Source organism: Lacticaseibacillus baoqingensis (assembly GCF_003946165.1).
Classification (GTDB): Bacteria; Bacillota; Bacilli; order Lactobacillales; family Lactobacillaceae; genus Lacticaseibacillus; species Lacticaseibacillus baoqingensis.
The window spans coordinates 1-56923 of sequence record NZ_RHOI01000015.1; the positions used below are offsets into that span (position 1 = coordinate 1).

General features: G+C 51.6%; 54 protein-coding genes (1 of these 54 cut by a window edge). 16 read left to right on the forward strand and 38 right to left on the reverse strand.

Annotated features, from left to right (window positions below; translation table 11 throughout):
- Window positions 1–247 precede the first annotated feature (247 nt).
- Window positions 248–1231 carry a membrane lipoprotein lipid attachment site-containing protein gene (locus EKM91_RS07505; protein ID WP_125752138.1) on the reverse strand — a complete coding sequence of 328 codons (984 nt, stop codon included), beginning with the start codon at window positions 1229–1231 and terminating at the stop codon, window positions 248–250.
- A 195-nt stretch (window positions 1232–1426) separates the two neighbouring features.
- On the opposite strand from EKM91_RS07505, the gene EKM91_RS07510 reads away from it, so the two are divergent.
- The 3 genes from EKM91_RS07510 (at window position 1427) to EKM91_RS07515 (ending at window position 2571) form a co-directional block, all read left to right on the forward strand.
- Window positions 1427–1807 carry a hypothetical protein gene (locus EKM91_RS07510; protein ID WP_125752141.1) on the forward strand — a complete coding sequence of 127 codons (381 nt, stop codon included), beginning with the start codon at window positions 1427–1429 and terminating at the stop codon, window positions 1805–1807.
- Between the two features lie 2 nt (window positions 1808–1809).
- On the forward strand, window positions 1810–1974 hold the full coding sequence (locus tag EKM91_RS13860; protein ID WP_164508503.1) for a hypothetical protein: 165 nt from the start codon (window positions 1810–1812) through the stop codon (window positions 1972–1974).
- A 180-nt stretch (window positions 1975–2154) separates the two neighbouring features.
- Entirely contained in the window at window positions 2155–2571 is a 417-nt protein-coding gene (locus EKM91_RS07515; RefSeq protein ID WP_125752144.1) for a hypothetical protein, read from the forward strand.
- 62 nt (window positions 2572–2633) lie between these two features.
- On the opposite strand, the gene EKM91_RS07520 is transcribed toward EKM91_RS07515, so the two are convergent.
- The 4 genes from EKM91_RS07520 to recJ all read right to left on the reverse strand — a co-directional run bounded on the left by EKM91_RS07520 (window position 2634) and on the right by recJ (window position 6379).
- Complete coding sequence (locus EKM91_RS07520) at window positions 2634–2948, reverse strand: DUF960 domain-containing protein (RefSeq protein ID WP_125752147.1); 315 nt, start codon at window positions 2946–2948, stop codon at window positions 2634–2636.
- 2 nt (window positions 2949–2950) lie between these two features.
- Complete coding sequence (gene ybaK / locus EKM91_RS07525) at window positions 2951–3463, reverse strand: Cys-tRNA(Pro) deacylase (protein WP_125752150.1); 513 nt, start codon at window positions 3461–3463, stop codon at window positions 2951–2953.
- 84 nt (window positions 3464–3547) lie between these two features.
- Window positions 3548–4075 (reverse strand): adenine phosphoribosyltransferase, encoded by a 528-nt coding sequence (locus tag EKM91_RS07530; RefSeq protein ID WP_125752153.1) that lies wholly within the window; start codon window positions 4073–4075, stop codon window positions 3548–3550.
- Window positions 4076–4099: 24 nt separating this feature from the next.
- On the reverse strand, window positions 4100–6379 hold the full coding sequence (gene recJ, locus EKM91_RS07535; RefSeq protein ID WP_125752156.1) for a single-stranded-DNA-specific exonuclease RecJ: 2280 nt from the start codon (window positions 6377–6379) through the stop codon (window positions 4100–4102).
- 369 nt (window positions 6380–6748) lie between these two features.
- On the opposite strand from recJ, the gene EKM91_RS07540 reads away from it, so the two are divergent.
- Together EKM91_RS07540 and EKM91_RS07545 are read left to right on the forward strand one after the other, a co-directional pair.
- Window positions 6749–7078 carry a hypothetical protein gene (locus EKM91_RS07540; protein WP_125752159.1) on the forward strand — a complete coding sequence of 110 codons (330 nt, stop codon included), beginning with the start codon at window positions 6749–6751 and terminating at the stop codon, window positions 7076–7078.
- A 123-nt stretch (window positions 7079–7201) separates the two neighbouring features.
- Complete coding sequence (locus tag EKM91_RS07545) at window positions 7202–7627, forward strand: ASCH domain-containing protein (protein ID WP_164508504.1); 426 nt, start codon at window positions 7202–7204, stop codon at window positions 7625–7627.
- A gap of 58 nt (window positions 7628–7685) precedes the next feature.
- Here EKM91_RS07545 and EKM91_RS07550 read toward each other — a convergent pair whose 3' ends face one another.
- Window positions 7686–8645: an NAD(P)-dependent oxidoreductase gene (locus EKM91_RS07550; RefSeq protein ID WP_125752165.1), complete on the reverse strand. Its 960-nt coding sequence runs from the start codon at window positions 8643–8645 to the stop codon at window positions 7686–7688.
- Between the two features lie 326 nt (window positions 8646–8971).
- On the opposite strand from EKM91_RS07550, the gene EKM91_RS07555 reads away from it, so the two are divergent.
- Both EKM91_RS07555 and EKM91_RS07560 read left to right on the forward strand, forming a co-directional pair.
- Window positions 8972–9784, forward strand: a complete 813-nt coding sequence (locus tag EKM91_RS07555; protein WP_125752168.1) for a hypothetical protein — start codon at window positions 8972–8974, stop codon at window positions 9782–9784.
- Window positions 9785–10122: 338 nt separating this feature from the next.
- Window positions 10123–10830, forward strand: a complete 708-nt coding sequence (locus tag EKM91_RS07560) for a DUF3862 domain-containing protein (protein ID WP_125752171.1) — start codon at window positions 10123–10125, stop codon at window positions 10828–10830.
- Window positions 10831–10935: 105 nt separating this feature from the next.
- Here EKM91_RS07560 and EKM91_RS07565 read toward each other — a convergent pair whose 3' ends face one another.
- The 15 genes from EKM91_RS07565 to EKM91_RS07635 all read right to left on the reverse strand — a co-directional run bounded on the left by EKM91_RS07565 (window position 10936) and on the right by EKM91_RS07635 (window position 27485).
- On the reverse strand, window positions 10936–11601 hold the full coding sequence (locus EKM91_RS07565) for a DUF6198 family protein (RefSeq protein ID WP_125752174.1): 666 nt from the start codon (window positions 11599–11601) through the stop codon (window positions 10936–10938).
- Window positions 11602–11676: 75 nt separating this feature from the next.
- Window positions 11677–12120 (reverse strand): RbsD/FucU family protein, encoded by a 444-nt coding sequence (locus EKM91_RS07570; protein WP_125752177.1) that lies wholly within the window; start codon window positions 12118–12120, stop codon window positions 11677–11679.
- Between the two features lie 30 nt (window positions 12121–12150).
- On the reverse strand, window positions 12151–13185 hold the full coding sequence (locus tag EKM91_RS07575) for an aldo/keto reductase (protein WP_125752180.1): 1035 nt from the start codon (window positions 13183–13185) through the stop codon (window positions 12151–12153).
- A 12-nt stretch (window positions 13186–13197) separates the two neighbouring features.
- A complete protein-coding gene (locus EKM91_RS07580; RefSeq protein WP_125752183.1) occupies window positions 13198–14706 on the reverse strand; it encodes a xylulokinase in 1509 nt (502 codons plus the stop codon).
- Window positions 14707–14763: 57 nt separating this feature from the next.
- Window positions 14764–15570 (reverse strand): SDR family oxidoreductase, encoded by an 807-nt coding sequence (locus EKM91_RS07585; RefSeq protein WP_125752187.1) that lies wholly within the window; start codon window positions 15568–15570, stop codon window positions 14764–14766.
- A 45-nt stretch (window positions 15571–15615) separates the two neighbouring features.
- On the reverse strand, window positions 15616–16488 hold the full coding sequence (locus EKM91_RS07590; RefSeq protein ID WP_125752190.1) for an aldose 1-epimerase family protein: 873 nt from the start codon (window positions 16486–16488) through the stop codon (window positions 15616–15618).
- Window positions 16475–17440: a hexose kinase gene (locus EKM91_RS07595; RefSeq protein ID WP_125752193.1), complete on the reverse strand. Its 966-nt coding sequence runs from the start codon at window positions 17438–17440 to the stop codon at window positions 16475–16477. The genes EKM91_RS07590 and EKM91_RS07595 overlap by 14 nt, the downstream gene beginning before the upstream one ends.
- A gap of 24 nt (window positions 17441–17464) precedes the next feature.
- A complete protein-coding gene (locus EKM91_RS07600; RefSeq protein ID WP_125752194.1) occupies window positions 17465–18469 on the reverse strand; it encodes a tagatose 1,6-diphosphate aldolase in 1005 nt (334 codons plus the stop codon).
- A 107-nt stretch (window positions 18470–18576) separates the two neighbouring features.
- Window positions 18577–19728 (reverse strand): lactaldehyde reductase, encoded by a 1152-nt coding sequence (fucO, locus tag EKM91_RS07605; RefSeq protein WP_125752197.1) that lies wholly within the window; start codon window positions 19726–19728, stop codon window positions 18577–18579.
- An 18-nt stretch (window positions 19729–19746) separates the two neighbouring features.
- Complete coding sequence (locus EKM91_RS07610) at window positions 19747–21531, reverse strand: L-fucose isomerase (protein ID WP_125752200.1); 1785 nt, start codon at window positions 21529–21531, stop codon at window positions 19747–19749.
- 66 nt (window positions 21532–21597) lie between these two features.
- Complete coding sequence (locus EKM91_RS07615) at window positions 21598–22680, reverse strand: ABC transporter substrate-binding protein (protein WP_125752203.1); 1083 nt, start codon at window positions 22678–22680, stop codon at window positions 21598–21600.
- A 23-nt stretch (window positions 22681–22703) separates the two neighbouring features.
- Window positions 22704–23714, reverse strand: coding sequence for an ABC transporter permease (locus EKM91_RS07620; RefSeq protein WP_225419474.1), 1011 nt, complete (start codon window positions 23712–23714; stop codon window positions 22704–22706).
- Between the two features lies 1 nt (window position 23715).
- Entirely contained in the window at window positions 23716–25215 is a 1500-nt protein-coding gene (locus EKM91_RS07625) for a sugar ABC transporter ATP-binding protein (protein WP_125752206.1), read from the reverse strand.
- Between the two features lie 52 nt (window positions 25216–25267).
- Window positions 25268–26770 carry a rhamnulokinase gene (locus EKM91_RS07630; RefSeq protein WP_125752211.1) on the reverse strand — a complete coding sequence of 501 codons (1503 nt, stop codon included), beginning with the start codon at window positions 26768–26770 and terminating at the stop codon, window positions 25268–25270.
- 22 nt (window positions 26771–26792) lie between these two features.
- Complete coding sequence (locus EKM91_RS07635) at window positions 26793–27485, reverse strand: class II aldolase/adducin family protein (RefSeq protein ID WP_125752214.1); 693 nt, start codon at window positions 27483–27485, stop codon at window positions 26793–26795.
- A gap of 190 nt (window positions 27486–27675) precedes the next feature.
- Between EKM91_RS07635 and EKM91_RS07640 the strand changes: the two genes are divergently transcribed.
- Both EKM91_RS07640 and EKM91_RS07645 read left to right on the forward strand, forming a co-directional pair.
- Window positions 27676–28440, forward strand: a complete 765-nt coding sequence (locus EKM91_RS07640) for a DeoR/GlpR family DNA-binding transcription regulator (protein ID WP_125752218.1) — start codon at window positions 27676–27678, stop codon at window positions 28438–28440.
- 542 nt (window positions 28441–28982) lie between these two features.
- A complete protein-coding gene (locus EKM91_RS07645; RefSeq protein WP_125752221.1) occupies window positions 28983–29723 on the forward strand; it encodes a transcriptional regulator in 741 nt (246 codons plus the stop codon).
- A 408-nt stretch (window positions 29724–30131) separates the two neighbouring features.
- Here EKM91_RS07645 and lepA read toward each other — a convergent pair whose 3' ends face one another.
- A complete protein-coding gene (gene lepA, locus EKM91_RS07650) occupies window positions 30132–31970 on the reverse strand; it encodes a translation elongation factor 4 (RefSeq protein WP_125752224.1) in 1839 nt (612 codons plus the stop codon).
- Between the two features lie 669 nt (window positions 31971–32639).
- On the opposite strand from lepA, the gene EKM91_RS07655 reads away from it, so the two are divergent.
- The 3 genes from EKM91_RS07655 (at window position 32640) to EKM91_RS07665 (ending at window position 35994) form a co-directional block, all read left to right on the forward strand.
- Window positions 32640–33824, forward strand: a complete 1185-nt coding sequence (locus EKM91_RS07655; protein ID WP_125752225.1) for an RNA-guided endonuclease InsQ/TnpB family protein — start codon at window positions 32640–32642, stop codon at window positions 33822–33824.
- 161 nt (window positions 33825–33985) lie between these two features.
- Entirely contained in the window at window positions 33986–35422 is a 1437-nt protein-coding gene (locus tag EKM91_RS07660; protein ID WP_125752228.1) for an anthranilate synthase component I family protein, read from the forward strand.
- Window positions 35419–35994 (forward strand): anthranilate synthase component II, encoded by a 576-nt coding sequence (locus EKM91_RS07665; RefSeq protein ID WP_125752231.1) that lies wholly within the window; start codon window positions 35419–35421, stop codon window positions 35992–35994. Before EKM91_RS07660 ends, EKM91_RS07665 begins: the two co-directional genes overlap by 4 nt.
- A gap of 49 nt (window positions 35995–36043) precedes the next feature.
- On the opposite strand, the gene EKM91_RS07670 is transcribed toward EKM91_RS07665, so the two are convergent.
- Window positions 36044–36481, reverse strand: coding sequence for a GNAT family N-acetyltransferase (locus EKM91_RS07670; protein ID WP_125752234.1), 438 nt, complete (start codon window positions 36479–36481; stop codon window positions 36044–36046).
- Between the two features lie 58 nt (window positions 36482–36539).
- Here EKM91_RS07670 and EKM91_RS07675 point away from each other — a divergent pair, with 58 nt between their 5' ends.
- On the forward strand, window positions 36540–36947 hold the full coding sequence (locus EKM91_RS07675; RefSeq protein ID WP_125752236.1) for a MarR family winged helix-turn-helix transcriptional regulator: 408 nt from the start codon (window positions 36540–36542) through the stop codon (window positions 36945–36947).
- A gap of 84 nt (window positions 36948–37031) precedes the next feature.
- Here the strand turns inward: EKM91_RS07675 and EKM91_RS07680 are convergent, their stop codons facing one another.
- The 7 genes from EKM91_RS07680 to folB form a co-directional block, all read right to left on the reverse strand.
- Window positions 37032–37538, reverse strand: coding sequence for an NUDIX hydrolase (locus tag EKM91_RS07680; RefSeq protein ID WP_125752239.1), 507 nt, complete (start codon window positions 37536–37538; stop codon window positions 37032–37034).
- Between the two features lie 138 nt (window positions 37539–37676).
- A complete protein-coding gene (gene folP, locus EKM91_RS07685; RefSeq protein WP_125752242.1) occupies window positions 37677–38801 on the reverse strand; it encodes a dihydropteroate synthase in 1125 nt (374 codons plus the stop codon).
- Between the two features lie 9 nt (window positions 38802–38810).
- Window positions 38811–39356, reverse strand: coding sequence for a non-canonical purine NTP pyrophosphatase (locus EKM91_RS07690; protein WP_125752245.1), 546 nt, complete (start codon window positions 39354–39356; stop codon window positions 38811–38813).
- Complete coding sequence (locus EKM91_RS07695) at window positions 39353–40612, reverse strand: bifunctional folylpolyglutamate synthase/dihydrofolate synthase (RefSeq protein WP_125752248.1); 1260 nt, start codon at window positions 40610–40612, stop codon at window positions 39353–39355. Before EKM91_RS07695 ends, EKM91_RS07690 begins: the two co-directional genes overlap by 4 nt.
- Window positions 40596–41171, reverse strand: a complete 576-nt coding sequence (gene folE / locus EKM91_RS07700; protein WP_125752252.1) for a GTP cyclohydrolase I FolE — start codon at window positions 41169–41171, stop codon at window positions 40596–40598. The genes EKM91_RS07695 and folE overlap by 17 nt, the downstream gene beginning before the upstream one ends.
- Before the next feature lie 14 nt (window positions 41172–41185).
- Window positions 41186–41662 (reverse strand): 2-amino-4-hydroxy-6-hydroxymethyldihydropteridine diphosphokinase, encoded by a 477-nt coding sequence (folK, locus tag EKM91_RS07705; RefSeq protein WP_125752255.1) that lies wholly within the window; start codon window positions 41660–41662, stop codon window positions 41186–41188.
- A complete protein-coding gene (gene folB, locus EKM91_RS07710; RefSeq protein WP_125752258.1) occupies window positions 41655–42011 on the reverse strand; it encodes a dihydroneopterin aldolase in 357 nt (118 codons plus the stop codon). The genes folK and folB overlap by 8 nt, the downstream gene beginning before the upstream one ends.
- A 1094-nt stretch (window positions 42012–43105) precedes the next feature.
- On the opposite strand from folB, the gene EKM91_RS07715 reads away from it, so the two are divergent.
- The 3 genes from EKM91_RS07715 to EKM91_RS07725 all read left to right on the forward strand — a co-directional run bounded on the left by EKM91_RS07715 (window position 43106) and on the right by EKM91_RS07725 (window position 46095).
- On the forward strand, window positions 43106–43936 hold the full coding sequence (locus EKM91_RS07715; RefSeq protein WP_125752261.1) for a hypothetical protein: 831 nt from the start codon (window positions 43106–43108) through the stop codon (window positions 43934–43936).
- Between the two features lie 234 nt (window positions 43937–44170).
- Entirely contained in the window at window positions 44171–45355 is a 1185-nt protein-coding gene (locus EKM91_RS07720) for an RNA-guided endonuclease InsQ/TnpB family protein (protein WP_125752264.1), read from the forward strand.
- A gap of 161 nt (window positions 45356–45516) precedes the next feature.
- A complete protein-coding gene (locus EKM91_RS07725; protein ID WP_125752267.1) occupies window positions 45517–46095 on the forward strand; it encodes a hypothetical protein in 579 nt (192 codons plus the stop codon).
- Window positions 46096–46128: 33 nt separating this feature from the next.
- On the opposite strand, the gene EKM91_RS07730 is transcribed toward EKM91_RS07725, so the two are convergent.
- The 8 genes from EKM91_RS07730 to EKM91_RS07765 form a co-directional block, all read right to left on the reverse strand.
- Window positions 46129–48021: a KxYKxGKxW signal peptide domain-containing protein gene (locus EKM91_RS07730; RefSeq protein WP_125752271.1), complete on the reverse strand. Its 1893-nt coding sequence runs from the start codon at window positions 48019–48021 to the stop codon at window positions 46129–46131.
- Between the two features lie 133 nt (window positions 48022–48154).
- Window positions 48155–49237, reverse strand: a complete 1083-nt coding sequence (locus EKM91_RS07735; RefSeq protein WP_125752274.1) for an LPXTG cell wall anchor domain-containing protein — start codon at window positions 49235–49237, stop codon at window positions 48155–48157.
- A 768-nt stretch (window positions 49238–50005) separates the two neighbouring features.
- On the reverse strand, window positions 50006–50644 hold the full coding sequence (locus tag EKM91_RS07740; RefSeq protein WP_125752277.1) for a hypothetical protein: 639 nt from the start codon (window positions 50642–50644) through the stop codon (window positions 50006–50008).
- Window positions 50645–50819: 175 nt separating this feature from the next.
- Window positions 50820–52550, reverse strand: a complete 1731-nt coding sequence (locus EKM91_RS07745; protein ID WP_125752280.1) for a KxYKxGKxW signal peptide domain-containing protein — start codon at window positions 52548–52550, stop codon at window positions 50820–50822.
- A 366-nt stretch (window positions 52551–52916) separates the two neighbouring features.
- Window positions 52917–54221 carry a hypothetical protein gene (locus EKM91_RS07750; protein ID WP_125752283.1) on the reverse strand — a complete coding sequence of 435 codons (1305 nt, stop codon included), beginning with the start codon at window positions 54219–54221 and terminating at the stop codon, window positions 52917–52919.
- An 89-nt stretch (window positions 54222–54310) separates the two neighbouring features.
- Entirely contained in the window at window positions 54311–55168 is an 858-nt protein-coding gene (locus EKM91_RS07755; protein ID WP_125752286.1) for an NmrA family NAD(P)-binding protein, read from the reverse strand.
- Window positions 55161–55580: a MarR family winged helix-turn-helix transcriptional regulator gene (locus EKM91_RS07760; RefSeq protein ID WP_125752289.1), complete on the reverse strand. Its 420-nt coding sequence runs from the start codon at window positions 55578–55580 to the stop codon at window positions 55161–55163. The genes EKM91_RS07755 and EKM91_RS07760 overlap by 8 nt, the downstream gene beginning before the upstream one ends.
- 111 nt (window positions 55581–55691) lie before the next feature.
- Window positions 55692–56923, reverse strand: the 3' portion of a protein-coding gene (locus EKM91_RS07765; RefSeq protein ID WP_125752292.1) for a glycoside hydrolase family 3 N-terminal domain-containing protein. 217 nt of this gene lie beyond the right edge of the window; only the last 1232 of its 1449 coding nucleotides appear in the window; its start codon lies off the right edge, out of view; the stop codon is at window positions 55692–55694.

Consider the following 56923-nt stretch of genomic DNA (forward strand, 5'->3'; position numbering starts at 1 on the left):
GATTTCATTTTACAAGGACTCAGGCTACGAGTCTTTTCTATTTGGCTAATTTGTTGCACTTACAGTGTAAATCCGTCCCGCAAAAAATGCGGCAATCACTCCCTTGGTGACTGCCGATCTGCTGGTCCGTGATAGATCACATTTTTTCCTAATAATCTGTTCAAGGCGGCGTTTTTTCTCCGCCAATTTCGGCACACGAACGCAGCAAAAAAGCACACCTGCCATGCAGGTGTGCTCCCGATCGAGCCTATTCTTGAGTCATTTTGGCTAATACGGCTTGCGCTGCTGCGGCGTTTTGGCCGAAGACTTGCGCGAGTGCCGTGTTCAAGTCAACGGTGCCGGACCAAGCAGATGAACCTTGCGTGGCAGGATGGGTGATCACGAGGTTGCTGCCGGAAACTGAGAATTGTTCATAAGACACCCCGGTGCCCTCGGAACTGTGGCCGGAAGTGTTGGAATCCGCTGCGTAAGACAAGACGGCCAACTGTTGCATGTTGTTCAATGCGTCGGCCACATTCACACTCGCTGGATCTTGTTGGCCATAGATCTGTGCCAGTAAGGCCAGCTGCTGGCCGGTATACTTAGGTGCCGCAGTAGCTGGCGCCTTAGCACTACTGGACGACTGACTAGTTGAAGCCGTTGCGGATTGGCTGGCTGCGCTGCTGGAAGCTTGTGCGACTTGACTGGTTTGGTCAGCTGGCGTGTTTAACGTGATCAAGTGTTTGTCCGTCAAGTTTTTTGACGTGACGCCGCCGTCTTTGAAGGCTTGGTAGCTATAAGCCAGCTTGTCATCTGCGTTTAAGTAACAAAACGCCCCAGCGGCAGTCAAGTGGTCGCGTTTGAAGTTGGTAAATAGTTTGGTGACGCTTTGCGTCTGGTGCGGCTTGACCGTGACGGCTTTTTGCTGATCGGCTTTGATCACGTCAGCTTGGTCCCCTTTGGTCCAAACGATTTTAGCGGCATCCAGCTTAACGGCTTTTTTGGACTGGTTGGTCACCTGCATCTTGACGTTGTATGTTGCCGCCGTGTCGTCAGTTGCTTTGGCCAAGAAGGTAAAGCTTACCTTATCTTGGTCTGCTTTGGCGAGTTGCTGGTAATCGACGGTTTTAACGGCTGGTTGGCTCACCGTTGCGGTTTTGCTCGCCTGCGACGACTGTGAGCTTTTGGTGTTGTGCGTGCTGCATCCGGTCAATGCCAGGATGGTGACGGCTAAAAGTGCGATTTTCTTCAATATATTCTCCTCCCAAGTTCCCCGTGTTGCAATTATGGATATCGGCAATAATCATACCACGTCAGCGCAAAGATTGGCATTCCCATGAGAAAAAATCCAGATTCCCAGCAGTCTTTAAGTTTTCTGCAAGCAGCCTTTGTTTTCCTGCGGCAACTGGTTATACTTGAGATATAACTCAAATAAGGACGTGTGATCGTGAAATTGTCGTTCATTAAATTACCGGCACTGTTTGGCGTCGTGTACGCGGCGTTTACCGTCGTCGTTTTGATCGTGGCGACGATCTACGCCGTGGCTAAAGGCTTTAGCCTCAGCTTAGTCGGTGAAACCTTGATGGCGTGGGAAGCCCATTGGTGGTGGCTAAGCATCATCGGCGGGTTGCTGCATTTGCTCAGCTACATCAAAAGCCGCACCAAGCGCTTGATGTGGTGCAATTGGCTGGGGATGTGCTTGTATATCGGCTATGTGCTGATCCCCAACTACAGCTTGATCTTGGTCGTGGTGCATTTCATCGTGATCTATCTCATCGCCACCACCAAGCTGCACCATCCAGATGACGTCCAAGTACCGGAGGCATAAGCATGAGGTTATTCAAGCGCAAACCCGAACCAGAGTCGCCAGAAGCTGGCGCCTACGATTTTGCTAAGATGGTGCGTGATGCGCGGGAAAAAGACCCGTCGCGCTTTAAGCGGGTCCAAGCGGCCTTCAAGAAGCGCCAGCAAGCACCCAAACCACCCAAGAAATGAGCCCCACCCAGGCATCCCGATGCGGATGTCTTTTTTAATATTCAAAAAAATCGGCGGTTTTACTTATATTATAAATAACAACTGATATTTAATTATTCGTAAAACATTATCTTGATAATAAGATTAACGCATGTTAAACTAATCTCGTAAGTTAATGAAAGCGATTGGAGGCAACATTATATGCTCACCGAAGACTACATTCAACTCGTCAATCAAGAATTAGATCGTTTATTGGTTTATGAAACCGTATTCAAAGAATACACTGCCACCTGTCACAAGCTTGAAATTGGGAATTGTTTTGCCAGCGAGAACTTTGAACAACTGCACGACTACTTTAGCCGCAATGTGTTGCGGTTCAACCATTTTGTCAGCGAATGCTACCACATCCAACCCCCTGCTGGGTTTACTGATTTCAATGAGACGCTGTTGACAAGTTTAGAAGCCATCAAGCATGCGGTATCGCTGATGCTGATGGCCATTGAACCCACAGGCGTCAACCATCCGTTATACGAAGCCGGTTTACACGAACAAGCGCGCGCGCATAGCGAACTTGACGCGGCGTTTGCGTTGATCGGCGGCGAAGCGCAAGCTATGTAGAACATAACAATGGCGCTGATGCCTCCCGAAATGCGGGAGGTATCAGCGCCATTTTTTTCACGTTAATTGCCGTGGCCTTCTTCTGGCAACAAGATGGTTTGGTTGTCGCCATCATCATAGGCCAACACGCGCTTAGGAAAATCGCCTGAATATGGAAAAGGCAAATCGACGGCCATAGACGTCGGGCTGTTTTTCTCTGAAAACGCCACGGTGAGCTTGCCGCCGTTGTTGAGCAAATCAAAGCGCAACAAGTTCCCTAAAGGCACCACGCCTTGCAGGTTCTCATCGATGATCATCCAGATGCTGTCAATGATCTCTCCAGGTAAATGAGCGATCACCCCGTAAGTGGCAAAACGACTGTGATTAGCGGTAAACATGGCTATTCCTCCTGTTCCTCCAGTGCGGTGATGTCAGCATATTCTGCGCGCACGGCTTTGATCAAGTCTTTGGGCGCGATGCCGACTGAGCGGCCGATCTTACCGGCACTCACAATGATCTGGGATTGGTCTTTGGCTTCGACCCCTAAGTAGATCGGATACTTGTGGCGGGCATGGATACCGATCGGCGTGTTGGCGCCGTGCTCATACCCGGTGGTTTTGACCAAGTCTTTGAGCGGCACCATGCCGACTTTTTTATTGCCGGAAGCCTTACTGAGTTTCTTATAGTCGATGTGGCGATCCAGCGGGACCACGCCGACTAGCGGCCCGGTCTTGTTGCCGATCAAGACCAAGGTCTTATAGATCTGGTGTTCTGGAATGTCGAGGTGATCGACTTGCAATTGCTGCACATCGCCTGCAGCCGCCGTCGGGAAAGTATAGCTGGTATAAGCGATGTTTTGCTTATCCAGCATTTTCTCGACTAACGTTTTATCGTCTTTTTTATGCTTTGCCATAAGCGTCTCCTTCACACCCATTATTGTACCACAGTCGAAAAGTAAGTGAACGCAAAAAGGCCCGCACCGCGGGTCTTTTCGGCGCTAGGCCCCTTGGTAATCGGTCAGCGTGAAGATATCATACTGCTTGATCTTGTCGCGGCCGTGCAAGTCGACTAATTCGACTAAAAAGGCTGTGCCGACCACGATCCCGCCGAGTTTTTCGACTAATTCGATGGTTGCTGCGATCGTGCCGCCGGTGGCCAAGAGATCATCGCACACCAACACGCGCTGGCCGGGCCGAATGGCATCTGTGTGTAAGTATAGCGTCGCTTCGCCATATTCCAAGTCATAACTGGCACTAACCGTTTCGCGCGGCAGTTTGCCTTTTTTCCGGGCTGGGGCAAACCCCACCCCAAGCTTATAAGCCACGGGGCAGCCGACGATGAAGCCGCGCGCTTCCGGGCCAACGATCATCTCAACGCCTTTGTCTTTGGCGTATTCGACGATCTCATCAGTCGCTGCAGCGTATGCCTTACCATCTGCCATTAAGGGAGAAATGTCGCGGAAAATGATCCCAGGCTCAGGAAAATCCGGGACGCTGGCGATGTAGTCTTTGAAATTAATTGCCATGCAATTTGTGCCTCACATTCTGAATTAAAACTGCGTCAAACGTTGCGTCAATGCTTGGCGATCATCGGTTTGCAGATGCGCCGCCAAAGCTAAGAAGGCTTGCCGCTTAAGATAGACCTGCGCCTGATCAAGAGGCGTCTTAGTCGGATGGGGGTTCACGCTGATCAGCGCACCTTCTATTTTAACAAATTCAAGTTCAAAAAACACCTGTACCGCAAAGATCGCCTGTTGGGTCGTCACATGCACCGCTTGGGCTAAAGCCGGCAAATGATGCTTGTCAAACCCGGGATGCTGACGCAAATACAACAGCACCCGCCCGCATTCTTGGCGGCTGGGAAGCGCGACTAAATGCGCTGGGTCTGCGGCAAAAACGACCCGCACCGGCAATTGCACATGATTCATCGCCGCTTGCAAGCTGGCTTCATCTGCTGGCAGATCCACCAACACCACATTCGAAGTATCTGGGGCCAAGTCCTTAGCCAACATGGTCGGGCCGCCAAACTGGAAGCGCCGCGACATGCGAGTCAGCATTTGCGGATCAAAAAATACATAGGTGAACGCCCCGCGAAACTGCTCAGCACTGGGTTGCGGCAAGCGCAGATCGATCACCGCCGGCGCTTGCAATTGCCAATCGCTCAAGCGCAGCTGCAAGCTGGTGCGGCCTTGCCAAGTGTTTTGATCAAGCGTCACCGCCAGCTTGGCTTGCGTCGCCGCTGCCAAGTCCGAGGCTTGGTCGCCTGAACCAAAGGCGATCACATCGATGCCGTCAGCTTGAAACTTCAAGTGGTCTTTGCCTTTGCCGATTTGGCGCACGCCGTCGATGCGCTGCGGCAAGACGCTGAAAACCGGTTCCGGATTGCCTTGGCCAAATGGTGCCAGCTGCCGCAGCGCTTGGTAATTCTCCAAGGTCAACTCACTGGCATCTAAGCGCGCCGCCACGGCCAATGCCGGCTGCGCCTGATCTTTTAAGCTGACCGCAGCCGCTTTTTCCATCGCCTCATGCACGGTTTCCAGATTGGCCACCGGCATGGTCAACCCTACCGCCATGGCATGCCCGCCAAAATGCGTCATCGCCGCTTTAGCTGGTTCCAAGCTTTTAAATAGGTGGTAACCGGCGACTGAGCGGCCAGAGCCTTTGGCATTTTGACCATCAGCGGCAATATTTAAGACCAATGTCGGCTTGCCGGTGGCTTCGACCACATGGCTGGCCACGATGCCTAACACCCCTTCATGCCAGCCGGATCGCGCCAAGATCAAGGTGCGCTTGGCGGCATTTTCCGGTTCATTGGCCATAGCCAGCGCTTGTTGGGCGATCTTGCGCACTAAGCCTTGGCGTTCTTCATTGCGCGCGTTGACATTAGCGGCTAAACTCGCCGCTTCGTCATCGTCAAAAGTCGTCAACAATGTCACGCCAGGATTAGCGTCGCCTAAGCGCCCAAGGGCATTCAAGCGCGGCGCGATGCCGAAACCGACAGTTTGTTCATCCACCGTGGCCGGATCGATCCCGGCGACTTGCAACAATGCGGCTAACCCGACGCGCGGTTGCGTGCGGATCATGGCCAAGCCTAATTGGACGAGCACGCGATTTTCATCCGTTAGACTGACCAGATCCGCGATCGTCCCTAATGCGGCCAAATCGATGCTGTCCATCGGCACTTCTCCCAGCAAGGCGGTGGCCACTTTAAAAGCCACCCCCGCACCGGATAAGTCGCCGAACGGATAATCCCCCGCTGGATGGCGCGGATGCACCACTGCCACGGCATTAGGCAAGTCTTCAGGCAATTCATGGTGATCGGTGACCACGACATCCATCCCCGCAGCCATCGCCGCATCGATCACGGCTTTGCCGGCCACCCCGTTATCGACGGTAACCACCAATTGCGTGCCGCTAGCTTGAAGGTACTTATAAACAGCGGCATTAGGCCCATAGCCATCGGTAAAGCGATCGGGAATGAAAACGTCGGGTTCGCCGCCGATGCTTTCAATGGCTTCTTTCATGATCGCACTGGACGTTAACCCATCCACATCATAGTCGCCGTAAATGGTGATCTTTTCGCCAGCGGCCACGGCTTTGGTGATGCGATCGACGGCTTTTTGCATGTCGTGCAGCTGCAGCGGGTCATGCAAGCTGGCGGTTTGCGGTTGGGTGAATGCGGTCCATGCTGCTGGGGTCGTAATGTCACGCTGCCATAACAGCCGCGCCAAAAAAGGACTCACGTTCAACTGTTGAGCAAGTCCTGCGAGCTCGGAAGAATCCGGCTGTTTTGCCAATTGCCAATCATAATGTGCCGTATTGTCCACCATCCCTTGACCAATAATCCTAACCGAAATAGTATAGCAGTTACCTCAAAAAATGGAAGTCACAACAATCACGAACGGCGTCTAAATAGCGTCAGTGCGGGACTTGACGTTGCAAAAATATTTAGGGTACAGTTTTATTTTCTGCTTCATATCTCGTATATTCTGCTCGGATCTGGTCAAAAAGTCTCTCATACATCGCAAACCAATAACATGTTCTCTCCTAAAAGGACTTATTTTATCCATAAAGATAGCCGAGGGGTTTAGCAGTTTTTTGTGGTTTTGGCGCGCAGATTCGGTGCTATAATGGAATTGTACCAAAAACAATCATCAGCCCTACTCCAATCAGCGACTGAAGCAGAATGGAGAGATATTATGACAGCAGTAGATGCAACCGCGATCAAGGAAGCCGAAGAGGCCATCAACACCAACGGGTTCGTCACCGAAAAAGAACTCCCAGACTTACACGACATCAATTACGCCCGCGAGTTGAGCGACAAGTTGATCAAGTCCCGTGAGAATCAATCGGAAAAAGGCTATATTTACACCGAACCGTTTGATTTTGTTGGCGGCAAGATCTCCAACATCGTTTGGAACATGGATCGCATCAAGACCCGCAAGGACGCCGAAGCGGCCTTGGCCAAAGACCTCAACTGGTCTGTGGTGCAACCGCAACTTTCCAGCGCGGATAAAGCCACTTTCTAAAATCAAAAAAATTGCGCGTGCAACCGCCGATTTTGCTTGATGCAAGCGCGCACTGATCAAAAGCGATACTCGCAGTTGTTGACTGTAAGCACCGCTTTTTATTCGGTAATAAAGGAGAAACAGATGTCATCGATCACCGACTTTTTTGCCACTGCACAAGCTGAACTGGCTTTAGCCCCAGACCTCACTTATCGGCGTGCGGAAATGCTGGCACCAACAGCAGAAGCAGCCGACCAGCGCTTGCAAGCAGTCCTCGCCAAGCAAATCACCAGCCGCGTCAGCACATTTGCTGATTATCGCCACAAACACCAGCCGCTGCCAGCCGCTCGCGAAGTCAATATTGCGTTGGACAGCCTCGGGCAGCCACAAGCCTTGCTGTATACCGAAGACGTGTTCATTCAACCTTTTTCAGCGATCACAACGATCGAAGCCCAGCGCTTTGGCCTGTCGTTACCTGAGTGGCAGCGCCAATATCAAGGTGAGCTGGCGCTTGAATCGATTGCCGAGATGGTCGTCATCGAACACTTCCGGGTCCTTTATCCGTTTTAAACGCAGCAAAAACGCCTTGGTACTGCGGTACCAAGGCGTTTTTTGGCGTGGGCGTTGGTTAATACCCGCGAGCAAGATCCAGTTGATGGCTGACCAACTGATGTTTTTGCAGATACGCTGTGAGATTCTCGGCATAAATCGCCGTCACCACCGTTTTAAAATGCGGCACTTGCCCGGCAATATGCGGGGTAATGACGGTATTTGGCAGCGTCCACAGCGGCGAATCTGCCGGCAGCGGTTCTGTTTCGAAAACATCCAAAACCGCATGGCCGATCTGACCAGCCTTGATCGCTGCGATCAAAGCGGCAGTATCCACGGTCCCACCGCGTCCAACATTGAGAAACATGACGCCAGGCTTGAGGCTGGCCAACATTTTTGCGTCAAAAAAGTGGTGCGTCTGCGGCGTCAATGGCAAAAGATCCACGACAAAATCCGCAGCTGCAAACGCTGGTCCGGCAGCTTCATCTTTCACGAGCCGATCAAAATACGGCAAATGCCGGCCGCTGCGGCTGACGCCAGTGACATCGATCCCCAAGGTGGTCGCCATTTTCGCGATTTGGGTGCCGATGCGCCCGGCGCCTGCAATCACCATTTTGCGGCCAGCCACGCCGGCATAATCCACTTCATGCACCCAGCGATGCTGGCGCTGATTCGCCGCCGCTTCAGCAAACGCGCGCGTGCGCTGCAAAATCGCCCCGATCACATATTCCGTCAACGGCTGGGTATGAATGCCGCTCGTATTGGCCACTAACACCTTGGCTTTTGCCAGCCGCGGCAGATCCAAGTAATCGACCCCTGCCGAGTGCGCTTGGACAAAGCCCAGCTGATTGCCTGGGGTATCTAAGATCGCATTGGTCAGCTCACCATCCCCGCCTAAGATCACCTCGACATCGCCTAAACGCTCTTGCGGTACGGGATGCTCCCATTGCGTGAAGAAATCATAATCTGGTGCGATCGCCTGCAGCTGTGCCACATGCTCGGGCTTTAATGCCCGCGTGATCACAATGGCTTTTGCCATACTTATCCCCTCCCATCGGCCAAAAAGCCGACTTTTGGTTTCTATTTTAGTCGAGTTGCCTCGAAATTGTAAGCGGCTGCTGGCTAGGAGAACGTTGGGATTATTGGGCGGGGGAACATTGACAAAGGACTGAGGCGGCTTTGGGGTTTCGTCCGCAGCCGTTTAACCTGACAGGCTTCTACTGATTTTAATACATTTCTTAACTAATTTTTGTAATTTTATAATGGTAAATATTCTTCATCCTTGATATTCTAAAAAAGCTTTATAAAAAGGTCCAAAAATCTGATCGACATTAAAAGCTGAGGGGTAATTGGGGAGAGTTTAACATGAAGAAACTGCTTAGTTGGTTACTGATCATGGTAACCGGCGCAACAATTGGTATCACGAGTACTGGGCAACCCGTCTTTGCAACATTGAAGCTGGCAAACAGCAAACTGACCATCAAAAATGCAGGACAAGACAACAAGATCACTTCCAAGCGGTATGAACATAGTGATGACCAAGATTGGTACATCATCAAAGGGACCGCAAAGAAAAACTCAAAAGTCTATGTGTTAGCTGACAAAAAAGGCAATACTGCAGCCAACGCTAGCCGAATCACCACCGTCTCTGTGAATAAGAAAGGCAAGTGGCAAGTCGAGCTGAGCGCCGTCGACAAAATCGGCTCTGATTACTACTTTACGCAAGATAAAGCCGCAAAGATCAAGAAGTCGAGCACGCTTGATGCCAATACCATCACTCAAAAGCTCAAGGTGACCTTACCGCCAAACAAGGGCACAGAAGTAGAACCTTTTGTCGCTTCACAATTTGCTACAAATGTGACTTATGACCAACTTGCCAGAACACCAGATCAATACAACGGCAAAAAAGTAATGCTTGAAGGTTCTGTGATGCAAACTGATGATGACTTTATTATGGTCATGGTCAATGGCGACTCAGATCAGATCGTTCATGTCTCTTACGACGCAACTGCCCTCAACGGCAATCGTATCTTAGAAGATGACCTCGTACAATTTTATGCGACGGCCAAAGGCACGCTTTCTTATGAAACGACCAACGGTGATGAAAATACGATTCCTACACTCGATGCCGCTAAGATCATCGACAAAGGGGCCGCTCCAGACGACTATGGCTACTAAGCATTCGTCGCTAGCCCAAACACGCTATTGCGTTAATTATCAAGGTGATACTCCTAACGAGTATCACCTTTTTATATGGTTCAGGGGGCATTTATTGCCGTCAAAGCGTCTGTGAATCAGCCGTAAATTAGTTTGATCCCATGGGAATTGATAGCTCTGACCACCATGCTTGGCATGGTGCTATCCCCTAGCTTGTGATTATAGGCAAATTTACCCTTAAAAATATTTTCAATCGTAAATATTATAAATCATTGATATAATGAAATTGCTTTCATAGCATCACGTCCAGACTAGGATCGACGTTGAAAGCTTGAGAGAAACCTTTTGGAGGGGTACTGATGGCAAAGAAGAAAATTACGGGTGATGATGGCAAGACCTATACGGTTAAGGTGAAGAAACCCATTTATAAGCGCATCTGGTTTTGGCTTTTGGTGATCATCATCGCAGGTACGGCTTTTAGCAGCATTGGCGGTTCTGGCGACAAAGATACCAGTAAAACCCAGACGGCTAAATCTTCGCAAAGCACTAAAGCCAGCGCTAGCAGTCAAAAAGATGACGGCAAGATCACGCGGGCCGATTTTGATCAAATCAAGCTCGGCGATTTGATGAATAAAGCCGCTAATGGGGATACGCTGCCGGCTTTGACGCAAAAATTTGGCAAGCCTGATTCGACGACAACTGATACGACGAATAATGTCAAAACCGATATCGTGACCTGGACTAATGTGCAAGGCGGCTTTGGTGCCAATGTCATCGTCAGCTTCACCGGCGATCACGCCTTTTCCAAGAACATAACTGGATTTAAGTTGAATCGGAAAAACAAGATCACCTTAGCAGATTTCAATGCCTTGGCCAACGGCAATGCCTACGCTGATGTCATTAAGAAATTTGGTGAACCAGATGGCTTGAATGAATCGCTCATCGCAGGTGAAAAAACCGTGATCGCAAGCTATCTGACTGGGGTCAAAGGCCAGCTTGGGGCAAACTTCACGTTAACTTTCACCAATGACGCTCTTTCAGGCAAGAGCCAAACCGATATGGAATAAGTCCCACCCCATTAGCTGCTAGGCTAACAGGGAAAACTTTTCAGCTGACATCAATAGCCCGCCTTCACGTTTTGGTGAAGGCGGGCTATTATTTGCGCTATTGGCTCACAGTTGATGCTTTAACCGTGGAAACACCAACTTGTCCGACCACCCGACCAAAGACCCTTGCAGCGCCAACGAAAAGGCAGTCCCGATATTGATCGCCAAGATCTGCCGGGTGCCGATCACTGCGACCACTAAGACGATCGCTGGGGGAATATATGACGCCCACATGGCCAAGGCGGCATTGCCGTGACAGTAATCAAACCGCAACGTCTGCATAAAATCATCGTTGGGATGCAAGATCACGTTGACGCGCTGATAGATCGAAACGGCCATGCCGATCAACACGATCCCGAAAAGATCCAGCCCGATGCGCACGCCTAGGGACAATCCTTGGATCTGCCACCGGCTAAACGCGTCAGCGAACACTTGCACCAACAAACTAAACGGGATCATAAAGATAAAGTTCTTCGCGATCCGCCCCCAGTCGACGCGGTGGCGCAAGCAGCAGTTGATCACGATAATCACCGTGCCAAAGCCGATCAAGATCAGATCCAAGCGCACATGGATGAAGTAGCTGAGATTGGCCGATGACGCCGTCCACATCGCGCTGCCAAGATTTAAACAAACAGTCAGCGCATTGCCAATGGCATTGATCAAGATCGACACGCACAGGAAAAACACGCTTTCAGTTTTGGTCAGCGGCCGCACCACTTGATTAACTAACATGGCCCCTCCTTTGTTGATGCCAGGCGAAAAAAAGTGTCACGGTTTTGGCACCGTCACACTTTTTCGGCCTACTGCCTATTTTGCCGTTTCAGGAATGACCACGCCTTTGCGAATGATCACATTGGCATATAAGGCGGTTTCGCTAGTGGCGATCGCCGCATACGCCTTGGCGCCGCGCGGGTAGAATTCTTTTTTGTGGATCGCGATGTCACGCGGGCCTTTTGGCTCATATCGGCTGATGATCTCGCGATACTTGGGCCAGATCACGGGCTTGTAGGGATCGTCAGGCAGCACTGCCATCAACACCGTGGGATTGTCCACGTATGGATCAAGCGGGACAAATCGCATGATCGCCTCTAAGATCTCTGGGATCCCATGGCCGTCCATGCGCACCACCTGTTCTGGCATCCCAAACTTGGGATAGTTCCCATCGGCGATCAAGAGTTCATCGCCATGCCCCATTTCCATCAGGATCTTCATCAATTCTGGCGGTAAAATTTCCGGAATTCCTTTGAGCATAATGTGTTGTTCCTTTCTTTGGCAGATCAGCTAATCCAGGGGAAATGTCGGGCCTGCCGTGATCACGCCTTCTTCATCCCACAGATCACGCCAGTCGACGGAACCTTGCCATAAGAAGACTTCCCCTTTGATGAAGCGATCATTCTTGTTGATCGAGGCCATGATATTCATTTCTTCTGCCGTCAACGGATCTTCTGTGACGCTGCGCAAATTGCTTTGATATTCAGCCGGATAAATCGAAAATGGGATCGGGATCACGCCGCGCTGAACCGCCCATTTCAAACATACCAGCGCCGGATGCACATTGTGGGCCTTAGCAATCGCCACGAGTTCCGGCATCTTCATATCCACCACATCATTTGGCGTTTTGTCTCGCTCTGGCCGCGTTGGCGAGCCTAATGGGCAAAAGCCGATCATGGTGATGCCGTGATCTTTGAGATACTTGAACAATCCTGGCTGCTGGAAGGCAGGGTGATGTTCCAGCTCGATCAAGGTTGGCTTGACCGTGCACAATGGCAACACCGCTTCCAGCTTCGGAATGGTCATGCTCGACATCCCTAAGTTGCGGATCAAGCCGCGTTTTTGCGCCATTTCCAGTTGATACCAAGTATCCATGAACTCACTAAGCGAAAATGGGATCGAATCCGGATTGCGATCGTCTGCGGTGGCAAAACGGGCATGGTAGTTCGGAAATGGCCAGTGCATAAAGTAAGCATCCAGATAATCCAGGTGCAGATCTTTCAGCGATTTTTCGATCGCGCCGATCACGTCACGATGTTGATCATTCCAGACTTTGGACATGATGAACAAGTCTTCGCGCTTGACCGTGCCTTGGTCAAATGCCGCTTGGAAAACGTCACCGATAAGATCTTCGTTGCCATAAACTGAGGCACAATCGAACAAGCGATAGCCACAGTCGATCGCCCCGGCCACTGCCGCGGAAATATCCGCCATTTCAAAGTGATCAGAGCCAAATGTGCCCATGCCGATGGCCGGAATGTGTTCGCCAGTGGCCAGGGTGAAGTAAGGAACCGTCTGAGGATCGGTAATGATATTTTCAGTCATGTGTATTCTCCTTTATACCATCATTGGTTTTAACGCGTCATACAACGCGAGGTATTGGTTAAAGCCATTTTCATAAACCGCTTTCGTTTCCGGCCGCGGGTGATAAGTTTGCTTGACTTGGATCAATGCCCCCACCGCCGCTTGATAACTGGGATACATGCCCACCGCCACCCCGGCTAACAGTGCCGCGCCTAAAGTCGTGGCATGATCGGCAGCCGGGATCTGAATCGTACGCTGCGTGACGTCAGCTTTGATCTGCATCCAAAATGCACTGTTGGCGGCACCGCCCATGGCGTAAAGGTCATCGATCTGCACTCCGGCGGCTTCAGCGACTTTCAGATTGTGGGCCAGCGAATAGGCCACCCCTTCATAACTGGCGCGAATGATCTCACCGCGAGTCTTGGCAAAATCTAAGCCGTAATACACCCCTTTGGCCTGAGCATTCCAAATCGGTGAGCGCTCCCCGGCCATATACGGCAAGAAGAGCAACCCATTGGCGCCGGCTGGCGTATCGCGCGCGGTGATATCCAATTCGTGATACGCGTTGGTGCCATTATTAGCGGCCGCATCAGTTTCTGCTTGGCCTAATGTGCGCAAGAACCAGCGTGCCACGCCAGCACCACCCACAGTGCCGCCTTGCAACAACCACTTGTCAGCGACCACATGCCGGCTCAAGATCAAGCGCGCATCGGCATGGTAGTCATCTAAGCACACACTCATCCCGCCGGCTTGTCCGCCTTGTTCTTGGGTTTGGCCGGCATTGATCACCCCCACGCCTAACGCTCCGCAGGCTGCATCTAACCCGCCTGCCACCACTGGGATCCCTGCAGGCAGCCCGGTTTGTGCCGCCGCCGCTGGCGTAACGGTACCGACCACGTCGTCACATTGGTAAAGCGGCGGGAATAGCGCTAATGAAAGCCCAAAGTCAGCACACAGTTGCGCATCATAGGCCCCGGTTTGCATATTGAAAAAATGCAGCCCATAGCTTTGCGACAAGTCTTGAGAATACTGACCGGTCAATTGATAAACGAGGTAACTATTTGATTGGAGAAATTGGGCTGTTTTGGCAAAAGTATCCGGTGCATTTTCCTTTAACCACAAGATCTTCGGCAACGAGTACGTGGGGTAAAAGGCGTTGCCGGATACGGCAAAGATCCGTTCTTCACCGATCGTCTGGCGCACGCGGTCGCAGATTTCTTGCGCGCGCGTATCCATCCAAATCGGCGTGCGGCCTAATACCGTACCGTCGGCCCCCATCGGGATCGCCGACCAGCTTTGCCCGTCGATGCCGATTCCTTTGATGGCTTCCAGCTTGATCTTTTTGCGCGCGGCGATCCGCTGCAAAGCCGCACACACGACTTGCCACCAATCTTGCGGATCTTGTTCCGCCCAACCAGGGGCAGGATAATACGTGGGGTATTCGCCGGTATCTTGTTCAACCACTGCCCCAGCATGGTTGAAGACGGCGATTTTAGCAGAGGATGTCCCAATGTCGATCCCTACTAACAATTCTTCGTCCATTGACATCACCTATCCTGTCAAAAGTTTCTGTCGTGTGCAGTTTCCCAAGCCTGTTCACTAGCCGCGCGACTTGCCTCCAGAAACATTGACGGTTTGTCCTGTCATGTAGCCGGCACGATCAGATAAGAAGAAAGCGACCACATTAGCGACTTCACTTAACTTGCCGCTGCGCCCGAGCGGGATCGTGGACGTTTTCTTATAGCCGGCCCGTAACGCATCGATGGTGATATGGCGCGAGTAGGCTAAGCCTTGTTCATAATCGATCGTCCGCAATCCAGTTGGTTCCAACACCCCTGGTGCCAAGCCGATGCAGCGCACGTTATATTGCCCTAATTCCTTGGCCCAAGCGCGGGTGAAGCCATTGATCGCGCCTTTGGTCCCAGAATACATGCCGGCGCCTTGAGAACCTTCCAGCCCGGATTCAGACGACATATTGACGATGACGCCATGATGATTGGCGACTAAGACTTTGCCGACTGCTGCTGACAACAAGACGACGCTTTTGACATTGATATCAAACATCTTGTTGTAATTGGCTTCATCGACCACGTACTTGCCATCAGGATCGTCTGGGTCGACTAAGATCCGCGGAATGTTGATCCCCGCATTATTGACTAAGCCGTCGATCGTACCGAATTTTTCCAGCGTCTTGGCCACCAATTGATCCACGGCCGCTTTGTCGGCGACATCTGTTTGGACATAATAGAGGTTGGAATCGGTAAACTCGCCTGGATGCAAGTCGGCATTCACCACCTTAGCGCCATCTGCGATCAATTCTTTGACGATCGCATCGCCGATCCCAGATGCCCCGCCTGTCACAATAAACACCTTATCGCTAATTTCTAACCAATTTGTTGAAACCATATTGACCTCTCCTTCACGATCTGCTTGACAATTTCAGCAACTGTTTCACACTCTCAAAGTTAATACGTAGCGCTTGGTGCCGCCTGCCGGCAAGCGTGTATTGCCCATTTTCTGATGCCAGTCGACTGGCGCGCCATATTGGTCCGGCAGCCCGGCGAATGGTTCGACACATAAAAACGGGGCTTGTTGGTGTTCCGGCGTCCACAGCGCCAAATACGGAAAATCGGCTAAATTCAGCTGTACCAGCCGCTCGCCTTTTAAGGTCTGGACTAATGCGATTTGGGCCTGTCGCGCATCGATAATGATCAGCCCGTCATCTAACAGCGGATAGCTTAACGGCAGATGATTTTGCTTGGCCGTTTGCAGCACATGGACACTGCCATCGCGAAACGGGGCCGGGTCGATCCCCAAACTGGTCATCGGCACTTGAATGCCGTCAAGCACCAACTCATAGTGATCCAGCGGCTGCGTTAAATTAAACCCGGGATGATACCCGAGTGCATAAGGCATTTTTGTGTCGCCGTAATTTTGGACCAGATAGTCGATTTGCAGCCCCGAGTCAGTCAAGGTATACGTGAGCTGTAATGAAAACAAAAACGGATAGTCGCGCAAAGTGGCTTCATCGGCGTTCAGCTGCAAACTCACTGCATCTGGCCGCGTTTGCGGCAACACTGTAAACGGCAAGTCGCGGGCAAAGCCGTGCTGCTTCATGGAAAAAGCCACCTGCTCGAGCAAATATCGATCATGATTAGACCGGCCGATCGCCGGAAACAGCACCGGGGCATGCCGTGGCCAATATTGTCCGGCAGCATCTTGCCAAATGCACTCGCGCTGATCCGCCTTGCGCTTTAAGCTGGTCAACTCCGCCCCTAATGGCGCGATCGTGGCAACAAATTGCGTATTTTCAATCGTTAACATAAGCACTGCCTCTTTTGACCGTTGCCACGTGCACCTGACTGAAATAAGGATCAAATTGTGCCGCGTCGACCCAGCCGGTGCGCGCTTGCATCGTGTTCAACATGCCGGTGGTCATGGCGGTTTTCAACACGGCAGTATCATCTTGATGTGCCGCCAGTGCCATCGCTAAACCGGCTAAGGTCGCATCCCCGGAACCGACTGGGTTGACCACTTGAATGGTCGGGATCGTCACGTGATAAAACTGCTCTTGATGCCGCACGAACGCGCCATCTTTGCCTAGCGACACCACGATCCATTCGACTGCGGCCAATACCGGGTGGGTCAGCTGCTTTTGCAAACGCACCAGATCGGTTTTGTCGACTGGCTCACCTAACAACCCTGCTAGTTCGGTTTCATTAGGTTTGATCAACCAAGGCTTCACGTCGGCTTGCAATGCGGCTTGCAAAGACGCGCCAGAGCTATCCAACAAGACTTTTTTCCCGGCATTTGCGGCATGGGCGATCAGCGTGGCATAAAAATCAGGGGTCAACCCTTGCGGCAGGCTGCCGGACATGGTCACCAAATCACAGCCAACCAGCAGTTGATCAAATGCCGCGATGAAGTCGGCTTGCTCAGCGGCATTGATTGTCGGACCGGCTTCTAACACTTCAGTTTGCTGACCGCCATCATGTAAGATCGCAATCGAGTTGCGGGTTTCTTGATCAATATGGGTAAAATGATGGGCAATGCCATCTGCATCCAGTTGTTCTTCGATAAACCGCCCAAAGTTGCCGCCAACAATGCCGGTTGCCACCACCGGATGCTTCAGCAAGTGGATCACGCGTGTCACGTTAAGCCCTTTGCCGCCTGCAGTTTTGGTGGTGGTTTTGGGACGATTGGTGGTATCAATGGCCAAATGCGCCAGCGGATAAGAAATATCGATGGATGGGTTCATCGTTACAGTTAGTATCATAAGCGCCTCCGCTATCGCGCCAAGTTAAACCATCGCCGCGACTTTATCTGTCCAAGGCGTCGCGGTTGTTGCTAAGACTTGATTCAAGCGCTCAATATTGGCATGGCCTTCATTTTGCAGCCATTCAACGCCAGCCGCCTTGCCCACCGCGGCAAACGGCTGGACCCCTAACTTCCAAGTGGCCCGTCCACACAAGACGCCATTGAACTTCGAGCCGGCTTCTTTGGCAAACTGCAACTCTTCAAGAAACAGTTCATTGGAAACCCCTGCAGACAAGAAGATAAACGGCAAGTCAGTAGCGTCGCTTTGGGCGCGGTAGTCATCTAAAGCTTCTTGACGGGTGTACACGGGTTCAACACCGGGAGCGGTAAAGCCTTCCACGTAGCTTTGGTTGACTGGCACTTCGACTTTCAAAACCGTCACCCCATATTCTGGGCGGCTGAACTCGCGGGTCATTTCGATCACCTTATGCGGCTTCACAATGGCATATTCTGCATCGGTGACACTATCCATGGTGGCGTCATAAGACACCAATTCTAAGAAAAACGGCAACCCGATCGCCTGAGACTCTGCGCCCACGCGTTCTACGAAGGCTTTCTTGCGATCATTGATCTGATCTGACTCGTCGACGTCATAATAAAGCAAGAATTTCACCGCATCCGCACCGGCTTCTGCCATCCGCAAGGCACTTTGGTCATCGATCAAATCAGGGAAACGTCCCGACTCGGTCGCATCATAGCCGGTTTTTTCATAAGCCAAAAGCAACCCGGCATCGGCATCGCGGACTTTAGCGGCAGGCAAGCCGTATTCAGGATCAAGTAAGATCGCGCTGGCATATTGGGTCAAAACCGATGACACGGTGGTTTTAAAGTCGACGATCGTTGTATCATTGGCCGGTTGACTGGCAGCTTTGGCAAGCATTTTTTTCAAGGAACCGCGCTGGTCAATGGCCAAAGCGGAAATCACATTGCGCTCATCAGAAAGCTTTTTTAAATGCGAATATTGCTGGGCAGTTAAGGTTATGGTCATAAAACATCCCTCCATTAATGACAAACACCATCAGCCGCTGGTCGATCGACCAGTTGGTGAACAACAACACGTCATGCATGAGGCATGACGTGCACGAAGATATGACGCTACATCAAGCTTTGATAGATCGCGACGATTTCTTCCACTGAAGTGTCGCGCGGATTGCCTGGCGTGCAGACGTCATTGAGGGCATCTTGGGCAATACTTGGCAAGTCTGCTGCTTGCACGCCTAATTCTGAGATGGTAGCAGGAATGCCAACATCCTGGCTCAATTGGTCGATGGCGTCACAAGCGGCGTCACGCGCTGCTTCAATGCTCATCGACTCGGCATCAGCCACGCCTAATGCTTGGGCGATCTGGCGATACTTTTCGCCGGTAAAAGCCTTGTTATACTTCATGACAGTCGGCAACAGTGCCGCACACGCCACGCCATGCGGAATGTTGTACCAAGCGGAAAGCGGGTGCGCCATGCCATGCACCAACCCTAAGCCAACGTTGGAAAAGCCCATGCCGGCAATGTATTGCGCCAAGGCCATTTCCTCTCGGCCGTGGGGATCGCCATCGACGGAAGCACGCAGATTTTGGCCGATGATCGCGATGGCCTTAATGTGCAGCATATCGGTCATTTCCCAAGCGCCTTTAGTGATGAAGCCTTCAATGGCATGCGTCATCGCATCCATCCCGGTGGCTGCACATAAGGCTTTGGGCATCCCCATCATCATGTTGCTATCCACAAACGCCGCGATCGGCACATCATGCGGATCGACTGCCACGAATTTGCGATGCTTGGCTTTGTCGGTGATCACATAATTGATCGTCACTTCCGCGGCCGTCCCTGAAGTGGTGGGTACCGCTAGGATCGGCAGGCTCGGATTTTTGGTGTCTGCGACCCCTTCTAAGCTGACCACATCGCTGAATTCAGGATTGGTCAAAATGATCCCGATGGCTTTGGCGGTGTCGATCGGCGACCCGCCCCCAATGGCGATCAGCACATCAGCGCCTGAGTTTTTCACGAAAGCCACGCCATCTTTGACGTTGTCGACAGTTGGATTGGGCACGATGCCATCGTAAATGTCAAAATCGATCCCAGCAGCCGTTAATAAGTCGGTGACTTTGGTGGCGACGCCGACTTTGATCAATGCCGCATCGGTGATCACAGCCGCTTTTTTGAACCCGCGGGCGTTAAACTCTTCTGGAATGGCGCCGATCGCGCCTTTGCCGTGATAAGACGTTTCATTAAGAATCATTCGATTTGTCATGATGTGTCCTCCAATGACCTAGTGATAAAGCGGGCCAAAATGCTTGCTGGCGGCAAAATCGACCGCTTCAAGGTCTTTGGTGCCAAAGCCGTCATACGCATGCGGCCGGAAGATCCGGGCCGCGTCAACGTTGTGCAAGGCCACCGGGATGCGCAACATTGCGGCTAACGTGATCAGCTCAGCTCCAATGTGCCCGTGCACCGTCGCCCCGTGATTTGCCCCCCAATGATTCATCACCGCATACACGGATTCAAAGCCTTTCGCGCCTAAAATCGGGGCAAACCAAGTGGTCGGCCAAGTCTTATCAGTGCGCTCATCTAAGATTTGGTGGATCTCAGGGTCTAAGACACAGGTATAGCCTTCTGCGATTTGCAACGTCGGCCCGACGCCATCCACCAAGTTCACCCGGATCATGGTCACCGGCATTTCCGCTTCGGTTTTGAAATGAGACGAGAAGCCGCCGCCGCGGAAATATTCATAATTTGCCCGGCACCAGTCGGTTTTAGCTAGGCAGGCTTGCATGTCTGCAGGGGTCATATTCCAGAATTCTTTCATGGTACCTTGGCCATTTTCGTCTTTGGCCGCTGCGGTGCCGTCTAAGGCGCTGGCCCCAGAATTGATCAGGTGCAAGATCCCATTCGCCGCCCGGCCGCTCAACGACTTGCCGGTGACGCGCTGCACGGCTTCAGGGCTCCAGTAGGTCCGCACATCTGAGAAAATCGGCGCCTTGTTGGTCAACAAGGTCCCAAACAACATCGCCACTGCGTTTAAGGTGTCATTTTCGGTGGCAAAAGCAGTGACTGGCCGCGGGCCGTGCCAATCAAACGTCGAGGCCATGATGGCTTCGGTAAAGTCGCCATTCGGCAGCCAATCGGTCCATTGGCGCTGGCCTTGGAACCCGCCGGCAATGGCATTGCGGCCGCGGGCTTCTTCTTTCCAGCCCAACGCTGCCAGCTTCGGATTGCCAAACAAAATGTCCCGAACGATGATCGCTTGTTTGGCGATGAATTCCCAATCTTGATCCGCCGGCACCACTTTAGATTTGGTGATGATCTCAGGAAATTGCTTGCCGGCGTTGATATCCAACCCTTCGCGGCAATTTTCTTTGATCCAGGCCAAGGCAGTTTGATATTCCTCAGGATCATAGATCTCCAAGGTGATCCGCCGCAGGATCTCGGTCATATCCACATATTCGACCGGCATCCCCAAGTAATCGGCGAAGAATTTGGCGTTGACTTGCGATCCGGCGATCCCCATCGCCGAAGCGCCGAGGTTAACATAGGATTTGCCTTTCATTTGACCGACGGCATAAGCGCCTTTGGCAAACATTAAGATCTTCTCGGCGACATCTTGAGGGATCGCATTATCGTCAAGATCTTGGACCTCTTGGCCATAGATCTTAAAGGCCGGGTAGCCTTTTTGCGCATAGCCGGCCATGGCCGCAGCCAGATACACTGCCCCAGGCCGTTCGGTACCATTAAAGCCCCATACCGCCTTGATGGTATCCGGTTGCAGATCCATGGTTTCCGTCCCATAACACCAGCTGGGCGTGACGGATAAGGTGGCGACGATGTTTTCACTTAAAAATTGTTCCTGGACGATCCCGGCATCGCCGCGCCCGCCGATCGTGCGACTGGCTAAGACACACTGGACCGGCGTCCCATCGGCATAATGCAAACTGGATTCGATCAGGTCTTTGGCGGCGTTAGCCATGGCCATGGTTTTAGCTTCAAGGGATTCGCGGATCCCGCCTTGGCGGCCATCGATCGTCGGCCGGATCCCGATCTTCGGATAGTTGCTCATGTGATTGCCTCCTGTGCGATCAGTTGTTTAAGTCATAAATCGCTTACATTTTTGGCGATAAACGGCTTATTCATAAAGCAAGGCTTGGATATCTTTGTCATCGATGTTGTCTTTGTTGTACCATTTAACCCCGGTATCCACGTCTTTGACCTTCTTGCCTTGCGCAGCTTTGACGGCTAAGTCAACGGCATCATAACCGATCTTGATCGGGTCTTGAGTGATCGAACCTAAGAATTTGCCGGAGCGGATCGCATCTTGTTGCAGCTTGCCAGAGTCAAACCCAACGGTCACGACTTTATCGCCGGTACTGCCGATGCGGTCGCCCATCGCTTCGTTGGCGTTGATGATGGCTTTGACCCCTAATTCGTTAGAGCCGTAGATCCCGATGAGATCCTTCTTTTCTAACAGCGCAGCCGCTTCAGTTTTCCCTGCGGCATCAGTGACTTCTGCCGGCACCCGCAATTCGATGATGGCTTTGGCGTTTTTAGTCGAAACGTCGTTATTGTATTTATCATGCCCGATCACCGCGACTTGGCCTTTGCCCACATTCGGATCCGCTTCTAACAGCTTGGTCATCTTATCGATAAAGCCCCCGGTCCGTTGGGATAAGGACATCGAGTTGACTTCTTGAGAGACGATGCCAATGCGGACTTGGCCTTTGCCTAAGCGGGTTTTGATCGCATCATATAAGTGTTGCGCCACGATCCCCCCGGCTTTGTAGTTATCGGTTGCGGCATTAGCTTTCACGGCGCCTTTAGGAGCGCCTGGCACCCCTGAATCAAACCCGATCACCGGCACATTTTTATCTTTGGCGTTTTGGATCGCATCGATTTCAGACTTGGTATCCAAGGCGGCTAACACGATCGCGCTTGGGTTTTTGTTAATGGCGTTGTTCAGCATTTCGAGTTGTTCAGCGACAGCGGTTTCATCTTTTGGTCCCACAAAGTTCAATTTCACCCCATGTTTGTCTGCCGCTTGCTTGGAGCCTTTGAGCACCGACTTCCAAAAGTCATGCTGGAAGCCTTTGGCGATCACTTCCACCCGCATATCTTTGGTGCTGGTCGGCTTATTTGAGGCGCTTTTGCCGCATGCGGCCAAAAGACTGATGGACAACAACCCGATGCCTAAGCTCAATAACGCTTTTTTCATGATCAATACCCTTTTTTATGTGTTTACTTATTGGCTTTGCGATTACGATAAATATCAACATATACGGCCAGCAGCACAACAAACCCGGTGATGAAAATTTGATAATGTGGTTGTAGATCCAAATATGGCAGCCCGACTTTCAAGACAGTCATGATGAAGACGCCGATAAACGTCCCCACGATCGACCCGACCCCGCCGGCAAGCGATGTGCCGCCAACCACGACAGCAGCGATCCCATCCATTTCAAAACCGGCACCAGTCCCTGGCATGATCGTGGTATAAGTCGCCGCATAAGCGATCGCCGCTAACCCGGCAAAGAATCCGGCGATCACATACGCCATGGCTTCGCTGGTGACCACGTTGACCCCAGAAAGCCGCGTTGCTTCACGGTTGCTCCCGATGGCGAAGATGTAGCGGCCCACTTTGGTGTGGTTCAACACCACTGACGCTAAGATCGCCATGACCACCAGTAAAATGACCCCGGTCGGGAAGTTGCCGTCCGTGCGGAAAATCGATTTGTACCACCCATTGGCGCTGCCGCGCAGCGGGAAGGTTTCGGTTTTAACGTTAGAAATGATCGACCCTAACCCCCGGGTGATCATCATGGTGCCTAAGGTGGCAATAAACGGCGGCAACTTGAATTTGGCAACCAAGATCCCATTGATCAACCCGACGCCAGTCGCCATCACCATGATGACCACTAAGGCGACCCAAACTGGTGCGTGCAGCTCGTTATACACGACCCCGCCGGTGATTGCCGCGCACATCATGCTGGTCCCGATCGATAAATCGATCCCCCCGGTAATGATGACAAACGTCACCCCTAACCCCAAAAAGCCCACATAATACGAGGCATCCATGATACTGGTCATGGTATTGCCGCTGCGGAATGCCGGACTGGCAGCGGCAAACAAGGCATAAATCAGGATCAAGACAATCAAGATGACAATTTGCTGCAACCCGATTGCATTGGTGATTTTGGTGTAAGTACTTTCGGTGCTTTTGATTTTGGCTTTTTTGATCGTTTGCGCCATCTTACCCGATCTCCTCTCTCATAGTTGCGTAGGTCATGATATTTTCTTGGGACGCATCGGCAATGTCCAACTCAGCGGTTTTGCGCCCTTCAGACATCACGATGATGCGATCGCTCATGCGCAAGATCTCAGTCATTTCACTAGAGATCATGATGATCGACTTGCCCATATCGACGAGGTTGTTCATCAGATCATAGATTTCACTCTTGGCACCGACGTCGATCCCGCGAGTCGGCTCATCAAAGATCAAAATGTCGCTGGCTTGTTCCAGCCACTTGGCAATGACCACTTTTTGCTGATTACCCCCAGATAAGTTGCCTAGCAGCTGCTTGACCGAAGGCGTTTTGATCCGCAGCTCTTTGACATGCTGCTCAACGGCGGCATTGATCTTATGATCATTGATCAGCGGACCATTGGTATAGCGGTTCAAGTCAGTCAAAACGACATTGTCGGCCACCGACATCCCCACGATCACCCCGAATTGTTTCCGGTCTTCGGACAAATAGCCGATCCCGTGTTTTACCGCATCTACCGGCTTGCGGATATGGACTTGTTGGCCATGCACATAGATCTCGCCAGAGTCTGCCGTATCCGCCCCGAAGATGATCCGGGCCATTTCAGTCCGCCCGGCACCCATTAACCCAGAAAAGCCTAAGATCTCGCCTTTTTTTAGTTCAAAACTTAAGTCGATCACCCGCTTGCCAGCGTTCATGTTGACCACTTGCAAAACGGTTTCCGCGTCTGTTGGGACCGTGGATTCAGTTTTCGGCGTTTCTGACACCTCGCGGCCCACCATCATTTTGATGATTTTCGCCTTGGTGGTGTCGACGGTGTCGATCGTGCCGACGGTCGCACCATCGCGCATGACCGTCACCCGATCGGTGATCTGCTTGATTTCATCCATTCGGTGAGAGATATAGACGATCCCGATATTTTGCTGTTTTAAGTCCCGAATGATCTTGAAAAGCTCCTGGATCTCGGTTTCTGTCAGCGCCGCAGAAGGTTCATCGAACACCACGATCTTGGCATTCATCGAGATCGCCTTGGCAATTTCGACCATTTGCATTTTGCCGACTGTCAAACTGCCCACCTTGACCTTGGGATTAATGTCCATGTTTAACCGATCGAACAATTCTTGGGCTTTGTGATTCAGATCATGATCATCAGTCAAGATCCCGTTCATTGATTCGCGGCCAATAAATACATTTTGGGCCACGGTCAAATGATTGATCATATTCAATTCCTGATGGACGATCACGATCCCAGCGTCCATGGCATCTTTAGGGTTGGTGTATTCGACTTCGTTGCCTTCGTAGATGATCTTGCCGGCATCTTTGGAAAAGATCCCTGTCAAGATCTTCATCAATGTGGATTTACCGGCACCATTTTCACCCATTAAGGCATGCACTTCGCCGCGGCGCAAATCAAAACTGACGTTGCTTAACACCTTGACGGGACCAAAACTTTTGTCAATGCCATTCATTTCCAAAATTGATTCCATTCACTGTTCCTCCTTTCCAGTCAATCGCGTTGGTTTCGCTGTCGCACTTGATTCAAACCAGAGGTTCTTTTGCATATGCTGTCACCAGGTGGTCGACTCCTGCGGTTTTACAGATCGCTTGATACCGGGAGAACTCGCGATCCCATACCTCGCAATCTTGGTTTGGCACATAATATTGCGTATGGCTGTAGCGCTTGAGCCAATCGCGGATCTCTTTAAGATCCTTGAATTCGCCTTGGGCCAGCAGCTGCACCGCGATGTTGCCCAGTGCTGTGGCTTCGACAGGGCCGGCGATGACGCGGCTGTTGGCGGCATCAGCAACCATTTGACACAAGATCGCTGCTTGCGAACCGCCGCCGACAATATTGATGGCATCAAATTCGCCTTTGACTGCCGCTGAGATCTCCATGTAAGTCAGCTTGTATTTCATCGCCAGGCTTTCATAAATGCACCGGACGAACTCGCCTTCCGTGGTTGGCGGGGTTTGACCGGTGAATTCGGCAAAATAGCGAATCCGCGGGATCATCGGCCCTGGGGCGGTAAACAAGGGATTATCCGTATCGATCAAACATTGGAATGCCGGCGCTTGATCGGCCAAGGCAGCCAGTTCGCCAAATGAATAATCGCGCTTGGCTGCGGCTAAATTACGCTGCAGTTCTTGAATGATCCACAAGCCCGTTAAGTTCTTCAAAAAGCGCGTGGTGCGATTGATCCCAGTTTCGTTAGTCAAATTATATTGATAGGCTTGATCTGTGATGACTGGCGCCTGCAGTTCTGTGCCGATCAATGACCAAGTCCCACAAGAAATGAATAAAAAGTTCTGGTTGTTTGGGACGCTGACTACGGCACTGGCGGTATCATGTTCGCACACGTTGATGACTTTGATCGCCCCAAAGCCCAGCTCTGGTTTGGTCACCCCAGCTAAATGCGGGGCGTCGACCAATGGCGGCAGCAGCTTTTGCGGGATCGCCAGCTGGGCTAAAATATCGGCTGCCCACTCACCGGTACGCGGATCGATCATTTGCGCCGTTGACGCGATGCTGCGTTCCGCAAACAGTTTGCCAGTCAGCAAGTAATTGAAGAGATCTGGCATAAACAAGAATTTTTGGGCTTGGGCGACTAATTTAGGCGCGGCTTGCTGGGTGGCGAATAGTTGAAACAAAGTGTTGATCGGCATCAGTTGATTGCCGGTGCGCTGATACAAGGTTTGCAAATCCAGATGCTGACTCACGGCTGGCAAGACTTGGGCGGTATACGGATCACGATAACTGCGCGGCAGCTGCAGCAGCTGGCCGTCGTCGCCGATCAACCCGAAATCAACGCCCCAAGTGTCGACCCCAATACTGTCTAACACATGTGTTTGCTGCGCTTTTTGGATCGCCACTTTGACTTCCCCGAATAAGTAATCGATGTCCCAAAACAGCTGACCGTCGCGCTCTAGCGGATAGTTTTTGAACCGGTGGACCTCCTCAAGCGACAAATCGCCTTGATCGTATATCCCCAGCATGGCCCGACCGGAAGAAGCACCAAAATCAAATGCAAGTACTTTCTTCATTGCTGGCCTCCTCATCAGTGGCTTAACAGTATTTCTTATACCCCGGATGCCGGCCGGTGACGCCGTAATTTGGCCGCAGGGCAAAGAGTTTCTCCAAAGTCTCGCGCGGGATCTCCGCTTCTTGTTCCCCACCCAAAAGCATCCGCGCATGATATTGGGTATTGGCCACCAGCTCGAGCGTTTCCATGCGGTAATAGGCGGTGATCAGATCTGACCCTACGGCCAAAGCCCCATGGTTTTCGAGTAAAATGACATCATGTTCGGGTAAAAATGGCGCGATGCTGTCAGGCACTTCATTCGTGGATGGGATCCCAAATGAGGCAATAGGGATCGAACCGATCACGATGGCACTTTCGATCAAGGAATAACTGTCCAGCGGCAAATGGGCTAATGCAAACGCAGTGGCTACTGGCGGATGGGCGTGGAGTACCGCGCCGACATCATCACGATCTTGATAGCAGCGCAGATGCATCTTGATCTCGCTGGACGGGCGATAATCCCCGTTGCTTTCCAAGATCTCCCCGGCTGCATTGATCTTGATCAGCTTATCTGGGGTAATGAAGCTCTTGCTGATGCCAGTCGGGGTGCACAAGAAGGTGTCGTCATCGATTTTGACTGAAACGTTGCCATCGTTGGCGGCGACCCACCCTTTTTGCCAAACCTTATTGCAGATGTCACAAATTAGTGCTCTAAGCTCTTCTTCGTTGGTGCTCATGTTTTGGCCTCCTGTATTAATTTGTTATGCTGTATTACAACAATGATTATAAAGCGCTTACTTTCAAAAAATACCTTTGATGCATTTATTGAAAAGTTGTCACGATCGTTCACCAAAAATGTTCATTTCAGTTCAAATAAAATTGTGAAAGCGCTATACTATCGTCGGAGTGTATTTTTGGAGGAAACCAATGGATAATATCAGGGAAATGGAGCTCTTGGCTTATCTGGATAAGCACAAGACGGCAACGCATACGCAGCTTTGTCAAACCCTTCATTGCAGCTTAAGCACCCTCAGGCGTATCCTGATCCGCCTGGAAGATCAAGGATTAGTGCGACGATTGCGCGGCGGCGTGATCATCGTGGAAAACGTCAACACCGAATACAGCCACATTTACCGTTCATCTTTGAATGTGGCGCAAAAAAAGGTGATCGGCGAACTCGCCCGAGATTTTATCAATCCAGGGATGTGCATCTTTTTAGAATCCAGCAGCACCGTTTATCAAATGATCCCCTTCTTGGCGGCGATCCCCAATTTGATCATCGTCACCAATGGCTTGCAACATGCGCAATTACTAAGCAGCTCCGGCAACAGCAGTGTGAAGATCTACTTAAACGGCGGTGAGATCAAGATCAACTCCAGTACCGTCAACGCCAGCTTCTCCGATCCGATCACTGATTCATTCAATTTCAACGTCGCCTTCTTTTCGGCGCGCGGCATCGATCCAGACGGAATCTACGAAGCCAATTTCAACTCCGCCGAAATGAAGAAAAATGTCATGAAAAAAGCCAGCAAGAATATTTTATTAGTCGATCACTCCAAATTTGATACCACGCACTTTTTTAAGCCTGGCAGATACCTCGACTATGACGCGATTATCACGGATGCCCAACCGGCAAGCAATTACATTCAGATCTGCGAGGATGCTGGCGTAGATTTGGTTTGGCCAAGCTAAAATAACCATGAAAATAGCCTCGTCACTGATCAAGTTGTGATCAGTGACGAGGCTATTTTGAGTTCACCGCGGTTTGGCGCGAACCAAGCATTTTCTGAAAAACCATCCTGTGGTTTAGGTACAGATCGTGACTGCGATCATGAATACATGCGGTCGCGCCGCGATAAAAAAATGGCCCTACACTGAAATCCGCAGGGTACTTTGGGCAACCTGCGTAATCTAACATTCACACGTTGCCAAATTAAGTCTGATTTTGTAAATGACGATATTGCTTTCAGTTTTGAGGAGCAGCCGACCACCAACAAAAATCATGATCACTTACCGCCTATTTCTATCTCGGCGATAGCACGATATCAAATGAGCTTTCTAAGTCGCTTGTTGGGAGAATTAAAATTTAGCGCATCTGGTGCAGCTAAATCTGACTGACGTCAAGAATTCAATTTAGGTAAATTATGTTGAGTACAGGCAACTTGTGTGTTCGCTCAAAAATTGCAAGTGTCCAGACTTGATCGCGATAAAGATTAACTTGGAGGAAACTTTATATGGAAAACTTCGGTGTTATTTTAGCACTTGTTGGGGCAATTACGATCGTTGCTGGCACGATCTTGCTCATCATTGCAGCAACAAAAAAGCAGGCAAAAAAACGCTGGGTGGTCAGTATAGTTGTTGGCTTTGCAATGTTTGTGATTGGTGGGACGATCGACGCATCTGCACCAGATCTCCTGAGCAACTCTTCACCTTCTTCAGCGACAGTCGAAGACGATACCGACGATTATAGTTATTCAGACGATACTGACGACTACGGTTATTCAGACGATACTGACGACTATAGTTATTCAGACGATAACTCAAGCGAAGAATCCTCGAGTGAACAATCGTCAAGCGATGACGCACCGTCTAACGATTCATCTGCAAGCTCATCATTTGATGCCGCTGACTATTCGACGGCTTACACTTTTGACCAGTTGGCTCGCACGCCAGACCAGTTTATGTACGAGAAGGTTGCATTCACAGGGCAAGTGGTCCAAGTCTTAGAAGGCGATGACGAAACCGATCTTCGGGTGGCGATCAATGGGACCTACGATAACATGATGTTAGTTGCTTTTGAGCCAGATATATTAGGCGGCAGCCGGGTGCTTGAAGGCGATAAAATTACCTTTTACGGGACTAGTGAGGGCACAAGCTCGTATGAATCGGTCCTAGGCGCAAAAATCACCGTGCCGACGGTCATTGCGGATAAAATCAATGATGAAGGGGTCGCACCCGATGACTACCAGAACTAATCAAAAACCCCCATTCCGGGGGTTTTTTTATTGACATCCATTGGCGCTCAAATAGGCAGCGCATAGGAATATACGGGCTGGCGTATGGTGACTGCGATAATCGATCCGCAAAAGACTGCCCCTGTCTAGATAGATTCCTCGATCAATAAGTACCTGAAAAGCACGTCCCCTTGATCAGCGGAACAACTATTTAAACATTTTAGAAAATGACATCAGGCCAGGCTTTTTCCCATGACGCATCACTGATGATCGGCAACGCCCTATGATTCAGCTCTGTGAGCATTTGCTCACACGAAAAAAAAGCTGTCCACCTTTACCAATCAGCAGCATGCCGATGGTTCAGGTGGACAGCAATAAATTACGCAAGCTGTACCAACAGTCAAAAATGATGGCACCTGGTGAAATTGTCTATTTCCCCTTCGTGTCCTCGCTATTCATGTTCAAAATGCTCATGAACGCCTCTTGCGGCACTTCGACGCTGCCCACGGCTTTCATGCGCTTCTTGCCGGCTTTTTGCTTTTCTAACAGCTTGCGTTTACGGGTGATATCCCCGCCGTAACATTTCGCCAAGACGTTTTTGCGGTAGGCTTTGACCGTCGAACGGGCGATGATCTTATTGCCAATGGCGGCTTGGATCGGCACTTCGAATTGTTGCCGGGGAATGGTTTCTTTAAGCTTCGCCACGATCGCCTTGCCGCGTTCAAAGGCGAAGTCTTTGTGGACGATGGAGCTAAGCGCATCGACGGCATCCCCGTTAAGCAAGATGTCCATTTTGACCAAATCGCTGGCCCGATAGCCGGTGATCTCATAATCCAAGCTGGCATAGCCTTTAGTCGAAGACTTCAAGTCGTCAAAAAAGTCATAAATGATCTCTGACAGCGGCAGGTTGTAGATCACGTTGACGCGATATTTGTCCAAATAATCCATGGTGACAAACTCGCCGCGCTTGCGTTGGGCGATTTCCATCACGGGGCCGACATAATCGTTAGGCACCATGATGCTGGCTTTGACAAAAGGTTCGCGGATCTCTTTGATCTCGCTGGCTTCTGGCAGCTCTGACGGGTTATCGATCGTGATGCTGGTGCCGTCGGTTTTATCGACTTGATAATCAACCGATGGCGCCGTCATGATCAGATCTAAGTTGAACTCCCGCTCAAGCCGCTCTTGCACCACATCCATGTGCAACAACCCTAAAAACCCGCAACGGAAGCCAAACCCTAACGCCTGCGAGGTTTCCGGTTCAAACTCTAAAGCGGCATCATTGAGCTGCAGTTTTTCTAAGGCTTCGCGCAAGTCATTGAACTTGGCGTTGTCGACTGGAAACAACCCGGAGTACACCATCGGCGTGATCTTGCGGAAGCCGTCGAGGGCTTTGGCTGCCGGGTTGTCGGCTAAGGTCACGGTATCGCCGACGCGGGTATCTTGGATCGTTTTGATGCTGGCCGTGATGTAGCCGACATCCCCGACCATCAAGTAATCGCGCTGCACCGCTTTTGGCGACATCACCCCGACTTCAGTGACTTCAAATTGCTTGCCATTAGACATCAATTCGATTTTGTCGCCGGGACGCACCATGCCTTCTTTGACCCGCACCGCCAACACGACGCCACGATAGGAATCGTAGACGGAATCAAAGATCAGCGCTTCCAGCGGCGCATCGATGTCCCCGCTTGGGGCGGGCACATCAGACACGATGCGCTCTAACACCTCAGGGATCCCCAGCCCGGTTTTGGCCGAGGTCAACACGGCTTGTGAAGCATCCAAGCCGATCATTTCTTCGATTTCTTCTTTGACCACATCCGGTTGGGCACTGGGCAAGTCGATCTTGTTGATGATCGGAATGATCTCCAAGTCATCATCTAAAGCCAAGTAAACATTGGCCAAGGTCTGCGCTTCTACGCCTTGCGCCGCATCCACCAGCAGCAAAGCCCCTTCACACGCCGCCAAGCTGCGGGACACTTCGTAGGAGAAGTCCACATGCCCGGGGGTGTCGATCAAGTGAAAAATATACGTTTCGCCGTCTTTGGCTTGGTAATGCAGCTCAACGGCGTTTAATTTGATGGTGATCCCGCGTTCCCGCTCCAACGCCATGTCGTCTAGGACCTGCGCTTGCATATCGCGCTTGGCGATGGTATCGGTCAATTCCAAGATCCGATCAGCCAAAGTCGATTTGCCGTGATCGATATGCGCCACGATCGAAAAGTTGCGGATGTGTTTTTGGCGGTCCAATAATGCCTGTTTATCCATATTGTGCCTACGCTTTCTGTAAGTTCCTAGCTTCTATTATAGCAAGGACCAGCCCCAAACCAAAGCGCAAACGCAACGGCGCAGATCCGTCGACCAAATGAGAACCCGCTGAGGTTGACAAATCCGCTCCTTAGTTTATAATCAGCTTAAATTAATCGTTCGCTCATAAACCGTTGAGGTGGAGAATGGGTCGTGCCGCGCGCACAGAGAGTCGCTATCGTTGAGAATGTGACCGTATGCACACGATCAAATGGACCACCAAGGGCGGCCTTGAAAGTTGACTTGTCAATGAGTATGGGCCGACGTGTTGGGATACGTCAGTTCCCGCGACGTTGTTTGACGTCGGCTAAGCGCGTGCAAATGCACGAATTGAGGTGGCACCGCGGATATCGTCCGTCCTTAACACATGTTTAGGGCGGACTTTTTCTATGCCAAAAAAGGAGGTTATTAACAGTAATCAATAACGTAGAATACTATGTTAATTTGTAGTAATTAGTCGTTCTGCGGTAATCAAGTGGAAGGCAGAATGACCAAGTGCTGCGAAATGATAAACTCGTGAAAAAACGCTGACTGATGCATGGACAGATGATGACGGTTTTCATCATGTCTTTACAGGGCCTCCTTATCTTAATTTGCTATGATATCCATAAGCAAGTTGGAGGTGAAAACATGTTGAGAACGCACAAGATCCGGTGCTACCCGAACGCGACGATGCGCCGCGTATTGGAGCAAGCATGCGATTATCGCCGCTATTGTTACAATCAGGCGCTTGCCACGTGGAATGAGATGTACGACGCGTCACTCGTTTTGGCAGATAAGACGGCGCGGCCGAACGAACGTCAAGTCCGCAATGAGTTAGTTAACAACAAAGCAGACTGGCAATACAGTCGTTCGGCGCGGATCTTGCAATTAGCAGTACACGATTTAGCTCAAGCTTGGGCGAATTTCTTCAACCCTGAGATGCCAGAACATCGCAAGCCGCGGTTTAAGTCGAAGAAGCGCAGTCGCTACGGATTCAAGACCGACAGAGCGATGGTCGTTAATGATAAGTTGCGGTTGGATAAACCGCAGGGCTATCTTGACCGTTGGTATGATATCCGATTGGCCGAAACGCCGCGTTGGCAAGGGACTATTAAACTCGCTGCTATCGTCAAAGAAGCTGATGGTTATTATGCTTGCCTAAGCATCGATGTGGCCAAACCCGAGCCATTACCGGCAAGCCAACACGTATGTGGCGTTGATGCCAACGTTGGCAAATACGTTTATAACGATGGTGAGGCAATTTCTGCAGTCCGCGTATTGACTGAGCAACTGGTCAGTTTGTATCACCGCGTGTCCTTGTACCAGCGGCGGCTGGCTCGCAAACGTCAGGTGAATCCCAAGCACTTTGAATCTAACAATTACCGCGCAACGAAAACCAAGTTGCAGCGGACCTATCAGAAAGTGACGCGAATTCAAAGTGACCTCTTGCAAAAGTTTACGACGATGCTGGTGAAGACCAACGGTACGCTTGCCATCGAGGACTTGGACGTTAAGCATATGAAGATGAACAAGCGACTGGCGAAGAACTTACATCGCTCGTTGTTTGGACGTTTCAGGATGCTGATGAAGGACAAAGCGCAGTGGTATGGTCGGCAACTGGTTATGGTCAATCGGTTCTACCCTAGCACGCAGCGGTGCAGCCAGTGTGGGTTGGTGAAAACCGGTGACGATAAACTGAGCTTAGCAGGTAATGTCTTTCACGGCACGAAACATCACGAGTTTCATTGTTACGGCTGTGGTGCTCAACTAGAGCGTGACGAGAATGCCGTACAGAACTTGATTCAATATGCTCAAGGGCAGGCTATGTCCTAAAGGTTCAAGAGCCAGTCAATGTTGCAAGGTGACTACCGACGTAAGAATACTGGTGTTGACGGGACCGAATAAAATACTGAATGTACAACTAAGAAAGGAAATATATAATCCTTTACTAGTGTCATTAGACATTCTTCCACATTTTATATAGCAGTGCTACTATGTCATATGAAACTCTGATCCCCCTTGCCAAGACTTACCCCGCAGTGCCGATCACGCTGCAATACCCGCAAGCCGATTTTGATTCACTGGCCGTGCTCAATCGGCTGCAAAACCAAGGCCAACAAGCCGTCTTGCTGCGGTCCGCCGATGCCGGCACGACCTTGATCGCCGCGGCGATCACCGCCAGTTACACCTATCGCGCCGGTCAATTGACCACGCAAAGCGCTGGCACTACCACCACGACCACCACGCCGCTGGCCCCTGTGATCGATGCCTTGCTGGCGGCGCATCGCACCCCGCGCTTGGCCAGTCTGCCGGTGTTTACTGGCGGCATTGCTGGCTATTTCAGCTACGAATACGCGCAATACGCCAAGCAGCACCTGGAATTGACCGCCGCGGATCCCTATCAGCTGCCTGACGCCGATTTGTTCATGGTGCCGACGGTGATCGCCTATGAGCGCGACTTGCACCGCGTCACCTTGAGCCATATCTTACCCAGCAAGGACTTGACTGCCAAAAGCTATGCCAGCGTGCAAGCGGACCTGGCAACATTACGTGAGCAGATCACCAATGGCGCCGCGGTGATGCGGCCAAAGCCCTTGACGTTCACCAGCCCCTTAAGCATGACGTATGACGAAGCCACGTTTGAACAGCGCGTGCGCCAAGCGCAAGCGCACATCGTCGCCGGCGATATTTTTCAATTGATTATGGCCAATCAGCAACACGCCACGATCACTGGCGACTTGCGCAGCCGCGCATCCAGCTTGTTTGCCGCCAACCCTACGCCATATCAGTTTTACTTCCAACATGGCGCCTATGAAGCGCTAGGCGCCTCGCCGGAAACGCTGATCAAACGCAACGGCGATCGCTTGTTCACCTATCCGCTGGCCGGCACCCGCCGCCGCGGCCGCACTGCAGCAGAAGATCAAGCATTAGCAGATGAACTGCAGCATTCCGAAAAAGAACTGTCAGAGCATAACATGTTGATCGATCTTGGCCGCAATGATCTCGGCGCCGTCAGCACTTTCGGCAGTGTCGCCGTCACCCGCACCCGCGCCTTGTTGAAATTTGCCAATGTGATGCACTTAGGTTCCGTGGTGGAAAGTACCGCCCGCCCAGATGCCACCGCCATGGCGATCATCGATTCGCTGTTGCCTGCCGGTACGTTAAGCGGCGCGCCCAAGCAGCGGGCGATGAGTTTGATCGATGAACTGGAGCCGACTAAACGCGGCTTATACGGTGGCGCACTGGGGTATTTCGATTTCAACGGCGACTTGGATTTTGCCATTGGCATTCGCTTATGCTTCCGCCAAGGGCCCCACTTGCTGCTGCAATCAGGCGCCGGCATCGTGGCCGATAGCCAGCCGCGGCTGGAATATAAAGAATTCAACAACAAGATCTCAGGCGTGAAAAATGCATTGGAGGCACAGCGATGATCTATCTCATTGATAACTATGATAGTTTCACCTACAATTTGTACCAGCTCATGGGCACGTTGACTCAACTCCCGATCCAAGTGTGCCACAACGATGACCTCACCGCTGCAGAATTGCGCGCCAAAGCCCCCAGCGGCGTGGTCTTCTCCCCTGGCCCCGGCCGGCCAGAAGCCGCCGGCAACATGCCGGCAATGATCCAAGCCTTGCGCGGGCAAGTGCCGATTTTAGGCGTATGCTTAGGCGAGCAAGCGATCGCCCAAGCGTATGGCGGCAAGGTCGTGTTGGCCAAGACGTTGATGCATGGCAAAACCTCGACGATCACCAACTTGCAAACTGGCGCCTTGTTTGCCGATTGCCCGCCCAAATTTGCCGCTGCGCGCTACCACAGCTTAGTGGTCGCCAAGACCCCGGCAGAGCTGACCTTGTCTGCAGTGGCTGATGACGGCAGCATCATGGCAGTGGAAAATGACGCCGAGCGCGTTTACGGCGTCCAATTTCACCCGGAGTCGATCATGACGGATCCGGCAGTCGGCGCTCAGCTGTTGAAAAACTTCTTGGCACAATGTGCTTAAGCGCAAATAAAAAAAGCGGGCAAATTGCTCGCTTTTTTTGCGCTCAGGTTTAGGCCGCCCGCCGCATGCGCACATGCGGCGTGGAGTTAAAGAGAAACGGCGCGCCTTCTGCCTTGAATCCGCGGCGTTGATAAAAGCCGACCACTTGTTGCTGGGCTTCGATCACGATCGGCTGATTTGGCCAATGTGCTTGGCAGCAGCTTAAGATCTGATCCAACAATTGGGCGCCTAACTCTTGGCCGCGATGGTCTTTGGCCACCACCACGCGACCAAACGTCACCGTCCCGTCGGCTTCAGTAAATGCGCGGGCATAGGCCAAAACAGCGCCGGTGTCGTCTTGGGTGAAAATATGATACGCTTGGCGATCGTTTGCATCGACTTCGGGGTAGATGCGCTTTTGCTCCACCACAAAGGTATCCACGCGCAGCTTCATCACCGCGTAAAACTCGTCTGGGGTCAATTCTGTCATCCGTTTAATTTGCCACATACTTTTGCCTCTTATTCTGTTATAGTTGATAGTGCAACGATAGTGAGGAGGGATCGTCATGTCCGATGTTCAACTTTTTCGGCGCTTGGGTACAATCGCCCGTCAAGCAGAAACCAGCGTCAGCAAGCTCGTCAAGATCTATGGGCTTGATGACAAAACATTCATCTACTTGATGCGCATCTTAGAACACCCACAGATCACGCAAACGCAATTATGTACCCTGGTTCGAGTAGACAAAACCACCGTCAGCCGCGGCTTAGCGCGCTTAGAAAAACAAGGCTACATCACGCGCTTTGCAGCTTCAGACAACCGCCGCAGCAAACATCTTGCCCCTACCGCCTTGGCCCAAAGCCACCAAGCCGCCTTGCATGAACTGGAGCGTTTATATGTCGCACAGTCGCTTGACGGCTTGAGCCAAGCTGAGCGCCGGCAGCTCAATGAGTTGTTAGGCAAGCTGGTGGGATAAGTCTATTATACGCATTATGGTTGCATGTGCAACTTAATTATCCAGATTGTTGGTAAACAAAAAGCGGCGTTGCCGCCGCCTGGCTTAGCCTTGTTCTAACAGTTGCCGAATGCTGTCATAATGCAAAAATTTCCCTTGCGCCGCGATCGCTTGGATCTCTTCGGCCGTGGCCATGCGTTTGTTGGTGATCTCACTAGCTTGGGCATGGACTTGCTCCAGTGTGAAGTCTAAGGTGTAGCGAAACACATCCACGAAATAATTGTTTTGTTCTTCAGGATTGTCTCGGCGATACGTATATTGATAGCCCCCAGAGGCATTGGTAATATCCAAGCCGGTTTCTTCTTGGATCTCGCGATGGACGGCTTTAAGCGAATCTTCGCCGGCACGCACCCCGCCGCCGGTCACTTCCCACCAGCCGGCAGCCCAATCTTTGTCGAGCTGCCGCTGGGTGATCAAGTAACGCCCAGCGGTATTTTGCAAGATCGCCAAAACCGTCAAATGATAATCCCCTGGCTGCATTTGCCAGTCATTGCGGGCCATCGTGCGGCCAGTCGGTTGCTTGTTAATGTCATAAATGTCCCATTGTTCCATGTTCTCACCTCAAAATGGAGTCTGTCGTTATTATAACTCAAGAAGACGAGCATTAAAAATCAATAAGAAGCAGCCACCGCCATCACAAAGACGCCTTGGCGCCGCGAGTTAAAATCGCGGTGCCAAGGCGTCTTTGTGTCAATTCTCTGGCGCTTGCGGGGCCCAATAGGCTTGTTGGATCACCTGCAGCATTTTGCGCAGCTGGACCGTTTCAGCAATATCATGCACGCGTAAAATATTGCCGCCTTTAAGAAACATCGCGGTTTCGGCAACTAAAGTCACCGGCAGGCGGTCGTCTTTTTTCAACCCGAATAACTGATGCCCGAAGCCTTTGCGCGAAATCGCCACCATCAAGGGACGGTTAAAGTCATTAAGCATGTCCAGATTGCGCATCATCGTATAATCTTGATGCCCATCGGCGACTTTAGCATAGCCGATGCCTTGATCTAACGCGATGCGCTCGCGCGCGATCCCAGCTTGGGCTAACGCCGCTAAGTTTTTCGTGAAAAAGCCGCGCATTTCCTTGGTCAGATCCAGATACTCGCTGTCGCGATTGCTATGCATCGTCAACAGCCCGACTTGATGATCCGCCAATAAGGACAGCTTGCGCGGATCATCGGTGAAGCCGTTAACGTCGTTGATGATGTCAACGCCGGCATCCACAACGGCTTGCATCACCGGATACTTATAAGTATCGACTGCCAGCGGCAAGTCCGGATAAGCAGCTTGCAGCCAGGCGATCACCGGCAAAATGCGCTCGCATTCTACTGCCGCAGCAATCGGGGTGAACCCAGGCCGGGTGGTTTGGCCGCCGACTTCGATCACGTCTACACCGGATTCGACCATTTGGCGGACATGTGCTTGCATATCTGCCGGCGCCACAAACCGCCCGCCATCGTAAAACGAATCAGGCGAGACATTCAAAATGCCATAGATCAGCGGCTGAGCAGACACATCAAACGTTTGCCTGGCGGTTTGCCACAAGACCCGATGGGCCGCGGCGATCGCGGTTACCTCAGCGGCAGCAGCGGGAAATTGTGCCTGCAAGGCTTGCGCTAGTGGCGCCAAGGCCGCTTGTGGGACTAAGGCTAATTGATCAGCCGCAACCAGATCAAATTGGCCGCACAGCCGCTCAAAAAAAGGCCGCTGCGCTGCCGTCACCGCAAACTGCAAGATCACTTGCCGACCGCGCTTTTGGGCTGCCCGCAGCACTTGCGCCCCGAGGTCGTTGCCAGTGATGGTCGAAACTTCTGTAATTTGCATATGCTCCTCCTAGCGTAATAACTCTGCCAAGGCTTGCTGGCGCGGCAAATACCGCTGCCGCAACACTAATGGCAATGCTGCCAATGTGACCCCTGCACCTTGGGGAATCAAGATCTGATCAAAGCCGGTGCCATCTGCGCCGCTGGCAGCAATTGCCACGGTAGCTTCAAGCCGGCTGGTCGCCACTTGCCAAGAGCCGCTTGGCGCCAGCAGCACCATGGTACTGACCAGCGTCGCTTGGCGGGAATCACTTGGCTCAAGCATCGCCAACACTGCCGCATTCGTGCCGGTGCGCGGCAATTGCCGCGCGGTGTGTACGCCTAAGCGCTTGGGATACGCCGCCAGCCACAAACCGGAATCATCGCCGATCACCCAGGCTTTGGGATCAGCGGCGTGCACGGTTTGGGCTTTGACCAACGCATTTTGCGCCAAGTCATCCCCTTCTGGCGGCAGGTCTTTGCCAAAGCCGATCACCTCATGGCCATAACTGGCCAAGATCGCTTTGACTTCTGCTAATTTCCCGGCATTATGCGTCGCCATGATAAACTGCGTCATAACAGTTCTCCAATCAAATAAAATGACCCGGCGACTAAAATCACATCATTAGCCCGCGCTTGGGCTTCAGCCGCCGCCAAACCAGCGTGCACATCGGCAGCTAAGATACTGTTAGGGACGGCTTGTTGCAGCTTGGCCCCAGGCAGCGCGCGGGTCGGATGCGTCGGCGTGGTCACCCATACCGCATCCACACTAGCCAACTCCGCGGCTAATGTGGTGGTGTCTTTATCCGCCAAGAACCCCGCCACTACCAAAAGCCGCCCGCCTTTGGGCAAGAGTCCGCGCAAGGTTTGCACCACTTGTGGGAAGGCATCCGGATTGTGGCCGGCATCTAAAAACACCCAAGGATCTTCGCCATACGCTTGCAAGCGCCCAGGCAGCTGCACCGTTGCTAAAGCGGCCAACAAAGGTCGGCGATCCGCTAAAACACCTTGTTGGATCAGCCAATCGCCAACCGCCAAAGCCGTGCGCGCATTATCCAGCTGATAACCGCCTAACATTTTCACCCGCACCAAAGTCCCATCAGCCAACACTGCGCGGGTTTCACTCAAGCTGTAGCGAATCGGCGTCAGCGTCAAGGTGCTGGCATCGATCACCGGTGCGGCGTATTTGGCCGCTTGCGCCAATAACGCCGCTTTAGCCGCTGGCGCTTGATGCGGGGCGATAAACACGGTGGTGTTTGGCTTGATGATCTGGGCTTTGTTGTGCGCAATGGCCGCCACCGTCGGCCCTAAGATCGCCATATGATCCAGCGCGATATGCGTGAAGATCGCCGCTTTTGGCGGCAAAATGGCATTAGTCGCATCCGTCGCGCCGCCTAAACCCGCTTCCAGCACCACCCATTGCGCGCCTTGGAGCGCGTACCACTGCAAGGTCACCAACACATCCCATTCAAAGGCACTAAACGCCGCGATCGGCAGCTGCAAGCGCGCCATGGTCGCTTCCAGCAGCGCCACATAAGCGGTGGCGGTGATCGCGCTGCCGTCTAATTGGGTTTGCTGCAAGTCGCTGCCGATCGCCGGGCTGGCAAAGTGACCCACATGATACCCGGCGTTGCGCAAGGCTTGAGCGATAAACGCCCCTGTCGAGCCTTTGCCATTGGTGCCGGCGATGTGCAGCACTTGATAGTGCTGTTCTGGGCGCCCCAGCTGCTCAAGCGCTTGGCCTAACAACACCACGCGCTTAGGATCAGCGGCCAGCATGCGCTGATCCATTTGCTGCCTTAACTCCGCATACCGTTCAGCAATTGCCGTCACTGCGCCGCGCCTCCTCTTGAAACTCCCGGCGCATGGCTAAGTCAGTCTCAAACACGCCAGTATAGCGAGACGTATACGTGAATAAGTCCCCACGGTTGATCCCGCGCATTTCCATGCACATATGCCGTGCCACCACAGACACTGCGATCCCTTGCGGATGCAAGATCCGCTGCAATTCGCCAACAATGCGGCTGGTCATGGCCTCTTGAACATTCGGCCGCCGCGCGACAAAATCCACCAGCCGCCCTAACTTGCTTAAGCCGATGATTTTTTTATCACTAGGCAAATAGCCGATCGTCACATGACCAAAAAATGGTAAGAGATGGTGTTCACACATCGAATAAAACGGGATCTGCTGCACCATCACCAATCCAGGGTCGACTGTCACCGGAAACACCTTATAATCTTGAAATGCTTCCGGCTGATCCAAGGAACCAAAAACCTCAGCATACATCCGCGCCACACGCTCTGGCGTTTCGACTAAACCAGGGCGGTCGACGTCTTCACCGACGGCTGCTAAAAGCTCTTTGACGGCATTTTCAATTCGTTGCTTATCCATTCACTAATCCTTCTTCACTTGAGATAAGGCCGGACCCAGTTGCGATCCGGCGTGTGCGCCAGCATGTTGGCGATCGTCGGCACCAAAGCTTTGCTGGCGACTTCTAATAATGGCACCAAAACGAAGCGGCGATTGGCTAACTCCGGGTGCGGCAAGGTCAATTCCGGAGTGGTTTGCGTGACATGATCATAGAGCAATAGATCCAGATCCACCGTGCGCGGCCCCCAGCGAACGATCCGCTGGCGATGCAACAAGGCTTCGATCTCATGCAGCCGCAACAACAACGCCATTGGCGCCAAGCTCGTCGCCACTTGGACCACTTGATTGAGGTAATCATCTTGCGCCACGCCGCCCACCGGTTGCGTCTCATACACCAGCGATTCACGCTTAACACTCACGTTAGGAATAGCAGCCAAAGCACGCACCGCTTGTTGGAGGTGCTTAGCGCGATCGCCCAGGTTCGTGCCTAAGCCAATATAGGCGTCAGTCATCTGTGCTGACCTCGATTTCGACCGTATCAAAGATCCCATCGATCGGCACGGCGCCTTTACGGATACGCAGCGTGATCCCTGACACGGCAAATAACCCTTGCAAATGCTGTAACAGCTGATTAGCCAACATTTCGATCAGCTGATAGTGATGCGTGGTCACAAACTCAGCCACAGCCCGATAGACGTCGCCATAGTTGACCGTTTCTTTGAGGTCATCATGTTGCACTTGTGCTTCGATCGGCAAGCGCAGCTCCACATCCACTTGGAGGCGTTGACCGAGTTTTTGCTCCTCAGCATACACCCCGTTATAAGTGTGAAATTGCATATTCGTAATGCGAATGGCCCCCATTTGACCGCCTCCTGCTTGAGTTTCACGAACGATTTTTCATTCGAATGCCCCTATTATACCGTTCATGACCGTGCAGGCATAGCGTTATTCCCGGTTTCTCCCACGAAAATAGCCTTGCGCTTCTGCACAAGGCTAAGGTGTCGCGATAGGGGCAGTATATTGGCGAGGATGACTGGGTGTGGATGGGGTCACTGACCAAACGGCGTGGCTCACCTAAGCCCGCAATTAGTCACGCTCTGATTAAACGCGATCACCCAAGCAACGGGGGTGCGTGCTAACCAGTCGCGCCGTCCGCCGGCTGCGCCGACTGCCGTCACGCCCAATTAGCCCGACCCCCTAAATGCGCCTTGGGTTCACGCTCTTGATTTAAACGCGATCACCCAAGCAACGGGGTCGCGGGTAAGTCATCCCGGTCACGTCGCGTGCCGCGACGCACCCAGGTTGCCTTACCCACACCCCTAAGTGCGCTTGGGTTCACGCTCTGATTAAACGCGCTCCTAATTGCAACGGTGAGGCGCCTCAAGCCCGCAATTAGTCACGCTCTGCACGACAAAGACACGTCGGGTTTCCCGCTGACGTGTCCTGGCGGTTCACCTGTTTGGCAGGTGCGCGGTTTGCCGAGCCGCGAATGGCTTTATACCAAGGTTTAATTACGTTGCCCGTTGCGATTAACGGGGCTTTTACAGGTCGCCTTCCTGGTGAGGGCTTAGCTCACCTGGTTGGCGACGTTATCTCCACACGTCAGGCCAGTGCCCGAAAAAGTTCCAGGCCATCTTCAGGGTCTACCCTTTAGCGTTTGCGAGGTCCGGTTGCCCGGCAGGAGTCCCCGCTGTCAAAGAACGGAAAAACGTATAGTGTGTACCAGCACCATATCCGTTCCCATGATCGTGAGGTCAGTATACCATGTTTTTCCGATAATGGAACCCCTTTTTTAAATTATTTTTGCGTTCGGCAAGATCATAGACCAATATCCTTGATCCACCGCTGCTTAGGCATAACAAGTTATTTTTTCACATATACCAAAAACGTTGCATTATCAGTAAAAGCGGTTATAATGTGGTTTCAATATACATGACGCAAATGGAGGGATAAAGATGACTGATCGCGTCCAAACACTGCGCTTCGTTGGGATCGTCGCAGATGCCAAGCGCCGGCTGATCCGATTTGCTGATGATCATTACCAGCGGGTAGATACCTTGACGTTAGGTGCGTATTATTATTTTGATAGTCATGGGCGCCCACTTGACTGGCCAGCCTGGACTTTGCTGGTTGCCCATAACCAAAATTTCATTGAACATCCCGGCAGCATCGGGATCGGCGACTTCTTGACCGCCTCAGGCAAACTGACACCGGTAAACTTGTCTAAACGATTATCAGATCAACGAATCGTCAAACATCTAGAAAATACGCAACATCGGTTCGTGATCAATCGTTACTCTGCATGGCTCACACACCTAGATCAAAAGCCCCCGATCCTGGCTGCGACTCATCGCTATCTGGCGAACTTATTGGCGAAATTCAAGCACCGCCAGCTGGATCTTGGGGTGCTCTTGACGAAGACACGGCAATATCTGGCGACGAACGCCTACTGGCTGAACTATGAATTTGCTGGATTGCTAGACGACTTGCGCCCAGTCATCAAGAGCACGCAAAATCAAATCGATGCGATCATGCCAGCTGCGTTTTTGATCACGAACGCGCACCGGCTCAAAATCGCCCGCGCGTATCATCGTTTAGAAGCAGACTGGCATCCGCATGGCAATGACCAAAGCCGCGCCGGTGATGAGGCATATCGGCACACGCAGTTTCTCCAAATCGAGCAGCACCACGCCTATCGGCAATTTCACCAGATCCCGCTGGCGCCAGATAACTATTATCACGGGAAAAAATTCTGGGATCCCATCGCCCTTAATCATTTCACCTGATCAAGGAGGTTATTAACAGTAATCAATAACGTAGAATAGTGTGTTCATTTGTGGCAATTAGTCGTTTTGCGGTAATCAAGTGGAAGGCAGAATGACTAAGTGCTGTGAAATGGTAAACTCGTGAAAAATTGCTGACCGATGCATAGATAGATGGTGACGGTTTTCATCATGTCTTGATAGAATAGCTTCATCTTCATTTGCTATGATACCCATAAGCTATTTGGAGGTGAAAACATGTTGAGAACGCACAAGATCCGTTGTTATCCCAACGCAACGATGCGCCGCGTATTGGAGCAAGCATGCGATTATCGCCGCTATTGTTACAATCAGGCGCTTGCCACGTGGAATGAGATGTACGACGCGTCACTCGTGCTGGCAGATAAGACGGCGCGGCCGAACGAACGTCAAGTCCGCAATGAGTTAGTTAACAACAAAGCAGACTGGCAATACGGTCGTTCAGCACGGATCTTGCAATTGGCAGTAAATGACCTAGCGCATGCCTGGGCGAATTTCTTTAACCCGGAAATGCCAGAACATCGCAAGCCGCGGTTCAAGTCGAAAAAGCGCAGTCGTTGCAGCTTTAAAACTGATCGGGCAACCGTCGTCAATGGTAAGTTGCGGTTGGATAAACCCCAGGGCTATCTTGACCGTTGGTATGATATCCGATTAGCCGAAACACCCCGTTGGCGAGGGACTGTTAAACTCGCCACTGTTGTCAAAGAAGCGGATGGCTATTATGTTTGCCTAAGCATCGATGTAAACCAGCCTGAGCCGTTACCGGAAAGCCCACGCATATGTGGCGTTGATGCCAATATTGGTCAATTCGTCTATAACGATGGTGAGCCAATGTATGCAATTCGCGGATTGACCGAGCAATTAGTCAATTTGTATCACCGCGTGTCCTTGTACCAACGGCGGCTCGCTCGCAAACGTCTAGCGAATCCTAAGCACTTTCGTTCTAACAACTACTGCGCAACGAAAACCAAGTTGCAGCGGACTTATCAGAAAGTGACGCGGATTCAAAGTGACCTCTTGCAGAAGTTTACGACGATGTTGGTGAAAGCCAACGGCACCCTCGCGATTGAGGACTTGGACGTTAAGCACATGAAGATGAACCAGCGACTGGCGAAGAATTTACATCGCTCGTTGTTTGGCCGTTTCAAAGTGCTGATGAAAGACAAGGCGCAATGGTACGGCCGCCAGCTGATGATCGTTGATCGGTTCTACCCTAGCACACAGCGGTGCAGTCAGTGTGGGTTAGTGAAAACCGGCGACGATAAACTGAGCTTAACAGGTAACGCCTTTCACGGCACGAAACATCACGAGTTTCATTGTTACGGCTGTGGTGCTCAACTTGAGCGTGACGAGAATGCCGTACAGAACTTGATTCAATATGCTCAGGGGCAGGCTATGTCCTAAAGGTTCAAGAGCCAGTCAATGTTGCAAGGTTACTACCGACGTAAGAATACTGGTGTTAACGGGACCAAATAAAATAATGAATGTACAACTATGAAAGGAAAAATATAATCCTTTACTAGTGTCATTAGACATTCTTCCACATTTTATATAGCAGGCCAAATATGCCCATCATTGATTTTTCACTTGGCGGACGCTTAATCGATGCCGTTTCAGAAACGGCCTATGATTTGGATGGTAATGCGCACACCTACGACTTTACGATCATGCAGATCGCCACGGTCACTGCATTTGATCCGTTTTCGATTTGGCCGCCAGCGCAGCCGACCATTAGGATCTTATTTGATGGAGCGTGGCCGTTTTTAGACGTTCACATCGGCGATGAACTCGTTGTCGAAGGCCCCACCGTCCTCATCTATACCTCGCCTGCCGATAAGGTGCCGCCGCTATCGCGCGCCTTGCGCAACACCAGCCAAGTCATGATCAGCAAAATCCGCTGGTGGATCAAACATGATGGCGGACGCAAAAAAGCGGCAATGACCAAGCTGACGGATCAATTTGTCGCTGCTAAGCTGTCGTTTGACCAATGGCTGCAAGCCCAAGGCAAACTGTTTAACGACGACTTGCCGCCTATCGTCAAGAAGCTAAGCTTTGGCGCGACTATACCAATCGAGCTGTTCATGATTCGTAGACAGGCCATGTTACGACGACTATTTTACTGCAAAAAAAGAGTCATTCACTGATCAGTGAATGACTCTTTTGAACTAGCCTGAAGCTTAAGCGCGCTTCTTCAAGGAAGTGCCGGCTAAGCCGAACAATGCGCCCATCACAGCCACAACCCCAAGTGCTGTCGCAGCAGTGTTGTTGTTGTCGCCAGTTGCTGGGTAAGTTGCAGCTTTAGGAGCAGTAGCAGCGGCAGCTTGTGCCGTAGTTGCTTGAACCGCAGCGTTAGCGGCAGCAGCCTTAGTCGTGGTTGCAGCAGCGCCGGTAGTTGCGCCGGTAGCAGCACCAGTCGTTGCGCCGGTAGTTGCACCAGTCGTTGTGCCGGTAGCAGCACCGGTAGTTGCACCAGTAGTAGCGCCGGTAGTTGTACCAGTCGTTGCGCCGGTAGTTGCACCGCCCTTATCGCCAGCTGGGGTCTTGCCGGTATCGGTTGTCCCGTTGTCGGTCTTGGTCAAAGCATCGATCTTAGCTTGGATATCATCGACGCCTTGCTTAGCGATATTGTAGCTGATGGAGCCTTTAGTAGCAGCGTCCACCTTAGCTTGCCATTCTTGCAATTGCTTTTGCAAAGCAGCCAGCTTGGTCGCGGTAGCATCGTTTGCCGTGTTGGTTTCGACTTTATTGGTGTCAGTCTTATCAGTATCACCCTTATCGGTGTTGCTGTCGGTAGAACTGTTGTCAGTCTTACCAGTCAAGGCCGCGATTTGGTCTTTCATGTTTTGGACACCTTCAGCAGCGATGTTATAGTCCATTGAACCTGGTGTAGCTGCGTCCAACTTACCTTGCCATTCCTTCAATCCAGCTTGGAGTTTAGCCAAAGCGGAGTTGTCGGTAACAGTTGTTGTTGTGTCGTCGCCTTTGTTAGTATCGGTGTTTGACTTACCCGTATCGCTCTTGCCAGTATCTGTAGGAGTGGAGTCGGTGTTCTTACCCGAGTTATCAGGCTTGGAAGCAGAACCAGTCAAGGCCGCGATTTGGTCCTTCATATTTTGGACACCTTCAGCAGCAATATTATAGTCTATTGAACCTGGCGTAGCAGCGTCCAACTTACCTTGCCAGTCCTTCAACCCAGCTTGCAAAGTAGCCAAATCGGCTTTACCAGTAGTCGTTGTGTTGGTATCAGCAGGCTTGTCTGGAGTCTTGGAATCACCCGCGCCGGTACTGTCGCCAGTCTTGGACCCTGAGTTGTCAGCAGATTTACCAGCTAGATCCATCGCGAAATCATAACCCTTGATGAATGATGCAGACTTGCCAGCGGTCTTCATCGCAGCATCGGTTTGTGCTGCTTTACCAGCCTTGATGTCGGCTTGAGCAGCATCGCTGCCTGCTTGAATATCAGCTTCGGGATCTGAAGCGGTTGTCGTTCCCTTAGAAGTATCATCAGGTGTCCCGGCTTGTGAACCAGAGTTGGAACTGCCATATTTGGCCAAGGCAGCATCATAAGCCTTGATGAAGGCATCAGACTTGCCTTCAGCCTTCAACTGAGCATCCGTCTTTGACCCAAATTGGGCAGCTGATTTACCTGCGGCAGTGCCAGCTGCAGCGTCAGCCGTTGCATCAGTTGCAGGCGTATCATTACCATCTGTAGGCGTTGCCGAACCCTGGTCAGGCGTTTTATCACCTGAATTTTTAGGACCCATTGCAGACCCAATATTATAAATCATATTATAATTCGTCTTATATGCATCGGACTTACCAGTCAAATCACGAGCAGGCTTGCCGGCTGCCAAGTCTGCTTGAGCATCAGCCATCCCTTGATCCTGATCTTTTTGAAGTTGGGCTTGTTGTGCTGCAGTTAATGGAGCTTCAGCAGTTGGAGCATCAGCATGGACTTCTTGTTGGCCAGCGAATGCTTGTACGCTGAACAAGGTAGCGGCAGCTAAGCCAGCAGCGATCCAGGTTTTGTGTGCTTTATAAAGTTTTTTTGCGCCATTGCGTTGTGTCATAAATAAGTTCCTCCTAGAATTACCCATTAATCTGAAACAAAAAAAGCCTGACAAAAATCGATCTGATTTTTGCCGGGCTTTTTGTCGGTGAAAATCAAGTCTCTTTGAACGTTAAGTTCTTAAAAGAGATTGATTAGGCGCGCTTCTTCAAAGAAGTGCCGGCTAAGCCGAACAGTGCGCCCATCACTGCAACAACGCCAAGCGCAGTGGCAGCAGTGTTGGTGTTGTCACCAGTTGCTGGGTAAGTTGCAGCCTTAGCAGCAGTAGCAGCAGCGGTCTTAGCAGCAGCTGCGGTTGCGGCAGGAGCAGCCTTAGCAGTAGCAGCAGTAGCTACGGTCTTGGTTGTTGTTGTCTTGGTTGCAGTTGTCTTGTCCGTAGTCTTAGCTGGGGTCTTGGTGTCGTCTTTAGCAGGCGTCTTGGTATCGTCACCCTTTGCAGGTGTGTCGGTGTCAGTCTTGCCGCCATTGTCGGTTGTGTCGGTAGTATCGGTTGTAGGTTCGCCCTTAGCTTCCATTTCAGCCTTGAATGCATCAACTTGTTGCTTGTACATATCAGCTTGGGCCTTGAAGCCTTGCTTCAAGCTGTTTTCGTACTTAGCTTCAAGGTTCTTAAGCGTATTAAGATCCTTTTGTGCAAGGTATTCCTTAACAGTAATGCCAAGTTGGTCAGCCATGTATTCATCAGTGTTGGTGATCAAGCCGTTGGCGCCCTTCTTAGCAGTAGTAGAAGTAGCGTCGTTGTTGTTCTTGGTAGCACCAGTTTGGGTAGCAGCACCAGTTTGGGTGGTTGCACCGGTTTGGGTGGTTGCACCGGTTTGGGTGGTTGCACCAGTCTTGGTGCCGGCGTTTTGAGCATTTACCGTAGCTTGGTAATGTTCAGTACTGAAGTCATGTGTATCACCATTGGAAGCAGCGGTGTTGTTGGTTGCTGCTGGCTTTTGTGTTGCAGCAGCGCCAAGGTTGCCTTCTGTGCTGAAGTCACCGCCAGCAATACCAGTCTTCTTAGCAGTAGTCGTGTCAGTAGCAGGTGTCTTAGCAGCAGCGGCTGCTTCAGCAGCTTCTTGAGCCTTAACATGTGCTTGGTATGCTTCTGTGTTGGTGATCATACCTGGTGTGGAACTAGCGGAAACGTTATTGGCACCAAATGCGGCAACAGAGAATAAACCTGCAGCTGCGACCCCAGCAGCGATAACTGCTTTAGAATTGTGTTTTGTCATAAAGAACTCCTCCTCAGGAAGAAATAATATTTTCGAAGGATGGTGGCTACTATAATCTTATCGAAGACGAAAGTGAACACCAGCCATCTCATCTAAGCTGATTAGATGACGGGGTTCATGGTTCGTCAAAGAAAAAATAATACAATGTTCAAGAAATCTTCATTTTTTGATTTTACGACAAATAGATAATATGATATAAATTTGTATTTTGTAAGCCCAATCATCATGGGTGTCGTCAACATTTTTGCCCATGAACGCCCTTTTTGTCAATGAATCAATATAAAACGGTTGATAGCGGGACTTTTCACCATAAGCTGTATGTCTTTGAGCAAATGCATTGTGCCCAACAAAAATTCCTAATTTTAAGACAAAATCATAAATGTAGATTATTATTATTTCATTTTGAATTTGTTATAAATATGACAAAAAGATGTCAACCCGGATTTTGCAGCCGTCTTGTCAGGACTAAAGTGATCAAATTGCCTTACTGGTGCCCACTGAGCCCGGCACGATCACGGTTCTGTTGATGATTTGAGAACACCTGTTTACAATTCGCTCTTTCCTATTAAACCGGCAGCTGGGACCAACACTCAAGATGATCCTTTGGCTGGGTTAGATAACAAAACTGCCCGCAATCTCCTCATTGGCTGCGCGTGATGCTGGCGTCAATGCCCCTGCCACAAATCCCAACGATTTATTGTCAGGTAAATGCAAACGGCTCTGCAGCTTGATCCTTTTGGATCGCTGCAGAGCCGTTGTGGTATCGCGTTAATAAGCAATGTCGAACTTGCCGTCTTTGTGCACGTAATAAAGATGCTGTTGCGCAGTGCTGCCGTCTTGATTGTTGATGTAGCCGCCGACTTCAAAAACCGGCGCCCCTGCGCTATCCGTGCCTTTTTGGACAAACGAGAAACTATCGACATCGGCGCCAGAATCATTCGGGTGTTCTTTATAGTAGTGTTTGACGATCGCCACGGCCCGTTTTTCGGTGACCGGGGCACTGCTGCTGGATGAAGCCGTGACACTGCTGGCCTTTTCACTGCTGGATTTTTGACTGGTTGCTTGAGCACTCACGCTGATCTTGGCCACACTTGATCTGGCAGAAGACGCCGTGGTTTGCGCCGCTTGCGCCCCGTAGCCAAAATGCGGCAAGACCCGATCATAAGCCAAGACCCCAACTAACGCGACGCCTAATACCAGCAACAAGATGCGCGTATTGACAATGGTTTGACGGGTGCGCCGCCGCCGAATCCGTTCATTCTTGCGAGTAGCGGCATTCACGTACTTGAAGTAAAACCGGATCAGCAACAGCAAGATCAGTGCCGCCAACACCAATTCCCGCAATAACATATTATGCAGCAGCGTGGCGATGATCCCGCCTTGTGCCATCAAACTTCCCACTAACATCGTACGAATGACCTCCTAGACCCCGAGTAACATTGTTCCCATTATAACAATACTTGTAGGCAGGAGAAAAGCACTCTTTACAGATTCACTGCCGATGCGCCGTGCACTTCCCCGCTAATTCCCGAACCATCACAAAAGGGACCAACAAATTGTCGATCCCTTCACTGTCAAGCCGTTACGCTCGCTTTTTCAATCCAGTGCCAGCTAAACCAAAAAGCGCACCCATCACTGCCACCACACCAAGAGCAGTGGCGGCAGCATTGGTATCGTCTCCTGTGGCGGGGTAAGTTGCCGCTTTAGCTGCAGTGGCCGCAGCGTTTTGAGCCGCTTTGGCCGTTGCAGCATTTGCGACTTTAGCCGCTTCTGCGATCGCCACAGTCTTCGGCTTGGCGACATCCCCAGTTTTAGTTGGGGTTTTGCCGGTATCGCCTTTAGCGGCCTTTGCGGCATCAGGCTGCTTTTCAGCAGTCGTCGTTTCCGGCTCAGGCTGGCTTTCGTGGTCAACCGGCGTCGGGTCGGCTTTTGCCGCTAATTTTGCTTTAAACGCATCGACCTGTTGCTTGTACAGTTCAGCTTGCGCCGTAAAGCCTTGTTTTTGGCTGTTTTCGTACTTCGCCACTAATTCGTTGAGGGTGTCACGATCTTTTTGCGCTTGGTATTGCGCAGTGGTGAGGCCCAATTGGCTGGCAATGTAGGCATCCGTATTGGTGATCAAGCCATTGGCCCCAGGCTTAGTCGTTGGCGTTTTAGCCGGTTTTTTATCGGTTTGATCCGTCGGCTTACCCGTGTTGATGCCATTGCCGGCAGCAGAAAAATCTCCTGCGCCAATGCCAGTACCAGCGTCATTGTTGGTAGTTGGGGTTTGACTGCCGGTTGGGGTGATCTTTGTGCCTGCTGGGCCATTGTGAGTGGCGTTGTAGGCATCATTGCCTTGAGTCAAGCCATCCCCAGTCGTTTGCGGCGTCTTGTCATCAGCTGCCTTTGACGCGGCTTCCGCATCTGCTTTTGCTTGCTCAGAAGCTTCAGTCGACTTGTTTGGCGTGTTTTCGTTCGTGATCGGATCAGGCGTCACAAGCTCGTCGGCTGGAGTTTCACCGGTCAAATGCGCCAATTCTCGTTGGGCAGCAGCCAGCTTTTGCTTTAAGTCAGCGATATCCAAGCCGGGAGTGTTCCCGGCGATTTCCTTTTGAAGATAATCGATCGAATCGGTCAATTCCTTGATCTTAGCATCGTTGGCGGCTTCAGCGGCCAGCTTGGCTTTTGCGGCTTCGTCGGCTTGCTTGGCCGCTGCTTCTTCAGCCGCTTGTTTGGCGGCAGCATCTTCTGCCGCTTGCTTAGCCGCATCGTCTTCAGGCGTCACCTCAGAGTCAGGTTGAGGCGTGTCCACATTGGTCAATGTCGCCAATTCAGCTTGCGCGCTGGCCAGCTTTTGCTTTAAGTCTGCAATATCCAAGCCGGGAGTGTTCCCGGCGATTTCTTTTTGGAGATAATCGATCGAATCGGTCAATTCCTTGATCTTAGCATCGTTGGCGGCTTCTGCGGCCAGCTTGGCTTTTGCGGCTTCGTCGGCTTGCTTGGCCGCTGCTTCTTCAGCCGCTTGTTTGGCGGCAGCATCTTCTGCCGCTTGCTGCAACTGCGCCAACTTAGCTTGCGCCGCTTGCAGTTGGGTCTCAAATTGGGTCTTGGCTGGGCCTGTGGCACCAGCGGCTTCTTGCTGCAGATAATCTACGGATGCTTGCATATCTGCGATCGTTTCACCTGATTGACTCGCCAGCTGCGTTGCTGCGGCCACAGGTTGTTGCGTACTTAATGCCTGAGCGCCAAACAAGGTTGCCACCGCAACGCCTGCTGCCAGCCACGTCTTATGTGCTTTGTAAAGTTTCTTGGCTCCGCGTCGGTCTTGCATATTAAATTCCCCCTATTATGTGTTCAACCAATCATCACCATCCTCCAGGTGATTAATAGCAGTATAAATGAATTTAATTTTAACGTCTATGCAAGAAAAAGAATATTGAAAGTGCTTTTACAATTTATACAATATTCACTGAATTTCAAGTACATTCTTTTGTTTTTATATTTAGATTAATATGCTTATTATTTGCTACCAGACGGATGAAAAAACCAAGCCTACCCACGCTTTTTTCATCATCCGCCACAAGCCATTTTAACCGTGCCGGAAAAACACTTGTTATTTTAACTTTTCTAGGCTGAATTATGACAAATAGATAACAAAAGCGCCTGGACCAACCGCGTCCAGGCGCATATCACGTTTTTAATTACCTTCGATTTCATTCCAAATGGTTAACGTCAGTTGCGCATCAAACTGAGCGTCGGTAGGCGTTGGACCAAGAGGAAAATCTTCATACGGTTCTTCAAACGTACAGGTGTAGATCCCACCTTCATGCTTCTCGTAGTAATACCCGCTGTCGTCGGAATTAGCGAGGCCGATATAGTCACGATCGCCATATTCTTTCGCATCTGCATCCACGTCAGCACCCGCTTTTTCCAGCAAGGCTTTGAACGTCGCAAAATCTTTGATCTTCGGGATGATGGGCCCATTAGGATCAGGCCGTTGCGCGGCGAGGTCAGCCGGGACGTTTTCTAAGACATTCCCGTAGGTTTTGGTTGCACCAGACTGGTGTTCATGCACGATCAGCTTGCCATCTGGCTGCACCTTGACATCCGCATATAACTGACTTTTGATCGAATCCGTTATCAGCCGCGCATAAATATCTGCTTGGTAAGTATCTCCGGCGAATTGACCATTTTGCACCCACGAAGACTGCATCTTCTTCATGTCCGGCTGCTGGCCTTCTGCACCACTCATTAAGTATAAGATCCTACGATCAAGTTCTTTGGGGTCCATGGATTTGAGACTATCCAGCACCTTGATCTTGGCGGCCACAGCCGTCACTAAGTTATGATAGCCCGCTGCCAGTTGCGGGTACTTGAGCCCGGCCACCACCGCTTGAAACGCGGCTAAGTCCGCACGGCTGACATCGTCTTTCAAAGTCCCATTGTCGGCGATCTTATCCACCGCCGCCTTTAAGGCAGTCCGTTCGCTCACTTGCGCTTTGGCCAGTGTCTGCAATTGAGCCAAGGTCTTACTTAACGTCGCATTGACGCCGCTAGCGGCTGCTTGGTTGATGGCTTGGGTCGTGGTGCTGCTTTTGATCAACGGCTGCGCACTCACTTTAGCGTCAACTAATGCTGGTGCTTCAAACAGCGCATTCACTTTAGCGGTGGCCGTATAGGCACGCTTGAGCTTGGTCAAGGCCAGCTCATTGGCCGTTGCTTGCCGTTCAGCCTTGGCAGTCGCTTGTTTGGCAGCGGCTTGTTGCGCAGTTGATAGCTGCTGTAAGGTGTCAGCGGTGACGCTGGATTTCACATAATTATGCTGATCATCCGTCCACTTGCTGGCGATTTGCTTGGCCACTTTGTTGTTGCGTGCCAGTTGAGCGGCAACGCGTTCTGCTTGGCCCTGGGCGGCTTGTTGATGCTGCCACCACAAGACCCCGCCGACGATCGCCACCAGGACCACGATAATTCCAGTGATGATCCAACCCCGTTTTTTCATCTTCATTCCCCCATTGTCGCGTTAGCGATGATGGGACAATTATAGCAAAAGTAATCGTGCGGCGCATCAGAATCACTGTCGCGACATGATTATTTTAGTAATGGCACGACGTCAGTGGCGACAAAATCGGCCAATGTCCGCGGCGCGCGGCCTAACAATGCCGGCAACGTCTGCGTGGTCGCTTTGGCATTGCCTAAGCGGGTGATCACATACAACATCACCATCACATTGACAAAATCCTTGGTCAACCCGCGCCGCAGCATCGTCTGGCGAAACTTGAGCAGCCCAGGCCGCGAGTAAGTGATCTTGATCCCGGTGCCGGCAGTCATCACCGCGGCCACTTGCTGATAAGTCAGCGCTTCTGGCCCGGTGATGGTCAACGCTTGGCCCAGATATTGCGGATCTGCCAACACGACTGCCGCTGCTGCGGCGATGTCTTGGCAGTCGATGAAGCTGGTTTTGGCATGACCAGCTGGAATGAAGAGATCATGGTGTTTCACCAAGTCTTCACGGTGAGTCGTCGTGAGATTTTGCATGAAAAAGCTGGGTCGCAAAAACGTATGCGGCAACTTCAAGTCAACGATCAGCCGCTCGATCTTGCGATGCGGCACCATCGGGTTTTTCTCCACGCCCATCAGCGACACGAACACGACTTGCTGAATGCCGTGGGCTTGCACCGCTGTCAAAAACGGCCGCATGTCGTTTTGGGGATCGGCTAATTGCGGCGGCCGCACGAAAAACAAATGCGTGACCCCAGCCAAAGCCGGGCCAAACGTCGCCGGATCCAGAAAATCAAACGGCACAGTGGCCACACCAAGCGCCGTCATTGCCGCCGTCGGGCGATGATGGATGCCAGCCACCACCTCCACCGCGGAGTCAGCCGCTAACAGCTGCACCAGCGGCCAGCCAATATTACCCGTACTGCCAAGTACTAAGACCTTAGTCATGCGCATGCGCCCTTTCTAAAGTCGTCAACAAGTCTGCCAGCTGCTGTTGTGCGGCTGCATCAAGCGGAGCCAAAAACGCGGCCACCGTGTCTTCGGCAACACCGGCACAAGCGGCATAAGCGTGTTGGCCGGCAGGCGTCAGCGTCAATTGGCGGGCACGGTGATCTGCCGGCACTGGCGTCAAAACGACCAACTGCTTATCTGCTAGTCGCTGGACGATCCCAGACACCGTAGGCTTATCCATCCCCACACTGGCAGCCACTGCGGCACTAGTTACTGGGGCAGTTTGGCGGTGGATCGCCGCGACCACCGTCCACTGGCTGATCGTCAGCGCATCTGGTCCCAACGCGTGATTCAACGCTGTTTTCAGGCGCTTGGTCAGGTCCATCAATAAAAATCCAATATCTTCCATGAGGTCCTCTTTTCAGATAGTTAGTACACTAACTATCTATCAACCGCACCTGCGTGTCAACAAAAAAATGCCCCCACTCACGACATCAGTCGCGCTTGGAGACACTTTTCATCAAGATTGACGCCGAATTAGCCAAAAGCGCCCACCGATCACGATCACCACCGCGACTAAAGCAGCCACCGCTTTTGGCCAAATTGCCGGCCGCGCTGGGATAGTGAGCTTGGCTGCGGCCGCCCCAGCTGCTTGTAAGCGCACCGTTTGCACAGCGTTGGTTGGTTGCAGGCGGAGGCGAAAGCGGCCGGCTTGATCCAGCTTTGTGCTGGCGACGGTGTGCCCGGCCACCACCGCTTGCAGGCGCTTGGGGTGCGCCGCATAGACTTGGCCTTGGACGGTGACTTGTTTAGCGGTTCGGTAATGCTTTTGGATGCGGACTTGTGCTGGCGGAAATTGGCTCGCAGACAAGAGCCCGAGCTTGCGCTTAAGTTGTAACACCCGCAACACCGAAGCGGCGACTTGTTGGCGGCTGATTTCGCCTTTATTGACTGCCTTGGCCAACGCCGGGATGCCAGTGGCGTAATCATCGTTTAACAAGCAATCATTGCCGGCTTTAAGCGCCGCGACATCCGCATTCAAATGCTGGGCCTGAGCAAAATCAGTGATCGCATCCATTTCCAGGCCATCGGTGATGATCACGCCATGATAATTGAGCTGATGCCGCAACAAGCCGGTAACGACGCGGCGCGAAAGCGAAGCCGGATAATGATCATCTAATGCCGTTAACATGATATGGGTCACCATGATCGCATCCACCCCTTGGCGGATCCCGGCTTTAAACGGCAAGAGGTCTTGATCCGCCAATTGAGCCAAGCTGCGGTCATCGGCGGCAAAATCAGTATGCGTGTTACCAACATCCCCATAACCTGGGAAGTGTTTCAATGTGGCCGCCACTTGGTTTTGCTGCATCTTCGGGATCACTTGGTGAATATACGCTGCCGTGCCTTGATACCCAAGGCCCATGGTGCGGTCATAGATATAGCTATGCGGATCTGGGGCCACATCTGCCAATGGCGCGAAGTTCCAGTTGACCCCCACTTGGTGCAGCGCTTTTTGCATGGCTTGCGCAACCTGTAAGACTTGCGGCATGCCGCCGCGATAATAGGCTTCTTGTGGTGACTGCCAAGGCTTGCCGGCATAATTGGGACTGCCGCTTAAGCGCGAGACACTGCCGCCTTCTTGATCGGTGGCGATCAATAACGGGATCTCACTGGCCTTTTGATAACCGGCGATCCGTTTTTTAGTCGCGGCGCTGCCTTGTTGAAAATCGACCCCAAACAACACCAACC

What these genes read in the sequence shown, in the direction of transcription:
- EKM91_RS13860 (WP_164508503.1), top strand. Translation starts at nt 1,810, where the DNA reads ATGAGGTTATTCAAGCGCAAACCCGAACCAGAGTCGCCAGAAGCTGGC.
- EKM91_RS07515 (WP_125752144.1), top strand. Translation starts at nt 2,155, where the DNA reads ATGCTCACCGAAGACTACATTCAACTCGTCAATCAAGAATTAGATCGT.
- EKM91_RS07520 (WP_125752147.1), bottom strand. Translation starts at nt 2,948, where the DNA reads ATGTTTACCGCTAATCACAGTCGTTTTGCCACTTACGGGGTGATCGCT.
- ybaK (WP_125752150.1), bottom strand. Translation starts at nt 3,463, where the DNA reads ATGGCAAAGCATAAAAAAGACGATAAAACGTTAGTCGAGAAAATGCTG.
- EKM91_RS07530 (WP_125752153.1), bottom strand. Translation starts at nt 4,075, where the DNA reads ATGGCAATTAATTTCAAAGACTACATCGCCAGCGTCCCGGATTTTCCT.
- recJ (WP_125752156.1), bottom strand. Translation starts at nt 6,379, where the DNA reads ATGGTGGACAATACGGCACATTATGATTGGCAATTGGCAAAACAGCCG.
- EKM91_RS07540 (WP_125752159.1), top strand. Translation starts at nt 6,749, where the DNA reads ATGACAGCAGTAGATGCAACCGCGATCAAGGAAGCCGAAGAGGCCATC.
- EKM91_RS07545 (WP_164508504.1), top strand. Translation starts at nt 7,202, where the DNA reads ATGTCATCGATCACCGACTTTTTTGCCACTGCACAAGCTGAACTGGCT.
- EKM91_RS07550 (WP_125752165.1), bottom strand. Translation starts at nt 8,645, where the DNA reads ATGGCAAAAGCCATTGTGATCACGCGGGCATTAAAGCCCGAGCATGTG.
- EKM91_RS07555 (WP_125752168.1), top strand. Translation starts at nt 8,972, where the DNA reads ATGAAGAAACTGCTTAGTTGGTTACTGATCATGGTAACCGGCGCAACA.
- EKM91_RS07560 (WP_125752171.1), top strand. Translation starts at nt 10,123, where the DNA reads ATGGCAAAGAAGAAAATTACGGGTGATGATGGCAAGACCTATACGGTT.
- EKM91_RS07565 (WP_125752174.1), bottom strand. Translation starts at nt 11,601, where the DNA reads ATGTTAGTTAATCAAGTGGTGCGGCCGCTGACCAAAACTGAAAGCGTG.
- EKM91_RS07570 (WP_125752177.1), bottom strand. Translation starts at nt 12,120, where the DNA reads ATGCTCAAAGGAATTCCGGAAATTTTACCGCCAGAATTGATGAAGATC.
- EKM91_RS07575 (WP_125752180.1), bottom strand. Translation starts at nt 13,185, where the DNA reads ATGACTGAAAATATCATTACCGATCCTCAGACGGTTCCTTACTTCACC.
- EKM91_RS07580 (WP_125752183.1), bottom strand. Translation starts at nt 14,706, where the DNA reads ATGGACGAAGAATTGTTAGTAGGGATCGACATTGGGACATCCTCTGCT.
- EKM91_RS07585 (WP_125752187.1), bottom strand. Translation starts at nt 15,570, where the DNA reads ATGGTTTCAACAAATTGGTTAGAAATTAGCGATAAGGTGTTTATTGTG.
- EKM91_RS07590 (WP_125752190.1), bottom strand. Translation starts at nt 16,488, where the DNA reads ATGTTAACGATTGAAAATACGCAATTTGTTGCCACGATCGCGCCATTA.
- EKM91_RS07595 (WP_125752193.1), bottom strand. Translation starts at nt 17,440, where the DNA reads ATGATACTAACTGTAACGATGAACCCATCCATCGATATTTCTTATCCG.
- EKM91_RS07600 (WP_125752194.1), bottom strand. Translation starts at nt 18,469, where the DNA reads ATGACCATAACCTTAACTGCCCAGCAATATTCGCATTTAAAAAAGCTT.
- fucO (WP_125752197.1), bottom strand. Translation starts at nt 19,728, where the DNA reads ATGACAAATCGAATGATTCTTAATGAAACGTCTTATCACGGCAAAGGC.
- EKM91_RS07610 (WP_125752200.1), bottom strand. Translation starts at nt 21,531, where the DNA reads ATGAGCAACTATCCGAAGATCGGGATCCGGCCGACGATCGATGGCCGC.
- EKM91_RS07615 (WP_125752203.1), bottom strand. Translation starts at nt 22,680, where the DNA reads ATGAAAAAAGCGTTATTGAGCTTAGGCATCGGGTTGTTGTCCATCAGT.
- EKM91_RS07620 (WP_225419474.1), bottom strand. Translation starts at nt 23,714, where the DNA reads ATGGCGCAAACGATCAAAAAAGCCAAAATCAAAAGCACCGAAAGTACT.
- EKM91_RS07625 (WP_125752206.1), bottom strand. Translation starts at nt 25,215, where the DNA reads ATGGAATCAATTTTGGAAATGAATGGCATTGACAAAAGTTTTGGTCCC.
- EKM91_RS07630 (WP_125752211.1), bottom strand. Translation starts at nt 26,770, where the DNA reads ATGAAGAAAGTACTTGCATTTGATTTTGGTGCTTCTTCCGGTCGGGCC.
- EKM91_RS07635 (WP_125752214.1), bottom strand. Translation starts at nt 27,485, where the DNA reads ATGAGCACCAACGAAGAAGAGCTTAGAGCACTAATTTGTGACATCTGC.
- EKM91_RS07640 (WP_125752218.1), top strand. Translation starts at nt 27,676, where the DNA reads ATGGATAATATCAGGGAAATGGAGCTCTTGGCTTATCTGGATAAGCAC.
- EKM91_RS07645 (WP_125752221.1), top strand. Translation starts at nt 28,983, where the DNA reads ATGGAAAACTTCGGTGTTATTTTAGCACTTGTTGGGGCAATTACGATC.
- lepA (WP_125752224.1), bottom strand. Translation starts at nt 31,970, where the DNA reads ATGGATAAACAGGCATTATTGGACCGCCAAAAACACATCCGCAACTTT.
- EKM91_RS07655 (WP_125752225.1), top strand. Translation starts at nt 32,640, where the DNA reads ATGTTGAGAACGCACAAGATCCGGTGCTACCCGAACGCGACGATGCGC.
- EKM91_RS07660 (WP_125752228.1), top strand. Translation starts at nt 33,986, where the DNA reads ATGTCATATGAAACTCTGATCCCCCTTGCCAAGACTTACCCCGCAGTG.
- EKM91_RS07665 (WP_125752231.1), top strand. Translation starts at nt 35,419, where the DNA reads ATGATCTATCTCATTGATAACTATGATAGTTTCACCTACAATTTGTAC.
- EKM91_RS07670 (WP_125752234.1), bottom strand. Translation starts at nt 36,481, where the DNA reads ATGTGGCAAATTAAACGGATGACAGAATTGACCCCAGACGAGTTTTAC.
- EKM91_RS07675 (WP_125752236.1), top strand. Translation starts at nt 36,540, where the DNA reads ATGTCCGATGTTCAACTTTTTCGGCGCTTGGGTACAATCGCCCGTCAA.
- EKM91_RS07680 (WP_125752239.1), bottom strand. Translation starts at nt 37,538, where the DNA reads ATGGAACAATGGGACATTTATGACATTAACAAGCAACCGACTGGCCGC.
- folP (WP_125752242.1), bottom strand. Translation starts at nt 38,801, where the DNA reads ATGCAAATTACAGAAGTTTCGACCATCACTGGCAACGACCTCGGGGCG.
- EKM91_RS07690 (WP_125752245.1), bottom strand. Translation starts at nt 39,356, where the DNA reads ATGACGCAGTTTATCATGGCGACGCATAATGCCGGGAAATTAGCAGAA.
- folE (WP_125752252.1), bottom strand. Translation starts at nt 41,171, where the DNA reads ATGGATAAGCAACGAATTGAAAATGCCGTCAAAGAGCTTTTAGCAGCC.
- folK (WP_125752255.1), bottom strand. Translation starts at nt 41,662, where the DNA reads ATGACTGACGCCTATATTGGCTTAGGCACGAACCTGGGCGATCGCGCT.
- folB (WP_125752258.1), bottom strand. Translation starts at nt 42,011, where the DNA reads ATGGGGGCCATTCGCATTACGAATATGCAATTTCACACTTATAACGGG.
- EKM91_RS07715 (WP_125752261.1), top strand. Translation starts at nt 43,106, where the DNA reads ATGACTGATCGCGTCCAAACACTGCGCTTCGTTGGGATCGTCGCAGAT.
- EKM91_RS07720 (WP_125752264.1), top strand. Translation starts at nt 44,171, where the DNA reads ATGTTGAGAACGCACAAGATCCGTTGTTATCCCAACGCAACGATGCGC.
- EKM91_RS07725 (WP_125752267.1), top strand. Translation starts at nt 45,517, where the DNA reads ATGCCCATCATTGATTTTTCACTTGGCGGACGCTTAATCGATGCCGTT.
- EKM91_RS07730 (WP_125752271.1), bottom strand. Translation starts at nt 48,021, where the DNA reads ATGACACAACGCAATGGCGCAAAAAAACTTTATAAAGCACACAAAACC.
- EKM91_RS07735 (WP_125752274.1), bottom strand. Translation starts at nt 49,237, where the DNA reads ATGACAAAACACAATTCTAAAGCAGTTATCGCTGCTGGGGTCGCAGCT.
- EKM91_RS07740 (WP_125752277.1), bottom strand. Translation starts at nt 50,644, where the DNA reads ATGTTAGTGGGAAGTTTGATGGCACAAGGCGGGATCATCGCCACGCTG.
- EKM91_RS07745 (WP_125752280.1), bottom strand. Translation starts at nt 52,550, where the DNA reads ATGCAAGACCGACGCGGAGCCAAGAAACTTTACAAAGCACATAAGACG.
- EKM91_RS07750 (WP_125752283.1), bottom strand. Translation starts at nt 54,221, where the DNA reads ATGAAAAAACGGGGTTGGATCATCACTGGAATTATCGTGGTCCTGGTG.
- EKM91_RS07755 (WP_125752286.1), bottom strand. Translation starts at nt 55,168, where the DNA reads ATGACTAAGGTCTTAGTACTTGGCAGTACGGGTAATATTGGCTGGCCG.
- EKM91_RS07760 (WP_125752289.1), bottom strand. Translation starts at nt 55,580, where the DNA reads ATGGAAGATATTGGATTTTTATTGATGGACCTGACCAAGCGCCTGAAA.